We start from the raw sequence: 55,431 nt of genomic DNA, 5'->3' as shown, positions 1-55,431 counted from the left end.
CAGCAGGTCGCGGAAGGCCTCCGAGCGGTTCTCGTAGCCGCGCGAGCGCACCAGCGCCTCGAAGGCATCGGCCAGGTCGTCATCCAGGGACATCGTCAGTCGCTTCATCGGGTCTTCTCTCCTCCTGCTGCCTTGGCCGGAGATGGCAGCGGGAAGCGTGATTCTGGCGGGAGCGGCGAAGCGGGGAGCCCTTCTTCGTCGCACGCCCTGACCTCACCGACCGGGCCCGGGCGCTGGTGACCACGCCGCTGGCCGGTGACAGGCGCCCGTGTCAGTGCTCGGAGAGCATCGCCGCGGGCACCAATTTCTGAATTGCAAGCCGCCCTCTTTGCCGTGACAGTTCTTTCCTGTCGTAAATCGCCACAGTAAATACCGGCTCCGCCATCCATGCTCGACGACCTCGACCACCGCCTCATCGCCCTGCTGCGCGCCGACGCCCGCCTGAGCGTCGCCACCCTGGCGCACCGGCTGAACGTCTCGCGCGGCACCGTCGCCAACCGCATCCGCAGGCTGGAGCAGGAAGAGGTCATCGTGGGCTACACGGTGCAGTTGCGGCCGGATGCGCAGCCCGCGGGCATCACGGCCTGGATGGGCATCCTGGTGGAGGGCAACCGCACGCGCGAGGTCGTCACGCGGCTCCTGGGCGAGCCCGGCGTCGTCGCCCTGCACGACACCAACGGCCGCTGGGATCTGCTCGCCGAACTGCGCGCCGCCAGCCTGCAGGAGCTCTCCGCGGTGCTGGAGCGCATCCGGCTGCTGCAAGGCATCCGCGGCACCGAGACCAGCATCCACCTCGCCACCTACCGGCAATCGGCGCCATGACGGCGCCGCGCCGCGTCTTCCTCTTCAGCGGCCACATGCCGGATGTCCCCGGCCGCACGCCGCCGCGCTTTCCCATGGACAAGGTGCCGGCGGCGCGGCAGCGCATCGCCGGCGTGCTGGACGCGCAAGGCGCCGGCGCGCAAGACCTCGCGCTGTCCCAGGCCGCCGCGGGGGGCGACCTGCTCTTCCTGCAAGCCTGCGTCGCGCGCGGCCTGCGCTGCGAGGTGCTGCTGCCTTTCGAGGAGGACGAGTTCATCCGCCGCTCGGTCGAGCCCGTGAGCGAGGGCGAGCGCTGGCGCGCGCTCTACGAGGCGCTGCGCCCGCATTGGGCGCCGCCGCGCCTCATGCCGCGCGAGCTGGGGCCGCTGCCGGACGGCGCCAACGCCTTCGAGCGCTGCAACCTGTGGCTGTTGCACATGGCGCTGGCGCAGGGCGCGGGGAGGGTGCATCTGGTCGTCCTGTGGAACGGCGACGGCAGCGGCCACCGCGGCGGCACCGACCACATGGTCCGCGAGGCCCGCGCCCACGCCGCCTGCGTGCACTGGATAGACGCGCGCACCCTGGCGTAGCGCCCACAGGGCACGGCGCCTGCTGCGCGAGGGGCATGCAAGACCTCGCTTCTTCCGCCGCCGCCTCCCAGGCCGGCGCCGATGTGCCCAAGCGCACCGTGCACCTCTACGTCTTCGACGGCTTCGCCGACTGGGAAGCCGCCTTCGCCGTGGCCGGCATCAACAACCCGCAGTTCCAGCGCGAGCCCGGGCGCTGGCAAGTCAAGACGGTCGGGCCCGGCCGGCATGCGGTGCCGCGTTCCATGGGCGGCGTCTCCGTGCTGCCGGACCTGGGCGTCGAGGATTTGTTGCCGGACGACAGCGCGATGCTCATCCTGCCCGGCGGCACGGCGTGGGCCGACGACGAGTCGCACCACGCCGCCATCGGCAAGGCCGGCGCCTTCCTGCGCCGCGGCGTGCCGGTGGCAGCCATCTGCGGCGCCACGGCCGCCCTCGCGCGTGCCGGCTGGCTGGACACGCGTCCCCACACCAGCAACGCGCTGAGCTACCTCAAGGGCACGGGCTACGCGGGCGAGGGCTTCTATCGCGACGAGCCCGCCGTGCGCGACGGCAACCTCATTACCGCCGGCGGCATGGCGCCCATCGAATTCGCGCGCGAAATCTTCGCCCTGCTGGAGATCTACGAGGGCGAGGCGCTGCAGGCCTGGGAGCAGCTCTACAAGACCGGCAAGTCGGCCTACTTCGCGCGGCTGGCGCGGGCGGCCGAGGGGCCGTCAGGCGATGCCCAGGGCGCGGCGGGCTGAGCCCGCCGCCACCCGCGGCGCTCACTGGATGTACTTCTCCACCGTGTTCTTGTCGCGCACCTGGGCGTCGTCGGGGTTCTGGCCGAACTCGCGCTTGGCGCGGCGCTGGCGCAGCAGGTCCCAGCACTGGTCGAGCTGCACTTCCAGCTCCTCGATGCGCGCGCGGTGCTGGTCGGGGGACTGCGTGTCGGCGCGCAGGCGGTTTTCCTCATCGACCAGCTCGGTGATGTGCTGCAGCAGGGTCTTGTCGTCCACGGCGGGGCTCCTGGGTTGTCGTCGCCCTGGGCGGCAACCACCGTGCCCGTGCGGCGGGGCGCGGGAGCTTCAGCCGTGATGGCCAAGAACGCCCAGGCGGCCAACGACGCGTCCGCCGCCGCCCCCGCGCCGGACCTGCGCGGCTACCGCCCCGGCCAGAGCCTGATGGCGCAGGCCAGGACGCTCGCCGCCTTGGAAGCCGACGTGCTGGACAAGCTGGACGCCGCCGCCGTCCCGGCCGTGCTGGCGCGCGATCTGGGGCGGGCGCTGGACATCGCGCCGCGCCATTTCTTCCGCGACATCCTGGGCACGAACCGCTCGGCGGCGGAGAAGAAATCGTTCACCGACGCGCCGCTGCCGGCGGCGGCGGGGCTGCGCACCCTCCGGCTGCTGTGGCTGCTTGGGCGCGTGCAGGCCATGGCCGACGGCGGCGCGGGCGTCGTGGGCCGGTTCGACGCGGCGCGCTGGCTTGGGCCGTGGCTGGAGACGCCGCAGCCTGGGCTGCAGGCGCACCGGCCGGCGGAGCTGCTGGGGTCGGCGGGTGGCATGGAGGAGGTGGCCGCGCAGGCCGCGGAGAGCTTGCGGCTGGGCGCCGCGGCAAGGTGACGGACTGAATCACCCTGACTCCACCACCCGCCCTGCTACTTCCGGCTCGCGCCGCCCGCCCCAGTACGTCCCGGCGTAGCCGCGGTACGGGTTGCCGTACACGGGCCGCCCGGCGGCCTCGTGTTCGGCCATGAAGCGCTCCACGGCCTGCGGCGTGCCGCCCTTGAACATTTCCTTGAGCACGCCGTCCGCGAGCAGCTCGCGGTAGCGCACGGGGATGCCCGCGTAGGCCGCGCCTTCGGCCAGGTCCATGGGGATTTCGGTCGGGTCCAGAAAGCGGCTTTCGCCCAGCTCGCCGTCGTGGTGGGCGCGCACGCGCTGGGCGGCGTCCAGGATGCCTTCCACCACGTCCGACAGCGTGCGCCCAAGCACCTTGGCCTTCCACGACGCGCGCAGGAACAGCAGCTCGTGCGGGTCCACCCCCGGGCAGCGGCCCTGGTAGGCGGCGGTGAGGCAGTGGTCGCTGGCGGCCAGCAGCCGCTGCGTCTCGTTGGGCTCGCGCTCCAGCAGCCGCAGCACCTGGCCCAGCGAGGCGCCCTCCATGAAGCGCTCCGGCTCCACCTCGTAGCCCGCATCGCCGGGGTGGTGGTGGTCCACCCGCACCACCGGCTCCAGGCCCAGCACCGTGCACTCCACGAACACGGCCGGCGCGCGCGGTGGCAGCACGGCGGGGCGCGGAATCTGGTCCGAGCCCACGCGCACCACGCCGTCGGCGTCATAGGCCGTGCGCGGGATGCAGCGGCGCTTGTGGCGCGCGGCGTGGGCCCAGTACAAGCCCTCGCTGTCCACCACGCGCTGGATTTCGCGCATCTCCGGGTCCTGTGCGCCCAGGACGAAGTGCCAGTCCCTGTCTATCGCCATGGGTGTGCTTCAGCTCCCGGGTGCGCGGTGGAGGAGGGGGTGTTGCGGTTGTCAGTCATGTCGTTCTCCTTGGATTGTCCAGGAGTCGGCAAGGCCGGTGCCAGCCGCTGCGCCAGGGCGGCGCGGACAAGCGCAGCGCGCAGCGTGTACCGTCGCGCCTTTTCCAGTTGGGCCTGCCGCGGCGCCCGCCGTTCACAGGTGGCGCCGCGGCGGGTGTTTGCGCATGACCGATTTCGTTCTCCTCGTCTTTTCCCTGGTCTATCTCGGCATGGTCCTCGGCGGCCTGCCCTTCCTGCAGCTCGACCGCGGCGGCGTGGCGCTGCTGGGGGCCATCGCGCTGATCGCGGCCGAAGCCGTGAGCGTGGAGGCGGCGGCGCAGTCGATCGACCTGCCCACCATCCTGCTGCTGTTCGCCTTCATGGTGATCTCGGCGCAGATGCGCTTGGGCGGCTTCTACGACGCCGTGGCGCGCCGCCTGGCCGCGCTGGACATCGCCCCCGCGGCGCTGCTGGGGGCGCTGATCGCCGTCTCCGCCGTGCTCTCGGCCGTGTTCAGCAACGACGTGGTGTGCCTGGCCATGGCGCCGGTGCTGGTGGACGCCTGCCGCCGCCGCGGCCGCGACGCGCTGCCCTACCTGCTCGCGCTGGCCTGCAGCGCCAACATCGGCTCGGCCGCCACGCTCATAGGCAACCCGCAGAACATGCTCATCGGCGCGCAGTTGAAGCTGCCCTTCGGCGGCTACGTGCTGCAGGTGCTGCCGCCGGTGCTGGCCTCGCTGCTGGCGACCTGGGTGCTGGTGGCCTGGCTGATGCGCGAGCGGCTGCACGCCGCGCCGGCACCGGCGGCCGATGCCTCCGCGGCCCATGCGCCCGCCGTGCCGGGCGAAGACTTGCCGCTGTCGCGCTGGCAGGCGGCCAAGGGGCTGCTGGTGGCGCTGGGCGTGCTGCTGTGCTTCCTGTTCGCGCCCTGGCCGCGCGAGGTGGTGGCGCTGGCCGGCGCGGGGCTGCTGCTGCTGAGCCGCCGCCTGCACTCGCGCGACATGCTGGGCCTGGTGGACTGGCAACTGCTGGTGCTGTTCATGGGCCTGTTCGTGGTCAACCACGCGCTGCAGGCCACGGGGCTGCCGCAGGCGCTGGTGGACCGCATGGCCGCGGCCGGCTGGCGGCTGGACCACCCCGCCACGCTGTTCGGCGCCACGTTCGTGCTGAGCAACCTCGTCTCCAACGTGCCGGCGGTGATGCTGCTGCTGCCGCTGTCGGGGCCCGACGCCGGGCCGCTGCTGGCGCTGGTGAGCACGCTGGCGGGCAACCTGCTGCTAGTGGGCAGCATCGCCAACCTCATCGTGGCCGACGCCGCCGGGCGCCACGGCGTGCCCTTCGGCTGGCGCGAGCACGCGCGCATCGGCGTGCCGGTGACGCTGGCCTCCATGGCCATCAGCGCGGCCTGGCTGGCCTGGCGCTGAGGGCGGCCGGGGCGGCATGACCAGCCCCGGGGGCCTCTTCAGCGGATTCACGGCAACACAAAGAAAGCTTTTTGTTACCTTGCTTGGGCATGATGGAGTGTTTGTCCCGACCTGCATGGCGCCTCGTCGGGGCTCGTTCACATCACGAAGCGAGGGAGTCGGCCATGTTGTTGAAGAAGGTGTCGCAGGCGCTGGCCGCTGCGGGCTTGCTGGGTGCCGGCCTGGCCGGTTGCGGTGGCGGCGCGGACGCGCCGTCCACCTCGGCCACCGAGAAGGCCGCGTCGGTCATGGTGTCCACGACGGGGCCGCTCGGGGCCACGTCCACTGCGTCCCTCGCGTCCGCCGGGGTGTCCGACGCGCCCATCATGTTCAACGGGACGACCGCGACGGGGGGCGTCATAACGACCACTGCGCCACCCCTGACGTTGTCGCAGCCCATCCGCGTGGTGGACGGTCCGCTGCGCAACGCGCTGGTGTGCCTGGATGCCAACGGCAACGGCGCCTGCGACAGCGGCGAGGTGCAGGGCCGCAGCGGCGCCGACGGCCGACTCACGCTGCAGATGTCCAGCACCATCGTGGGCAAGTACCCGCTGCTGGCCGTGGTGGGCACGGACGCGGTGGACGGCACCACCGCCGTGGCCACGCGCTTCGTGCTCATGGCGCCCGCGGACCAGGCCGCGGTGGTCACGCCGCTGACCACGCTGGTGCAGGCCTGGGCCGAGCTGGCCGGCAGCACCACGGCCGTGGCCGCGGCGGCCGTGCAGTCGGCCGCCGGGCTGGCCGTCTCGCCGCTGAAGGACTACACCGGCGCCACCGACGCGGCTTCCGTGCGCGCGGCCACGCTGGCGCGGCTGCTGGTGCTGGCGCAGCAGCAGGCGGCCTCCGCGCTCAAGGCCGGCGTGGTGGGGCAGAAGGATTTCAATGGCGTCGTGGCCACCCAGGCCGACCTGGACAAGGCCTTGCGCTACGCCCTGGTGGACGCGCTGCCGTCCTTGGGCGCCGTGGCCGCCGCCACGGCCGCCGACACCACGCTGACCGCCGCCACCCGCGAGGCCGCGCTGCTGGCCGCGGCCAAGGCCGCGATAGGCGCAGACCTCAAGCTCGACGCCGGCAAGGTGCTCACGCTCATAGGCGCGTCCAAGCTGCCCCTGGACGCCGCAGCGGGTACCAAGCTGGCCGGCGGCAACCTGCGCGGCTTCACCTTCAGCGATGCCAACAACTGGTTCTTCCGCGCCAACCTGAGCACGGCCGCCGACAACACGCCCGGCGCCGATGGCACGGTGCGCTACTACAGCCGGTTCGAGCGCAACGCCGCCGGCAAGGTGAGCGATTGGGGCTTCCACGGCGATTCGGCCCGCGCCGGCGACCTGCACTGGAACGGCACCGCCTGGTCGGCCTGCCCGCTGGGCACGCGCAGCACGCAAAAGCCGCAGACCGGCACCCGCTGGACCTACAGCTACTGCGCCGGCATGGAGCAGGGTGCCTCGTGGCACAGCAGCGTGGACGTCAGCGGCAAGACGCTGCTGGAGGTCGTCACGCGGCTGCGCGGATTCCCCGGCAGTGCCGATGGCGTGCCATACGCGCAGTGGGGACCGTCCGACCTCAAGCTGCTGGGCACCACGGCCAAGTTCCCCACCGGGGCCAAGCTGCAGTTCAGCACCGGGTTCGCCACCGCCACGGCACCGGCCTACGACGTGCAAGGCTCGGCCATCGCCACGGCCTACACCGCCGCGGTGGCCGCGGGCGGCGATGCGCGCAACGGCGCCAAGGTGGCCTGCGGCGCGGTGACGCCCACGAACTCCGCGACCTACAAGACCACGCCGGCCAAGCTGGAAGACCTGGTGGCCGTCAGCCGCGGCACGCCCTGCATCTACGGCACCTCCACCAATGCGGACGGCACCAGCCTGGCGCGCAACGAGTGGTGGAGCAACAGCACCGTGAGCCTGGGCAAGGCCACCGGCGCCATGGCGCAGCCCGCGGGGACCGGCAACTACTACACCACCACCGCGCTGCTGCGCGTGGCCTTCGGCACCACCGGCAACGCCACGACCTACTACAAGTGCCTGGAGCGCACCAGCGACGGCTCCACCCGCAACTGCACCCAGATCGGCAAGGGCACCTACGCCATCGCCACCCTGGGCGACGCGCGCGTCATGAGCTTCACGGACCTGCCGCTGCTGTCGCAGCGCCAGGGCTGGTCGCGGGTGCTGGTGCAGCGCGGCGGCAAGATCTACTTCGGCTACCAGAACCGCGTGGGCGCGATTTCCTCGCAGGCCCGGCTGAACCTGACGGCGGCCAACGCGGTGTTTGGGCAGCTCAAGATCAGCCCGCTCACGCCGCAGTAAGGCGCACAGGCGGGGCGCGGTGCGCGCGCTGGCGCCGCCGCGGCGACGTGCCGGCCGCAGGGCCGTGCCGCCGCGCTCCCGCCGGCCTGGGCGGGATGTCCATGCCGCTCACTTGCCCTTGAGCGGCCCCGGATTGGCCTGCAGGTAGGCCGCCATTTCGTCCGGCGACACCAGCCCGTCGCGGTTGGTGTCCACCTGGGCCCAGTCGCGCGTGGCCGCCGTGCCGCCGCTGCCCGTGCCCGCGACCTGGGGCGACACGCCGGTGGCCGTGGCGGCGGTGGCGGGCGTCTGCTGCATGGGCGTGTTGGCCTTGGTCGTGGTGGTGGCCGTGTTGGCGTTGGAGGCGCAACCGGCCAGCGCGGCGATCAAGCCGGCGGCGGACAACAGGCAGGCCAGGCGCAGGGCCGTCCTGGCCTGCGGTTGCGACTTGGACTTGGGCTTGAGCTCGGACTTCATTCGCGGTCTCCTCAGGATGGGCTCGATGGCAGCGCACAAGGCCGCCGGCTCGGCGGCCCCGCGCAGGCACATCACCGCGCGCCCGGGGCCGCCGGCCCGGCAGCAGCAAGTTAGACACCGGCCCGCACCCCGGGGTTTCACGCGGCGTCAGGCGCGGCTTGAGGAGAGGGTTCGGGAAAACGGGAAGGTGGGCTGCGCGGGGTGCTGGCGCTGGCCCTGGGCGATGCCGTTCGAAGGCCCCACCTCGGCGCTCGTGGATGCCCGCTTTCGCGGGCATGACGAAGTAGGGGGGTGAAGCGCCTTGGCTCACCGGATACGAAGTCCTTCTCAGCCTTCTCCGTCTTTTCCCTTCATCTCCCTGCCCAGCCGCCAGGCCAGGCCACCCAACACGCCCACCGCCGCCACCAGCAACCCCCACAGCAGCCATTGCCGCCGCTGGTCGGCCGGGGCGTCGCGCAGGCTGTCCAGCACGCCGCGCGGCGCGGCGGATTGCGCCGCCAGCGCGCCCACCGTCGCCACGGGCAGCCGGTGCTCTGCGCCCGCTTCCCAGCCGGGCAGCACGGTGGGCAGCGGCAGCGCCACCGCGGCCGCCTTCTCGCGCCCAACCGCCAGCGTGAAAGGCGCGCCGCCGCGCGCGGCAAACACCACCTGCGGCGCCCGCCACCACAGCGTGGCCTGCGGCGGCGCGGCCGGGGGCGGCACGCGCGCGTCCAGCTCCAGCCGCCATTGCCGAGCCAGGGCGCCGTCCAGCGGCTGCGCGGGCGCCTGCAGCGTGCTGCCGTCGCGCTGGAAACGGTAGGCGGTGAGCAGCGCCACGGGCAGCCACGGCGCGTCGCCCCGCCCAACGCGCCCCTCGGCGCGGCGCAGCACGCGCAGCGGCGCCACGGCGTTGTCCTCGGCCAGGTTCACCTGCAGCAGCGAGGCCGGCAGCAGCGCCCCCGCGTCCAGCCGCCAGGCGCGCTCGCCGTCGGCCTGCAAAGTAAAACGCGCGCTGTCCAGGCCGGCTTCAGCCGCCACCGGCACCGCCAGCTCGGCCACCACGCCTTGCAGGTTGAAAACGCCGCCGCGCACGACCAGGCGCAGGTAACGGTGCTGCGGCGTGAGGCCGGAGAGCGCGATGCGCGGCTGGCGCAGGGCGGCGCTGGCGGCGTCGGCGCCGGGCACGTCCACCAGCGTGGCGATGCCCACGTCCTCCCAGGACTGCGCGTCGGCGCTGGCCTGCACCGCCGCGCGCCGCTCCAGCCCCTGCGCCGGCGCCGCCCAAGCCAGGCGCAGCGCGGCGGGGCGTTCGCGGCCCAGGGGCTGCAGATCCAGCAGCCAGGCGCGCGCCGTGGGCGCGGCGGGGTCCGATGCCGCGGCCGAGGCCGCCACCGCCGCGCCGCTTTGCACGTCCAGCACGGCGCCGTCGGCGCGCAGGCGCAGGGTCAGCGGCGCGGGCGCGCTGGCGGCGCCGTCCACCGCGCCGGGCCAGTCGAAGCGCGGCAGCGCCACCTCGCGCGGCGGCGGCGTGTCAGCCGCAGGCGCACCGGCCCAAGCCAGCGGCACGGGCTCGCCCGCGGCGTTGAAGATGCGCACGTCGGCCCAAGCGGCGCTGCGCGAGGCCTGCAGCACGGCCAGCGGCAGCGCCACGCGCTGCAGCCCGCCGCCCGCGGCGGAAAGCGCCAGCGGCGCCGTGGCGGCGTAGCGGTTCAGGGCGTCATTTGCGGGCTGCGACCGCGACGGCAGCGGCGCGGCCAGCACCCCAGCCAGCGCGGCCAGCGTGGCCACCACCAGGCGTTTGGGACGTCCCAAACTTCGCCCGCGCGCGGGCAGGAGCGGGGCCGGCGACCCGCGCAGGGCCATGGTCCAGCGCCGGCTCACGTGGACGCCTCCCGCCGCGCTGCGCCCGCGGACGGCGGCAGCGGCGACACGTAGCCGATGACCAGCATCAGCGCGCCCACGCCCAGGAAGGACACGATGCGCTGCAGTGCGCTGGTGTGGCCCAGGTCCACCAGCATGAGCTTGCCCACGGTCAGCGCCAGCAGCGCCGCGCCCAACAGCCACACCGGGCGGGCGAGCGCCGCACCGAAGCGCCGCGTGGCCAGGAACATGGCGGCCAGCGCGCACAGCGTCCAGGCGATGGTCAGCGTGGTCTGCACCAGGCCGCTGCCCAAGGTGCCATCGGCCCACAGCGGCGTGCCGGCCCACTGGTGGAGCGTGCGCACCAGCAGGCTGTTGAGCCACCAAAAAGCCAGCAGTCCTGCCGCGACGAGCACGCCGCGCGGCAGCGCCCAGCCGCTCCAGCGCGACACCCATGCCCGGCGCAGCCGCAGCGCGTACAGCAGCATCAGCACATGGCCCAGGTCCACGGGGTTGAGCAGCGGCACGTAGGGCAGCGGCGCCATGCCGCCGTCGGCAAAGGCATTGGCCAGCAGGCTCCACAGCGCCATGAGCGCCAGCCAGGGCGCGGCCCAGCCGCGCAGCCAGGCGTCGGGGTGGACGGCCACGGGCCAGCGCCCGCGCCGCAGCGCACCCAGCGCGGCCCACGCCAGGGCCGTTGGGCCGGCGAGCACGGCGGCGGCCGTCCAGCTCTCGTGGCGCGGGGCCAGGGCCGTCATGGCGGCGTGGCTCCACAGCGCGGCGGCGATGAGCGCGGTCCAGGCGACGAGCAAATGCTCGGCGCGCAGGCTGCGGCGCCAGCGGCCGGGGGCGGGGTCGTGGTCCAGCCGGTGCAGCACCCAGGCGGCGGCGGACATCCAGGCCAGCAGCGCCAGCGTGCCCGCCGGCCACCACCAGGGCCAGGGGTCGCCGAAGTCCCATTGCGACGCCGACAGCCCAAGCAGCGCAAACGGCGGCGCCACGCCCAGCACCGCGCGCGCGGCCACGGACAGCTCCGGCCAGCGCAGGCGGCGGTGCAGCGCCTCGAACGGCAGGGCCAGCACGGCCAGGGCGATGAGCGTGAGCTGCGGCAGGTCCGGCCAGCGCCAGGGCGCGCGTGCCGCCTCCTGCAGCACGCCGGCCACCAGGTGCAGCACGGCCAGGCCCAGCAGCGCGGCGTGCGTGGCGTACAGGCCGCCCGGCGTGACGCGCAGCGCCAGGCCCAGGCGCGGCAGGCCGTCCACCGGCCAGGCAACGGCTTGGGGCGCGGCCTGCTGGAGCTGCCGCGCGGTGAGGAGCAGCGCGGCGCCTATGACCGCCACGCCCAGGAAGACCGGGTTGGCGAAGGTCCAGGCCGTGGCGGCCTGCGGCTGCGACCAGAAGGACAGCAGCGACAGCGCCTGCAGCGCCACGCCCAGCGCCAGGGCCCAGCCGCGGTGCTGGCGCAGCGCGATCCAGGCGATGCCCGCCCCCTGCAGCGCCCAAGTGAAGCCGGTCCAGCGCGCGTCCAGCGCCAGCGGTGCCACCAGCGCCAGGAAGGTGAGGCCCAAGGCGAGCAAACCTTCGGTGACCAGGCGCAGCCGCTCGCCCAGGCGCCGCCACAGCCAGGTGCCCAGCAGCACGTACACGCCGGCCAGCGCCGCCGCCGAAGCGGCCAGCGCCAGCGGCTCGCCCTGGAGCATGCCGGCCTGCAGGCCGAAGGCGGCCAGCGGCATGCCGAACAGCAGCCCGGCGTCGGCATAGGCGGCGCGCGGCGCGGCGCCGTCCGCGGGTGGCGCCGACAGGCGCAGCGCGTACTGCACCGCGATCCACAGGTACAGCGCCACGTGGGCGGCCAGGAAAAGCTCCGTGCTCCAGAACAGCTCCGGCCGCCAGGACTTCAGCCCCCAGCCCAGGCCGATGCCGAAGGTGAAGCCCAGGCCCACGAGGTTGAGCAGCTTCCAGGCCTTGTGCCGCGCGATGAAGGCGATGCCCAGGTTCAGCAGCAGGTAGTAGCCGAAGAGGGCGACGTGGCTGCCCTCGCCGGTGCTGGTGAGCACGGGGGCGAGGAAGCCGCCCGTGCTGCCCAGCACGGCCAGGGGTAAAGCATCCTGCCGCAGCGCCAGCAGGGCCGCGAAGGCGCCCAAAGCGGCCAGCAGCGCGAAGGCCAGCGCGGGCGGCAGGAGCTCGTAGAGGCGCAGCGCCGCGAACAGCGTCAGGTACAGCACGCCCACGCCCGCGCCCTGCAGCGACAGCCCGTAGCCCCGCCGCTTCCCGCGCAAGCGCCAGCCCAGCAGGACGAGCGCGACGGCCGCCACGGCCACGCCGGCCAGGCGCAGCTCCACGGGCACCAGCGCGTGCTCGGCCGCGTAGCGCAACAGGAAGGCCACGCCCAGGAACAGGATCAACACGGCCAGCCGCACGATGGTGTTGCCGCCCGCCACCCAGGCCTTGAGCGTGTCGCCCAGGGAGCTGGTCACGAAGGGGCTGCGCTCGTCGCGCTCTGCTGCCGTGGCGGGCGAAGGCGGGGCGTCCAGCGCCGTGGAGGCGAAGGCCACTTCAACCGCCATCACGGGCGCGGCGGCAACGGGTTCGAGCGCGGGCTCGCGCGGCGGGGCGCTTGCGGCGGGCCTGGCAGGCCGCGCGGGCGGACCGGGCGGCGCGTCGGCCGGGAGCGCTTCCTCCTCCAGGCTGGGGGACGGCGCGGTGGCGGTGACGGCCTCAGGCGCCATGGCCGGGGAGGCGTCGCGCAGGGCCTGCAGCGCCTGGCGCAGTTGCCGCACTTCGCTCTCCAGCCGCTGCTGGCGCTGCAGCAGCCACAGGCCCAGGGCGGCCAGCAGCCCAATGGCCGCGGGCGGGCCCAAGGAAGCCGACGCGGCGGCACCCGCCAGCACCACCAGCAACAGCCACAACGCGCTCTTCATCCAGGGGCCCCCGCTTCGCGTGGAAAGCGGGCAGTCTGCCCGGTGCAGGGGATGGCGGCGAGAGGGATTTATGGCCCGGGAGCGGGCCCCCGAGGAGGGTGGCGGCTCAGGTCACGGCCGAGCGGGTTTGAAAACGCGCCTCGCGCCAGGTCTCGTTTTGCAGCACGTCGCGCAGCGCCTCCACGGCCTCCCACACGTCCACGAAGCGCGTGTACAGCGGCGTGAAGCCGAAGCGCAGGATGCCGGGCTCGCGGTAGTCGCCGATCACGCCGGCGGCGATGAGGGCCTGCATCACCGCGTAGCCCTGCGGATGGCGCCAGCTCACCTGGCTGCCGCGGCGCGCGTGCTCGCGCGGCGTGACCAGCTCCAGCGGGAAGCCCGCGCAGCGCTCCTCCACCAGGGCGATGAACAGGTCCGTCAGCGCCAGCGACTTCGTGCGTAGGCAAGCCATGTCCGTGCGCTCGAACACGTCCAGCCCGCACGCCACCAGCGACTGCGAGACGATGGCCTGCGTGCCGCAAAGAAAGCGGCCGACGCCCGGGTCCGGCCGGTACTGGGGCTCCATGGCAAAGGGCTCGGCGTGGCCCCACCAGCCGGAAAGCGGCGTCTCGAACACGGCTTGCCAGCGCGGGGCGACCCACAGGAAGGCCGGCGAGCCCGGGCCGCCGTTCAGGTACTTGTAGGTGCAGCCCACGGCCGCGTCGGCGTCGGCGCCGCGCAGGTCCACGGGCAGCGCGCCCGCGCTGTGCGCCAGGTCCCACAGCGCCAGGGCGCCGTGCCCGTGCGCCAGCGCGGTGAGGGCCGCCATGTCGTGCAGCGCGCCCGTGCGGTAGTCCACCTGGGTGAGCATGAGCACGGCCACGTCGTCGGCCAGCGCCGCGGGGATGTCCTCGGCGCGGTCCACCAGGCGCAGCTCGTGGCCCTGCTGCAGCAGCTTGGCCAGGCCCTGGGCGATGTGCAGGTCGGTGGGGAAGTTGCCGCGCTCGCAGACGATGGCCCGCCGCCGCGGCTGCCGTGCGTGCTGGTGCGCCAGCATCGCGGCCAGCAGCTTGAACAGGTTCACCGACGTGGTGTCCGTCACCAGCACCTCGCCGGGGCCCGCGCCAATGAGCGGCGCCAGGCGGTCGCCCAAGCGGCGCGGCAGCGTGAACCAGCCCGCATCGTTCCAGCTGCGGATCAGCCCCTGGCCCCATTCCTGCGCCACCACCTGCGCCGCGCGTTCGGCCGCGGCCTTGGGCCGCGGGCCCAGCGAATTGCCGTCGAGGTAGACCACGCCGGCCGGCAAGTCGAAGGCTTCACGCAGGCCGGCGAGCGGGTCGCGGGCATCCAGTTGCAGGCAATCGTCGCGGGTGGGCATGGCGGTCGCTCCTGGGGGCGTCAAGTTTTGGGGCGGCCACTGTACCTGCGCGCAACGTTTGCGCTTCCCGCCGCGGGATGATCCGCAGGCGGGAGGGCAGGGGCCCCCCTCTAAGATCAACCAGGGATTCGCGCCCTCGCCCGGCGCCACATGGATGTCGAACGAACCCCAACAACCGGGCTTCAACGCCCGCCTGCTGCACCGCTTCAAGGCCATTGCGGCCCCCTACTGGACCTCGGAGGAACGCTGGCGCGCCGCGGCCATGCTGGCCGTGCTCATGGCGCTGCTGCTGGCGCAAACCGGTTTTGCCGTGGCCTTCAACCACGAGACCGGCGAATTCACCTCGGCGCTGGCCGCGCGCGACGCCGACCGCTTCTGGAGCGCCATCACCCGCTTCCTGCAGTGGCTGGCCTTCGCGGTGCCCATCTACGCGCTCTATTACTTCGTCCGCGACACGCTGGGCCTGCGCTGGCGGCGCTGGATGACCACGTATTTCCTCGGCCACTACCTGGGCCACCGCGCCTACTACAAGCTCAACGCCGTCTCGGCGCTGGACAACCCGGACCAGCGCATTGCCGAGGACATCAACAGCCTGACCTCGCAGTCGCTGTACTTCTCCATGATCGTGCTGGGCTCCGTGATCCAGCTCGTGGCCTTCACCAGCGTGCTGTGGAACATCTCGCGGCTGCTGGTGGTGGTGCTCATCGGCTACGCCATCTTCGCCACCTTCTTCACCGCGGCGGTGTTCGGCAAGCGGCTGATCCCGCTGAACTTCGCGCAGCTGCAGCGCGAGGCGGACTTCCGCTTCAACCTCGTGCGCGTGCGCGAGAACGCCGAGCCCATCGCCTTCTACGAGGGCGAGCCGCGCGAGATGACGGCCCTGCAGCGCGTCTTCGACTTCGCCTACCGCAACTACCAGAAGGTGCTGCGCTGGCAGTTGAAGCTGAACCTGTTCCAGTACGCGCACAGCTTCCTCACGCTGGCGCTGCCCAGCATCGTGGTGGCGCCGGACGTGCTCAACGGCACGCTGGAGGTGGGCGCCGCCGTGCAGGCGGCCGGCGCCTTCTCGGCCATCCTGAGCGCGCTCACCGTGGTGGTGGAGCACTTCGAGGGCTTGAGCCGCTTTGGCGCCGGCATCGAGCGGCTTTACGGTTTCCAGCAGGTCTTGCACGAGCAGTCGCGGCCCCCGTCGGAGCGCGAGGCGGGCGTGGAGCACGTGCGGCTCGTCCACGGCGCGGAGCTGGCGGTGCAGGGGGTGAGCGTGCTCACGCCGCAGCGCGAGCAGGTGCTCATCAACCACGTGAGCTTCACCGTGCAGCCGCACCAGGGGCTGCTGATCGTGGGCCCAAGCGGCTCCGGCAAGAGCTCGCTGCTGCGGGTGATGGCGGGGCTGTGGAACACGGGCCATGGCCAGGTGGTGCGCCCGGCCGGGGCGGACATGCTCTTCCTGCCCCAGCGCCCCTACCTGCCCCCGGGCGACCTGCGCACACAAATGCTTTATCCGCACGTGGACCGAGAGATCAGCGACGAGGAGCTGCTGCAGTGGCTGCAGCGCGTGAACCTGCCCACGCTGGCCGACCGCGTGGGCGGCCTCGCGGCCGAGCGCGACTGGGGAAAGCTGCTGTCGGTGGGCGAGCAGCAGCGCCTGGCCTTTGCGCGCGCCCTGGTGGCGCGGCCGCGCTACGCGCTGCTGGACGAATCCACCAGCGCGCTGGACGCGGCCAACGAGGAGCTGCTCTATGCGCAACTGGAGGAGCTCTCCATCACGCCGGTGAGCATCAGCCACCGCCCGGCGCTGCAGAAATACCACCGCCAGGTGCTGGAGCTGCAGGGGGAGGGGCGGTGGAAATTGCTGCCGGCGGACGGGTATCACTGGGTTTGACGGCGGGTTGCCGCAGCGGTAATTCTTCACGGATTGCCGTAAATAATTATTTCCTGTCCGAATATTTGCCTGGAAAAAGAGAAACACGAAGGTCGAAAAATTGCGGCAGCCTTATCGTTGCGGGTGAATCCGACCACTCCCGACAGCGTGGCTGCCCGCGATGAATGATTTTTCCTTGAGAGAGTTTTGTTTCCAGGACGCTGCACGGATCAACGCCCTGGCACTTGAAGCTTTTCAACAATACGAAGGCGCTTACCAGGACTGGCCGTTATTCCAGTCCAAAATCGCCAACATGGCCGCACTGGCGCAGACCGGTGAAATCGTGCTGGCTGAACTGGATGGAAGAATTCTCGGCGCCGTTGCCTACGTGGGTCCCGGTGCCACCAAGGCGGATTTCTTCAAGCCGCACTGGCCCATCATGCGCATGCTGGTCGTGGCGCCGGGTGCACGGGGGCGGGGTATTGGGCGGGCCTTGGCGCGGGCATGCCTGCAGCGGGCCGAGCGGGACGGTGCGACGGAATTTGCGCTGCACACCAGCAAGATCATGGATGTCGCGCTGCCCATGTACGAGCGCATGGGTTTCCAATGGGTGTCGCGAACGCCGGATATTCATGGCGTCGAGTATGGTGTTTACGTCAAGAAAATTCAAAAGCCAGCTGGCATTTGAAGTGTTATTTCAATAAAAATCATGGACCAACTCAGCTTTCCCATGGATTTCGCGCCGGTGGAAGGTATGGCCAGAAAACCGCTGGCCAACGCTGGAAAACCGACCCGCTACTGGATAGGCGTGGCCTCGCGCGAGCATGTGGCCTTGGGCCAGGCCGGCGGCTTTTGCCAGCTCTGCCATGGCAAGGCGCAGCCGCTCAAGCGCATGTCGGTGGGCGACTGGATCATTTACTACTCGCCCAAGGAGGTGATGGACGAGTCCACGCCCTGCCAGAAATTCACGGCGATTGGGCGGGTGGTGGGCGCCGAAGTTTATTCGTTTGAAATGTTCCCCGGCTTCGTGCCGTTCCGGCGGGACATTGATTTCCTGCAGGCGGCGCAGGCACCCATACGCCCCATGCTGCACAAGCTGTCGTTTATCCAGGATAAAAGCCGCTGGGGCTACAGCTTCAGGTTTGGGCACCTGGAAATACCGAGGCACGATTTCGAGATCATCGCGTCAGCCATGCTGGATTATATTCCTCAAGGCTTTTTGGCGTACGGCATGGCACCAGAATAGAAATCCAGCGGCAAATGATATCAACCTTCAACTTGTCCACTTCGATGAAAAATTGCCTGTTCGTCCTGTGCGCGGCTTTCCTAGCTGCTTTGCCTGCCCATGCGCTGGATTGCAAGAATGCGATGAACACGATGGATATGAATGATTGCGCAGCCATCGAGCAGAAAGCAGTGGAAGTACGTTTGAACGAGGTTTATCAACGCGTGATGAAAGAATTGGATAAGCCGGACGAGGAGCTTGAAAAATACTCTGAAGTCAGAAAGAAATTGCTGGAAGCGCAGCGTGCATGGATCAGGTTCAGGCAGTCGGATTGTGATGCACAATATGCTTACCATATGGACGGTTCCATGCGGAACCTCGTGTATCTGGGATGCATGCGAAGCCGTGCGGAAAGACGCATCAAGGATCTGGAGGAATATTTGCCCCGGTGAGGGTTGATGTGATGATTTGCTTTTCCCATGAGTGCTTTAAATAAGATGTTTTTGCCGGCAGCATTGCTTTTGCTGTTGACGTTGTTAGCCCTCTCCGGCTGGCATCCCTACGACCGCACGACCTGGCTGCTGGAAATATTCCCAATTGTCATCGCGCTGCCCCTGCTGGCGGCCACCCACGGAAAATTTCCGCTCACCCCGCTGCTGTACGCCTGCATATTCGCGCACGCCTGCGTGCTCATGTTGGGCGGCGCCTATTCGTATGCGCGTGTGCCACTGGGTTTCTGGATGGCGGACCTGTTCGGCTGGCACCGCAATCCCTACGACAAAATAGGCCACTTTTTCCAGGGCTTGGTGCCGGCACTGGCAGCTCGGGAAATTCTCATCCGCGGCAGCCAGGTGCGCGGGCGAGCCATGCTGAATTTCGTCGTGGTTTGCATCGTCCTGGCGGTGAGTGCCGGCTATGAATTGATCGAATGGGCCGCGGCCCTGGCATTGGGCCAGGGTGCCGACGAATTCCTGGGCACCCAGGGCGATCCGTGGGATACCCAGTCGGACATGTTCATGGCGCTGGTGGGCTCGGTCACGGCGCTGCTGCTGTTTTCACGGCTGCAGGACGGGCAGATTCGAAAACTCCAGGGACCGGCTTGAACATCACGATGGAAACGGCCGCACCGGCCTGGGCCAAGAGCTGCTGGGCGAGGCCATCGCCCAGGCCCGCGCGCGGGGCTGCCGGCGCATCACGCTGCCCACCGACGAGGTCAACGCGGACGCGCAACGCTTCTATGTGCGCCAGGGTTCCAGCATCTCGCCCATGCGGGCCATGCGACTGGTGCTGTAAACCCGCGCTGTAAACCGCCGATGTCAGGGGAATGCCGGTGCGTGGTCTGTAGACTGCCGCCACCCCTTCGCACCGCCGCTTGACAAGCCCCCCTGCACATGCCGCGTTCCGCCCTGTTGTTCCTGCACCTGTTGGGTGCCGTCACGTGGGTGGGCGGCATGTTCTTCGCCTATTTCTGCCTGCGCCCGGCCGCGGCCGAGGTGCTGGAGCCGCCGCAGCGTTTGAAACTTTGGGTGGGCGTGTTCTCGCGCTTCCTGCCCGTGGTGGCGGGGCTGGTGCTCATCCTCCTGGCCACGGGCTTCAGCCTCATGGCGCAGACCGGCTTCAAGAACGCGCCCATCGGCTGGCACGTGATGCAGGGGCTGGGCATCACGATGGCGGTGGTGTTCGCCTACCTCTACGGCGTGCTGTTCCCGCGGCTGCGCCGTCACAGCGCCGCCGCCGAGTGGCCGGCCGCGGCACAGGCGCTCAACGGCATACGGCAACTGGTGGCGTTCAACCTGACGCTGGGCGTGGTCACCGTGGCCGCGGCCGTGGCGGGCCGCTGAGGGCCGGCGCATGTTCACCGTCGCCACGGCGCCCGCGGTGCGAAAGATGTTCGACTTCATGGAGCAGATCGCTCCGTGCTTCGAATCGGCCGGCTTCCACGTGGAGGGCGTCTTCCACAAGCGCTGGTCCGAGGGCGACTACGGCATGTATCTGCTGCGCCGCCGCCAGCCGGTGCTGTATTTGGGCCTGTGGTCCGAGCTGTGGCGCGACCGCGGACATTCCCTGTGCATCGGCGTGCACCGGGACAAATGGGCGCCGGCCGTGGTGGCGCGCTTCCAGCGCCGCTTTCCCGACTGCGAGCCCTATCCGCCCAAGGACCCGCAACCCTTTCTGGTGCGCGGTGTGGACAACACGCTGCTGGCCGGCGACGCGGTCAAGGACGTCTCCAGCTGGCTGCTGCGCGGCTATTTGCGCGAGCTGGCCGACGCCAAGTTTTGAAGCTGCGGGCGCCACAGCCCCATGAAGGATTGGGCAAGCCGCTGCGGGGTGAGCCGCGCCGTGCACGCCATTCGCGCGCCTTTGCGGCCGCCCTTGCTCAGGCCTGAAGCGGCCGCAGCTCGCCGCCGAACACCACCTGCCGGCAGGCGTTGAAACCCAGCGTGGCGCAGAGCTGCGCTGGGCGCTCCACGTCCCACAGCGCGAAGTCGGCGGCCTTTCCCGGCTCCAGGCTGCCGGTTTCATGCGCCAGGCCCAGGGCCGCCGCGGCGTGGCAGGTGGCGCCGGCCAGCGCTTCCACGGGCGTGAGGCCCAGCAGCAGGCAGCCCAGGTTGAGCGCGGCCAGGACGGAGGGCATGGGCGAGGTGCCCGGGTTGCAGTCGCTGGCCAGTGCCATGGGAACGCCCGCGGCCCGCAGCTTCGCAACGGGCGGACGCTCCTTGACTTGCAGGAAATGCACGGCGCCGGGCAGCAGCACGGCCACGCAGCCGGCGCGGCGCAGCGCGTCTATGCCGGCGTCGGAAATTTCTTCCAGGTGATCGGCGGAGAGGCCGCCAAAGCGCGCGACCAACTCGGCGCCGCCCAAGTCGGAAAGCTGACCGGCGTGCAGCTTCACGGGCAGGTGCAGGCGCTGCGCCACCTCGAACAGCCGCTGCACCTGCGCCGCTGAAAAGGCGATGTGCTCGCAAAACGCGTCCACCGCGTCCACCAGGTTGTCAGCCGCCAGCGCGGGCAGCATGTCGTCGCAGAGCAGGGTGATGTAGTCGTCGGCTCGGCCGGCGAATTCCGGCGGCACGGCGTGGGCGCCCAGGAACGTGGTCCGGACCCGCAGCGGCAATTCGCGGCCCAGGCGGCGGGCCACGCGCAGCATGCGCGCCTCGCTGTGCGGCTCCAGGCCGTAGCCGGACTTCACTTCCAGCGTGGTCACGCCCTCGCGCAGGAGGTTGCGCACGCGCGGCAGGCTTTGCGCGAACAGGGCGTCCTCACTGGCGGCGCGCGTGGTGCGCACGGTGCTGAGAATGCCGCCGCCGCGGCGCGCGATGGCTTCGTAGCTCTCGCCCTGCATGCGCAGCTCGAATTCCTCGCTGCGCTGGCCGGCGTGGACGACGTGGGTGTGGCAGTCGATGAAGCCCGGCAGCAGCCAGCCGCCGCCGCCGTCGTGCACGCGCTTGGCCGCGGCGTCGGCGGGCAGCGCCGCGCGCGGGCCCAGCCAGGCGATACGGCCATCGCGCACGGCCAGCGCGCCGTCGCGCACGGTGGCGGCAGGGTCGGCGGCCGTCAGCGGCATGAGCCGGACGTTGAGCCAGAGCGCGTCCCAGTGGGACGCAGCGGCGGCAGTGGCGGCGGGGTCGGGGGCGGCGGCGGCGGTGCTCATGGCGGTGGGCCTCAGTCGTGCCACAGCGCCGCCAGCGGCTGCGCCAAGGTGCGGGTGATGGCGCCTTGCAGCAGCAGGGCGCGGGCGGCTTCGATGTCGGGGGCCAGCAGCCGGTCGCGGTCGTAGTGCGTGACGGCGCCGCGCAGCAGCGCGTGCAGCCCCTGCAGCGGCTCGGAGGTGGCCAGCGGCGCGTGGAAATCCACGCCCTGCGCGGCGGTGAGCCACTCGATGGCGACGATGGTGGCGGTGTTGAGCGCCATCTCCTGCAGCCGCCGCGCGGCGAAGGTCGCCATGCTGACGTGGTCCTCCTGGTTGGCGGAGGTGGGCAGGCTGTCCACGCTGGCCGGGTGCGCGAGCGACTTGTTCTCGGAGGCCAGGGCCGCGGCGGTGACGTGGGCGATCATGAACCCCGAGTTCAGCCCCGCGTCGCGCACCAGGAAGGGCGGCAGCCCGGAGAGGTTGGCGTCTATGAGCAGCGCGATGCGCCGCTCGGCCAGCGCGCCGGTCTCGGCCACGGCCAGGGCGATCTGGTCGGCCGCGAAGGCCACCGGCTCGGCGTGGAAGTTGCCGCCTGAGAGGGCGTGGCCGTCGAACAGCAGCGGGTTGTCGGTGACGGCGTTGGCCTCGATGTGCAGCGTGCGCGCGGCCTGCAGCAGCAAGTCGCGGCAGGCGCCCAGCACCTGGGGCTGGCAGCGCAGGCTGTAGGGGTCCTGCACGCGCTCGTCGTAGACGAGGTGCGAGCGCCGGATCTCGCTGCCCGCCAGCAGCGCGCGGTAGGCGCGCGCCAGCGCCATCTGGCCCGGCTGGCCGCGCACGGCGTGGATGCGCTCGTCGAAAGGCGCGTCGCTGCCGCGCGCGGCGTCCACCGAGAGCGCGCCCACGGCGGTGGAGGCTTCCAGCACCCGCTGCGCCATGAACAGGCCGTGCAGCGCCAGCGCCGTCGACACCTGCGTGCCGTTGATCAGTGCCAGCCCTTCCTTGGGCGCGAGCTCCAGGGGCCGCAAGCCCGCCTCGCGCAGCGCCTGCATGGCCGGGCGGCGCACGCCGTCCACGCGCACGTCGCCCTCGCCCATGAGCGCCAGGGTCATGTGCGCCAGCGGCGCGAGGTCGCCGCTGGCGCCGACCGACCCTTTGGCCGGGATGCAGGGGCTGATGCCGGCGTTCAGCAGCGCCAGCAGCGACTCGATCACGAGGGGGCGCACGCCCGACCAGCCGCGCGCGAGGGAGGCGGCCTTGGTGGCGAGGACGAGGCGGACCACGGCGTCCGGTAAATCGTCGCCCGTGCCCACGGCGTGCGACAGGATGAGATTTCGCTGCAGTTGCGCGAGCTGCTCGTCCGGGATGTGGGTGTGGGCCAGCTTGCCGAAGCCGGTGTTGATGCCGTAGGCGGGCTCGCCGCGCGCCAGCAGCGCCGCGACGGCATCGGCCGAGGCGCGCACGGGCGCCCAGGCGCCGTCGGCGAGTGCCACGGCGGCGGGCGCGGTCCACAGCCGGTGCCAGGTGGACAGCGGCACGCAGCCCGGCTCCAGCGTCAGGTGGGAGGTGGTGAGGTCGCTCAATGCGGGCCTTTCGTCGCGTTGGGGGCGGGTGGGGGCGCTCAGCGCTGCATGGGCAGCTTCAGGCCGTGGCGGCGGGCGCAGTCCTGGGCGGCGGGGTAGCCGGCGTCGGCATGGCGCATGACGCCGCTGCCGCAGTCGTTGACCAGCACGCGCGCCAGGCGCCGCGCGGCGGCCTCGGTGCCGTCGGCCACGATCACCATGCCCGCGTGCTGCGAGTAGCCCATGCCGACGCCGCCGCCGTGGTGCAGCGACACCCAGGTGGCGCCGCCGGCGGTGTTGAGCAGCGCGTTGAGCAGCGGCCAGTCGGAGACGGCGTCGCTGCCGTCGCGCATACCCTCCGTCTCGCGGTTTGGGCTGGCCACGGAGCCGGTGTCCAGGTGGTCGCGGCCGATGACGACGGGCGCCTTCAGCTCGCCGCGGGCCACCATCTCGTTGAAGGCCAGGCCCGTGCGGTCGCGCTCGCCCAGGCCCAGCCAGCAGATGCGCGCGGGCAGGCCCTGGAAGGCGATGCGCTCGCCGGCCAGCGACAGCCAGCGCTGCAGCCCGGCGTTTTCGGGAAAGAGCTCGCGCACCTTGGCGTCGGTGCGGCGTATGTCCTCGGGGTCGCCGGAAAGCGCCACCCAGCGGAAGGGGCCCTTGCCCTCGCAGAACAGCGGGCGGATGTAGGCCGGGACGAAGCCGGGGATGTCGAAGGCGCGCTCCACGCCCGCGTCCAGGGCGACCTGGCGGATGTTGTTGCCGTAATCGACGGCGGGCACGCCCAGCTCGCGCAGCGCCAGCAGCGCCGTCACGTGGCGGGCGCAGGCGGCGGCGGCTTGGGCGCGCACGTCGGCGTGGCGGGCGGGGTCGGCCTGCGCGGCTTCCCAGTCCGGCACGCTCCAGCCCTGGGGCAGGTAGCCGTGCAGCAGGTCATGGGCGGAGGTCTGGTCCGTCACCAGGTCCGGCTTCATGCCGCCGGCGCGGGCCTGCTCGGCGATGCGGGGCAGCACGTCCGCGGCGTTGCCCAGCAGGCCTACGGAGACGGCCTCGCCGCGCGCGGTGTGGTGGCGGATGAGGGCCAGGGCCTCGTCCAGGTCGCGGGCCTGCTGGTCGAGGTAGCGGGTGCGCAGCCGCGCGGCGATGCGCTCGGGCCGGCACTCCACCAGGAGCGAGCAGGCGCCCGCGAGGCTGGCCGCCAGCGGCTGCGCGCCGCCCATGCCGCCCAGGCCGGCGGAAAGAATCCAGCGCCCGCGCGCGTCGCCGCCCCAGTGCTGGCGCGCGGCCTCCATGAAGGTTTCGTAGGTGCCCTGCACGATGCCCTGGCTGCCGATGTAGATCCAGGAGCCGGCCGTCATCTGGCCGAACATGAACAGGCCGCGCCGGTCCAGCTCCTCGAACTGCTCCCAGGTGGCCCAGCGCGGCACGAGGTTGCTGTTGGCGATGAGCACGCGCGGCGCGTCCGGGTGCGTCCTGAACACGCCCACGGGCTTGCCGGACTGCACCAGCAGCGATTCGTCGTCGCCCAATTCGCGCAGCGAGGCCAGGAGCTGGTCGAAGCAGGGCCAGTCGCGCGCGGCACGGCCCATGCCGCCGTAGACCACCAGGCGCTGCGGGTCCTCGGCGACCTCGGGGTCCAGGTTGTTCTGCAGCAGCCGGTAGGCGGCCTCGGTCTGCCAGCTTCGGCAGCTCAGGTGCGTGCCGCGCGGGGCGCGGACGACGCGGTCGGGGTCGAAACGGAGGCTGGCGGGCATGGCGCGCTCCCTGCGAGGGGTGAGGCGCCGCCGCCCAAGGGTGGCCGCCCGGGGCGGGCGGCCGGTGATGCGGCGGGCGCGAGGCTTGTCAGGGTAGCCCCGTGGTGCGCCGCCGCCAGAGGCGAACTACGGAGTCTGCAGCGGGATGCTCAGGCGCACCTGCCAGAAGTCCACGGCCGGGTTGGGATCGGCCAGGCCGCCGTTGGAGAAGTGTTGAAAGCGCAACGACACTTCCGTGCCGCCGCTGCTGCGCCACCCGGCGCCCAGGTGGTCGCCGAAGGTGAAATTGCTGCCCACCCGCTTTTCCACGGTGTGAAAGCGCGGCGAGACGACGTTGACGCCAATGCCGCCCTCGACGAAGAAGCCGCCGGGCTGGCCGCTGCTCCACCAGCGCAGCACGGGCGTGTAGCCGAGCTGGGTGAAATTCTTGTGGCCCTCGTCCACCTCGGCACGCCAGCGTCCGATGGCGAGGTCGTGGTAGCCGCTGAGCAGCCCGCTGCCCAGGGGGCGCGACCAGGACCAGTCCCAGTTCAGGCCCAGCGTGACGGCGCGGGTGTCGGTCTGCTCGCCGTATTGGACGAAGGCGCGGTCCGGCGTCCAGGGCGAGTCCGACGGGGCGGCCAGCGCGGCAAGCGGGCACAACGCGAGCGCGGCCAAGAGATGGCGCATTCTTTTCTCCTGAAAACTCTTTTCGGTTGAGGCGGCAACGGGCTGCCCATGCCCCCGAAAGATAGCTCAAGACGCGGCCCGCCTCCGGTGTGCCCCGGGCGGGCCGCCGCGCGCGGGGCGCGCTCAGTCCAGCAGCTCGATGTCCTGGCTTTCCAGGAAGCGCTGCCAGTCGGCGCGCGGCAGGGCGGTGCTGCCGCGGTAGTCGCCGTCGTGCCAGCTCAAGGTCACGTCCTGGTCGCCCTCCTCGTACTCGACCAGGCCGGGGCGTATGGGCAGCGCGGGGCCGTCGCCCTCGCGGTATTCGACTTGCCCGGTGATGCGTGCGGATTTGCTCATGGTGACTCCTTGCCGAAGGGAAAGCGCAGTCTGCTGCAAGCGCGATGTCCTTGCGGCGTGGTGGCCCAGGCGAGGCCCGGGGCCTGGTCAGTCGAAGTCGGCGTCCAGCACCACGCGGTAGCGGGCGCGACCGGCGCGCAGGTGGGCCAGCGCCTCGTTGACGCCGCTCATGGGAAAGCGCTCGACCAGCGCTTCCACGCGGTGGCGCGCGGCGAAGTCCAGCATGGCCTCGATGTCGCCGCGCGAGCCCGTGGGCGAGCCGGAGATGCACTTGGCGCCGCCGATGAGCGAGAAAGCCGACGCGGCAATGGGCTGCGGTACCGCGCCCACCACGTGCAGCCGCCCGCGCGGCGCCAGCGTGGCCAGCAGCGCCTCCCAGTCCAGCGCGGCGTTGGCGGTGTAGAGGATGAGGTCCAGCCGCCCGGCCAGGGCCGCCAGATCGTCGGGGTCGCCGGCGTCGGCCACGTGGTGGGCGCCCAAGCGGCGCGCCTCCGTGTGCTTGGACTCGCTGGAGGTGAAGGCCGTCACCTCGCAGCCCCAGGCACGCGCGAACTGCAGCGCCAGGTGCCCAAGCCCGCCTATGCCCACCACGCCCACGCGTGCCGTGGGCGGTATGCCCAGGTCGCGCAGGGGCGCGAACACCGTGATGCCGCCGCACAGCAGCGGCCCGGCGCTGGCCGCATCCAGCGCCGCGGGCAGCGGCACCACCCAGGCCCAGTGCGCGCGCACGCGCTCGGCAAAGGCCCCCGGGCGGCCGACGATGGTGGGCTGCGCCTTGGGGCACAGCTGCTGGTCGCCACCCAGGCACCAGCGGCAGTGCATGCAGCTCGACGCCGTCCAGCCCAGGCCCACGCGCTGGCCGATCTCCAGGCCCAGCGCCTCCTCACCCAACGCGACGACGCGGCCTATGGCCTCGTGGCCGGGCACCAGCGGCCACTGCGCCTGGCCCCATTCGTCGTCCAGCATGGACAGGTCCGAGTGGCAAAGGCCGCAGTGCTCCACCGCGATCTCCACCTCCTGCGGCGCCAGCGGGCCGGGGTCGAAGCTCCAGCGCTGCAGCGGCTGTCCGGCCGCGTGCGCGGCCCAGGCGGAAATCATGGTCATGGCGGTTCGTTGCGGCGAGGGCAGGGATGCTCCGCGTGGCAAGGGCCGTTCCCAAGACCATTGAGACCGAATTACGAACTAACAACAGAGCGTTTGCGCTTCCTGGTCTCGTTGAGGAAAGGTTGTTTCAGAGCTGCAAAGGGCTTGATCTGCCGGGCTGGGCTATTGAAAGGAGGAATAGGTAGAAGTAAGTGATGTTTGAAGTCGTCCCCATTGCTCTCAAACGAACACTTGGCCTTTCAACAGTTGTTTGTAGTCAAACCGCAGGTTGTTAGTTCAAAGAGAAAGTGAGATTGCACTTGTTGGAAAGCAGCGACGCAAATCAATCGCGCCAAGCGTGCATGCTTGCCGTGTTTTAGGCTGTGATGCGTATCCAACGTGTTGCAACCCCTTGACAATGGAACCGCACTGGACGCCGCGCTCATGACCACCAAGGACACGACGACACGCATCAAGGACGACGGCTTGCGCTATGCCAGCAAGGTGTCGGGTTCACCGTTCAGCGGACGCGGCCAGACGCGCTCGTGCTTCAAGTGCGGCCAGCATCGCTCGGCCGACCAGTTGCAGAGCCAGCGCATCCTGGGTCGCGTGCAGATGGTGTGCAAGCCATCGTGCAAGGCGCTGGCGCTGGGCCCGCGGCTGACGGCCGGCGAGGCGGTGGAGGCCGATGGCCCGCCCGCCATCGCGCTGCCCGGCGCGGCGGCCTGATGCGCTGAGGCGGCTGACGCTTTCAGCCGCCGCCTCGCGGGCCGCGCAGCGCCCGCCCGGCATCGCCCCGGATGGATTCCGGCTCAGGCGAGGCAGCGTCTTCTTCGTTGCGTTTTCTTTGGCTTATGGCGCGGCGGCGTCCGCCACCACGCAGCGCACCGCGTCGCCCACACGCAGCCGCCCGCCGCGCAGCACGCGGGCCGTGACGCCGCCGTGGCCGCGCATGGCGGCATAGCCGCCGGGGCCCAGCGCTTCTTCCATGCGCGAGCAGGGCTCGCAGGGACCGGTGATTTCCAGCTCCACCTCGTCGCCCAGCCACAGCCGCAAGGGCACGGCCGGCAGCGGGCTGCGCGCGGCCAGCAGGTTCAACCCGGAAACGACCAGATTGCGCCGCAGCAGCGACGCCGGCAGCGCCGGGCGTCCAAGCAGCGCGGCCAGCACCGGCAGGTGCTCGGCCTGGATCAGCGTGACCTGCCGGCGCCCGCCGCCGCGTCCCGCGGCGCTGCGGTCGCCCTGCAGCCCGCGGTTGTCCATGGCGACGGCTTCAGCGACGCCCACCGCCGCCGTCCCGCGCGCCGGGCGCAGCCAGATCTCTTCCAGCCGCCCCGGGGCGGGCACGCGAGCGACGAGCTCGCGCAGCAGCATCGTCAGGCCTGCGGCGCCTCGTTGCCGCCGTCGGCGGCGGGCGCGGCCGGAGCTTCCGGCGCGGGCGCTTCAGCCGGCGCATCGGCCTTGGGGCTCGCGCCCTGGCCGGTAACGGCGGCATCGCGGCGACCGCCCTCGCGCGGCGCGCGCTCGTCGCGGCGCGGCGGCGGGGCCATGCGCTCGCGCGCTTCCTGGCGGGCCAGGGCCAGTTGCTCGTCCAGCGCCGCGGGCTTGATGCCCTTGAGCACGCAGAAGTTGGCCGGTGACAGCGTGGTGCGCTCGAAATCGCGCAGCAGTTGGGCGCGCTCGCGGCGGACCGGATCGGTCTCGCGGATAGGCGCCTCGGCCTCGCGGCGCGGCGCGTCGAAGCGTTCACCACGGGCGTGCTGCGGCGCGCCTTCGGCACGGCGCTGCTGCTCGGGGCGGCCGCCGCCTTCGCGCTCGCGGCGCGGGGGACGGTCGTCGCGGCCGCGCGGTGCCTGGCCGGCGCCGCCTTCGGGGCGGCGCGGCTGGCCCTGCTGCGGGCGGCGATCGCCACGCGGCGGGCGATCACCCTGCGGTGCGGCGCCACCGGCCGCGCGCTCGCCCTCGGGGCGGCGGGCAGGACGGTCACCCTCGCGGCGCGGCGGGCGGTCGCCCCCTTCGCGCGGCGGACGCTCACCGCCCTGGCGCGGACCCTGGCCTTGCCCTGGGCCTTGACTCTGGCGCGGCTGGCCGCCACCCGGACGGCCTTCGCGGCGGCCGCCTTCGGGGCGCGGAGGCCGCGGCGGACGGGGTGCGCCGGCGCCTTCGCCCTGGGCCGGCGGCAGGCCCGGCTGCGCACCGCGCGCGGCGCCTTCGGCCTGCTGACGCGCCTTGCGCAGCTCGCGGCGGCGCGTGACTTCCTGCTGGGCGGCTTCGCGGTGCTCGTCGCTTACCTCGCCGGCGGGCTGGCCGTCCAGGTCGAAGCGCTCCTTGGCGCGCGTGAGCGCCACCAGGTAAGGCGTGCTGCCCGTGTGCCGGCGCAGAAAGGCCGACAGCAGCCCCTTGGTGAAGCGGCCGGGCGCGCGCTGCTGGATGTCGGCCTGGATGCGCAGCTTCAGCGGCTTCACAGGGCCGTTGCCGCCGAACAACGCCGGGAAGGCTTCAGCGAGGTCCTTGGCGGCGGCGGCGAGGTCAAACCGCGGCGCCGCGGGCACGGCGGCAGCGGACTCACCCTGGGCCGGCGCGGCGGCTTCGGCTGCGGCGGGCTCGCCTTCAGCGGCGGCAGCAGCTTCCGCTGGCGCCTGGGCCTCGGCCGCCACAGCGGCAGGCGCTTGGCTCTCGGCAACGGGCTCGGCCGGCGTTTGGGCAGCGACAGGTGCCTCAGCGGGCGCCGGGGCAGCAGCTTCGTCCGCGGGCGCTTGTGCGGGCGCCTCAGCCGGGGCAGCCGCTTCGTTGATGGATTCCGCCGGCGCGGTGGGCGCGGCAGCCGGCGTTTGAACCGGGTCGGCTGCGGGTCGGTCGGTCGTGGGCCCTGCGTCGGCGGGAGTCGGCGTTGCGGGCGTCTCGGAGTTCGTCATGGGCAGGCTCTTCAGCGGAGCGAGCAAGCAAAACCCCGCATTGTGCCGCCGTCGGAGCGGCCTTTCTTCAGCCTCACAATCCGGCCCATGACAGAAGTGCAACAACAAGAGCTCAAGCTGCCCCAGCCGCACCACGCCGCGCGCATCCCGGCGGGCATCGCACCGGCCGACGTCGAGCGGCTGCGCCGCGCCGCCTACCTGCTGCCGCAAGTGGTCAAGCCGGCCGATTTCACCGAGGGCGACGACCAGCCCCCGCCGGACCTCGAACGCCTGGGTTTCATCCAGCTCGCGCGCGCCGCCGCGGGCGGGCGGCCCAGCCGCTGGATACATCCCGGCCACGTCGCCGCCGCGCTGCGCCACCTGGACGACGTGGGCGCGGGCCCCGAGGTCCGCGCGCTGATGCTGGAACGCCAGGCCGCGCTGGACCAGCTCGGCATCACCCGCGCCGGCCAGGGCTGGCAGCGCCTGCTGCACCACCCGCTGGTGCTGCAGGAGCCCGCCTGGACGCTGCAGGTCGCCCACCGCGTCCCCGTGGACGAAGCCCCGCTGTGGGACTTCCTGCGCACGGGCGACCGCCGCGTGCTGCTGGCCAACCTGGGCCAGCCCTCGGCGCACCCGCAGGCCGGCGAGCTGCGCAGCCACCTTCAAAAGCTCGTGGACCGCAGCGCCAGCGGCCACCCGAAACAGCTCGACTCCCTGCTGCCGCGGCTGCAGGCCGAATGCGCCGCGCCCATGTCGCTGCCCGCCCTCCTGGCCGCGCTCACCCGCGCGCAGGACCGCTGGGAGCACCGCGCCGCGGAAATGGACACCCTGGCCGGCCTCACCTCCGAGCTGGCCTTCCGCGGCTACCCGGACAGCTTTTCGCTGGCGCGCCAGATGCAGCGCAGCGTCACGCTCTACGTCGGACCGCCCAACAGCGGCAAGACGCACGCGGCCTTCGAGCGGCTGGCGCAGGCGATGGACGGCGCCTACCTCGCCCCGCTGCGGCTGCTGGCCCTGGAAGGCCGCGACCGCCTCATGGCCCGCGGCGTGCCGTGCTCGCTGCTCACGGGCGAGGAGAACATGCCCGCGCCCCAGGCCCGCGTGGTCAGCAGCACGATAGAGATGCTGAGCACGCAGCGCCCCATAGACGTGGCCGTCATCGACGAGGCCCAGATGGTCTTCGACGCCGCCCGCGGCTGGGCCTGGACCCAGGCGATCGTGGGCGTGCCGGCCAACGAGGTCATCGTCATCTGCTCGGCCTACGCCGTGCCCGCCATCGAGCGGCTGCTGAAGCTGTGCGGCGAGCAGTGCAAGGTGCGCCACTTCGAGCGCAAGCAGCACGTTCAGTTGATGTCGCAGCCCGTGCCCATCGGCGCGCTCAAGCGCGGCGACGCGGTGGTGGCCTTCAGCCGGCGCGACGTGCTCATGCTGCGCGACCAGATCGCCGACAACGGCCATCCCGTTGCCGTCATCTACGGCGCGCTGCCGCCGGAGGTGCGCCGCCGCGAGGCCGAGCGCTTTGCCGAGGGCCAGGCGCACGTGCTGGTGGCCACCGACGCCATCGGCATGGGCCTGAACCTGCCCATACGCCGCGTGCTGTTCTCCACCCTGAACAAGTTCGACGGCCAGACCGAGCGCCCGCTGGACGTCTCGGAAGTGCACCAGATCGCCGGTCGCGCCGGCCGCTACGGCCTGCACGACGAAGGCTTTACAGGGGTGCTGCGCGAGGCCGAGCCCACGGCGCTGCGCGTGCTCAAGGAGCTGCTGCCGCGTGTTCCCAAGGCGCCGCGCGACTTCAAGGCTCCGGTGGCGCCGGGCTGGTGGCATGTCAACACCATCGCCGCGCGGCTGGGCGTGAACAAGCTGCGCACGGTGCTGGGCATCTTCATCGAGCAGTTGCGCCTGGACGACGCGCACTTTGCCGTCGCCGAGCTGGACCAGATGCTGGAGATCGCCGGGCTGCTGGACGAGGCGGGCGGGCGGTTGTCGCTGCGCGACCGTTTCATCTACGCCCAGGCGCCGGTGGACACCCGCACCGCGGCGCTGGTGGAGGAGTTCCTGGACTGGGCCCACCACCACGCCGCCACGGGCGAGGCCGGCAGCCCCGCCTTCCTGCGCGAGGTGGACGAGCACAGCCGCCTGGACCGCATGGAGCAGGCCCTGCGCGGCTGCAGCCTGTGGCTGTGGCTGGACCTGCGCTTCCCTGGCGTCTACGGCGAGGTGGACGCGGTGCAGGACCTGCGCTCGCGGCTGAACGACGGGATCGAGCGCCACCTCAAGGGCAAGAAGCCGCTGTGGCAGCGGCGCGCTGGCGGGCGGCGCTGAAGCCGGCAAGCGGGCGGCGCCGACATCCGCTTGCAGGCGGCCCGCTCGCGGCTGGACCACTGGCGCGGCGGCCCTGTCGTCCTGCCATTCGGCCCGCAAGCGGACCTCCTACAGAGGGCGCGGCGCCACGTTTTCGCAACCCGCATCGTTCAGAAATCTGAACGATCCCGCCCATTCAATGGGGGTCCGCCGGGCACGGCAGTGAACGATGCGGCTGCCGGCGCTCAGGCCACAGGCGCCGCCTCCTCCATTTGCAACGTCACCTGCACGGTGAACGTGCTGCCGCGCCCCGGCGCGCTGTCCAGCGACAGCTCGCCGTCCATCATCGACACCAGCCGCCGGACGATGGACAGCCCCAAGCCCGTGCCGCCGAAGCGCCGCGTGGTGGAGCTGTCGGCCTGCGTGAACGCTTCGAAGATGCGCGCCTGCAGCTCCGGCGCGATGCCTATGCCCGTGTCCGCCACCTCCAGCCGCAGCCGCACCCGCGAGCCCTGGACCGGACCCGGCCCCTCCACCGGCAACGCCAACACGCGCAGCGTCACGCCGCCTTGCTGCGTGAACTTCAAGGCGTTGCTCAGCAGGTTGAGCAGCACCTGTTTCAGCCGCAGCGGGTCGCCGCGCAGCGCCGCCAGCGGCTGCGCCGGGGCATGAAGCGCCAGCGTCAGGCCCTTCTGGTCGGCCTGCACGCGGGCCTGGGCCATCACCTCGTCCAGCAGCGTGCCCAGCGCAAAGGGCACGGCCTCCAGCCGCATCTCGCCGGCCTCGATCTTGGAGAGGTCCAGCACGTCGTTGACCAGCGCCAGCAACTGCTGGCCCGCCCCGGCGATGTGGCCCACGAACTCGCGCTGGCGCCCCTGCAGCGGCATTTGCTGCAGCAGGTGGCTCAGGCCGATGACGGCATTGAGCGGCGTGCGGATCTCGTGGCTCATGTTGGCCAGGAAGGCGCTCTTGGCCCGGCTGGCGGCCTCCGCCTGGGCGGTGCGCTGCTCCAGGGCTTGTTCGAGCGCCTTGCGCTCGGTCAGGTCCACGGCCACGTAGATCAGGCCCACGGTGCGCGCGCGCTCGTCGCGCAGCGTGCGCACCTCCAGCAGCACGCTCACGCGCGAGCCGTCGGCACGCAGCAGTTGCCACTCGCCGTTGTCGCCCGTGCCCGAGCGGGCGAGAAACACCTCGCCCGGCGCCAGCGCGCGGCCCAGCTCCGCCCGCAGCGCCTGCAGCCGCTGCTGCAGCTCGGCCGCGTCCAGCAGCAGCGCCTGGGCCGGGCGGCCCAGCGCCTGCGCCGCCGCGTAGCCCGTGAGCCGTTCGGCAGCGGGGTTGAAGAGGGTGATGAGCCCGCCTGCGTCCGTGGCCACGATGGCGCTGCCCGCGCCGTCCAGGATGGCCCGCTCCCGCGCGGCCAGCACGCGCAGCTCCGCGGTGCGCTGCTGCACCTGCTGCTCCAGCGTGGCGTTGAGCTCCAGGATGCGCGCCTGCGCCTGGCGCTGCTCGCGCACGTCGCGCAGCGTGCTGGCCAGCCCGCGCGGCTTGCCGTCCACGTCGCGCATGGCCGCCAGCGACAGCGAGGCCTCCACCGGGTGCCCGTCGCGGTGGCGCAGCACGGTGTCGAAGGGCGACACCGATTTGCCCGCCAGCGCCTGCTCGCCGGCGCGGCGCACCCGCTCGCGCTGCGCGTCGTCCAGCGCGAGCTCGTAGAGGTCGCGGCCCAGCGCCTCGACCGCGCTCCAGCCCAGCAGCCGCTCGGCGGCGGGGTTCCACTCGGTGATGGAGCCGTCGGCCTCGTGGCCGACGATGGCGTCCTGCGCTCCCTCCACCATGGCCGCCATGCGCGCGCGCTGGTACTGGATCAGCCGCTCGCGCAGCACCGCGCGCTGCCTGCCGCCCAGCAGCAGCGCCAGCAGCACCGACACCCCGGCGGCAGTCAGCGTCAGCACCCCGGGGTCGGGCAAATTCAAGCCCCGCCTGAAGGCCGGGCGCGGCTGCAGGTCCAGCTCCCAGATGCGGCCGAACACGGTCAGCCGCATCTGGTGGTGCGGACCCGCCGCCTCGCCCTCGCGCCATTGCGCCGAGGTGAAGAAACCTTCGGCGGCGCCGGCCACGGTGACGTCGCGCAGCGCCAGCGCGAACTCGTCGTCGTCGTAGTCGAAGTCGCGCATCACCTCGTCCATCACCAGCGGCGCGTAGGCCCAGCCCAGCAGCGCTTGCAGGCGCTGCTGCGGCGGCGGCAGCACCACGCCGCGGTAGATGGGCAGCAGCACCAGGACGGCGCGCTGCGGGTTCTCCGTGGCCTGGACGATGGTGATGGGCGCCGTGATGCGCGCCTCGCCGCTCGCCATGGCCGCATCGGCCGCGGCGCGGCGCTTGGGCTCGGAGGCCACGTCCAGCCCAACGGCGGCCTCGTTGTGGTGCAGCGGCTCGATGTACTGGATGACGTAGCGCACGTCGCCATGCGGCGTGAGCTGGCGGATGTGGAAGTCCGGCGCCCCGTCGCGCCGCGCTGCCTCCACGAGGGCCGCCTCCTGCTGCGGCAGCACGCGGCGTATGAAGCCAAAGCCCCGCGCGCCCGGAAACTCCCTCGGCAGATCGCGCGAGAGCCCGTACTGGTGGAAGCGCTCGCGCGAGATCTCGTCCATCCCGGCGGCGATGACGGCCCCGCGCGCGCCGCGCAGGCCGAACTCGTAGGTGCGCATGCGCGTACGCACCTGCTCGGCCGCGCGCTGCGTCAACTGCTCGGCGCGGCTGCGCTCCATCGCCTGGTTGGCCCGGTACTGCCATGCGCCCAACCCGGCCGACAGCACCCAGCCGCCTACCAGCAGCAGCAGCGGGGCGCGGACGATGTCGCGCAAGTCCGTCTTGGGCGGATGCAGGGACGGCAGGGGCATGCGGGGGTGATCAGTGCCTTGTCGTTCTTCTTGAAGCGCCGTGCCGCAGCAGCCGGCACGCCGCCCCGCAAGGCCAGGAACGAGTATGCCTGCGCGAACAAGGGGTACGCGGCTTGCCGCGACCCAGGGCAACACCCCAATGGAGCAAGCCATGTCCGACTCACCCAAGGTTCCCAAGGTCAACCCCGACGACAAGGACGCCGTGCGCGCCGCCGAACAGGCCCAGGCCACCCTGGACAACACCTGGAAGGGCTACGAGAACAGCCGCGACCCGGCCCACGGCAACCCGTCCGGCCCGTCCGACCAGGAAGGCCCCGCCCACCGCCAGGGCCGCCCGCAAATGGGCGACAACGGCGGCGCCATCCGCTCCCGCTGACGCCGCCGCGCCCGCCGCGGCCCCATCGCGGACCGCGGCAGGGCTGACCGGCACGCACGGTCAGCAAATTCACACAACGGGACGCAACGTCCCGCATCGTGAACTGATTCGCGCTGCGACCACCCCGCCAATGCGGGGTTTTGCGCTTTTTCCCCTAGCATCAACGCAAAGAACCGGGCGCCCGGCCCGGGTTGTGCAACGGCGCCCAACGCGCCGCCACCTGACGGGGAAGTTCAATGCTGAGGGGAGCGCTGTGCGCGCTGGCCGTGGGCCTGCTGTGGTCCACGCCAGGTTGGAGCCGTGCCTTGCCGGACGACGCCGCCGCGCGGCAGCCGCGCGCGGCACCGGCCATCGGGGGCCAGGACGAGCTGCAGCGCTTCGCGCGCGGCGTGATCGACAGCAACGACCACCGGCGGCGCCCTTTCGCCGTGGTGGACAAGAAGTCCGCGCGCCTGGTGCTCTACGCCGGCGACGGCAGCGTGCTGGGTGCCGCACCCGTGCTGCTGGGCCTGCAGCCCGGCGACCACGCCGTGCGCGGCGTCGGTCGCAAGCCGCTCTCGGCCATACGCCCCGAGGAACGCACCACGCCGGCCGGCCGCTTCGACACCGAGCCCGGCCGCAACCTCAGCGGCGAGCGCGTCGTCTGGATGGACTACGAGGAGGGTCTGGCGCTGCACCGCCTGCGCCCGGCCCCCGCGCGCGAGCGCCGTGCCCAGCGCCTGGCCTCCAGCACGCCGGCCGACAACCGCATCTCGCTGGGCTGCGTCATCCTGGACGCCGACTTCTTCGTCGCCGTGGTGGAGCCCGTGCTCGGCCGCCAGCGCGGCGTGATCTACGTGCTGCCGGAAACCGAGCCGCTGGCTGCCGTGTTCGAGCGCCAGGTGCTGGCCGGGCTGCGGCCGGACTGAGCCTGCGCCTGGCCGCCGCCGCACCGGCCGCGGCCAGGGTTTCACGCGGCGGCGCACCGGCCGCCACGAAGCCGTGCCCATACTGCGGCGCATGGCCTACCACCAGCGCATCGGCACCGAAACCTTCACCTTCCCTGACCTGCGCACACTGCTGGCGCGCGCCAGCCCCGAGCGCAGCGGCGACCGGCTCGCGGGCGTGGCCGCGGGCTCGGCGCGCGAGCGCGTGGCGGCGCAGATGGCGCTGGCCGATGTGCCCCTCACGCGCTTCCTGCAGGAAGCCGTCGTCCCGTATGAACAGGACGAGGTCACGCGCCTCATCCTCGACCGCCACGACGCCGCCGCCTTCGCCCCCGTGGGCCATCTGACCGTCGGCGGCTTCCGGGACTGGCTGCTCGGCGACGAAGCCACGGGCCAGGCGCTCGCCGCGCTGGCCCCCGGCCTCACGCCGGAGATGGCGGCGGCCGTCTCCAAGCTGATGCGCAACCAGGACCTGATCCAGGTCGCGCGCAAGTGCCGCGTCGTCACGCGTTTCAGATCCACCCTGGGCCTGCCCGGCCGGCTGGCCACGCGGCTGCAGCCGAATCACCCGACGGACGATGCCGCGGGCATCGCCGCCGCCCTCCTCGACGGCCTGCTGCTGGGCAGCGGCGACGCGGTGATAGGCATCAACCCGGCCGGCGACGATGTGGAGCAGGTGTCGGCGCTTTTGAAACTGCTGGACGCGGTGATCGAGCGCCACGGCATTCCCACCCAGTCCTGCGTGCTCACGCACGTGAGCAACACGCTGCAGGCCATGGAGCGCGGCGCGCCGGTGGACCTGGTGTTCCAGTCCATAGGCGGCACCGAGGGCACCAACCGCGCCTTCGGCGTCGACCTCGCGCTGCTGGCCGAGGCCCAGGCCGCCGCGCTGGCGCTGGGCCGCGGACAGGGGCAGGTGATGTACTTCGAGACGGGGCAGGGCAGCGCCCTGTCGGCCGGCGCGCACCACGGCTGCGACCAGCAGACGCTGGAAGCGCGCGCCTATGCCGTGGCGCGGCGGTTCGATCCGCTGCTGGTCAACACCGTGGTGGGTTTCATAGGCCCGGAGTACCTGTTCGACGCCAAGCAGATACAGCGCGCCGGGCTGGAGGACCACTGCTGCGGCAAGCTGCTGGGCCTGCCCATGGGCTGCGACGTCTGCTACACCAACCACGCCGAGGCCGACCAGGACGACGCCGACACGCTGCTCACGCTGCTGGGCGTGGCCGGCGTGAACTACGTGATGGGCGTGCCCGGCGCCGACGACGTGATGCTGGGCTACCAGAGCACCTCCTTCCACGACGCGCTGTACCTGCGCCGCGTGCTTGGGCTGCGGCCCGCGCCGGAGTTCGAAGCCTGGCTGCAGCGCATGGGCTTCGCCGACGACCAGGGACGGCCGCTGGAAGGCGTGCCGGCCGGATTCGCGCAGGCGCTGCTGCCGGGCGTGTGAAAGGAGTGGATTCATGACGGCAACGCCTCCCAACGATCCCAAGCTTCCAGCCCCCCCGTCCGGCGCCGCCGACCTTTGGACCGCCCTGCGCCGCCACACCCCCGCGCGCATCGGCCTGCCGCGTGCGGGCGTGAGCCAGGGCACCGCCGCGCAACTGGAGTTTCAACTTGCACATGCCCGCGCCCGCGACGCGGTGCACCAGGCGCTGGACCTGCCCGCGCTGGCCCAGGCGCTGCAGCCCCTGGGCCTTGCCTGCGTGGCGCTGCACAGCGCCGCCGCCGACCGGCCCACCTACCTGCAGCGCCCCGACCTGGGCCGACGGCTGGACGGGCCGTCGCGCAACCGCCTGGCGGCACTGGCCGCGCCAGGTGAAACCTTTGACCTCGCCCTGGTGCTGGCCGATGGCCTTTCCGCCCAAGCCGTGCAGGCCCACGCGCCGCCGCTGCTGCAAGCCCTGCTGCCGCGCCTGGCGCAGGGCGCCACGCCCTGGCGCCTGGCGCCCATCGCCCTGGTCGAACAGGGCCGCGTCGCGTTGGGCGACGAGGTGGGCGAGTTGTTGAACGCCTCGCTCGTGGCCGTGCTCCTGGGCGAGCGCCCGGGCCTGTCCGCGCCGGACAGCCTGGGCCTGTACCTCACCTGGGCACCACGCGTGGGCCGCGTCGACGCCGAGCGCAACTGCATCTCCAACGTGCGCCCGCAGGGGCTGCCGTATGAATGGGCCGCGCGGCGGCTGGCATGGCTGTTGGGCGCGGCGCGCGCGCGCGGCACCAGCGGCGTGGCGCTCAAGGACGAAAGCGGGACACAGCAGTTGCAAATCCAGACCTGAATCCCAGCGTTTTCCTGGGAAAAGGCTCACCTGCCCCGGAAAGCCCCGTCGCGGCGCGGCCACCGGAATGCGATTTGCCTCACCGCCGCCATGCGACGCATACCCCAAGTCAGCGGCTGGGACCAGAGCCTGGCTTTCCTGGCCGATCCCTACCGGTTCATTGCCCGCAATTGCCGCCAGTTGCGCAGCGAGGTCGTGCAGGCGCGGCTGCTGTTGCGGCAGACCCTGTGCTTCACCGGGCCGCGCGCGGCCGAGCTGTTCTACAACGAGTCGCTGTTCTGCCGCGCCGGCGCCGCGCCTGAGCCGCTGCGCGCCACCCTGTTCGGCAAGGGCGGCGTGCAGGGGCTGGACGGCGCGGCGCACCGGCGCCGCAAGGCGCTGTTCATGCGCGTGCTCGCGCCGGAGCAGGTCGCGGCGCTGGTGCGGCAGGTGTCGCACGAATGGGAGCACGAGCTGGCGCGTTGGGCCGAGCAGCCGCGGGTGCCGCTGTACGCCGCGCTGCACCCCATGCTCACGCGGGCGGTGTGCCATTGGGCCGGCGTGCCGCTGGCGCCGGCCCAGGTGGCGCTGCGCACGCGCGAGCTGGTGGCCCTCTTCGACCAGGCCGCCGGCCCGCCGCTGAGCCACCTGCATTCGCGGCTGGCGCGCATGGCGCTGGAATCGTGGCTGGCGCACCTGCTGGCCGAGGCGCGCGCCGGGCGGGTGGAGTTGCCCGAGGGCAGCGCGGCCGAGGCGGTGGCCCTGCACAGGGATGAGGATGGGAAGGTGCTGCGCCCGCGCATTGCCGCGGTCGAGCTGATCAACCTGCTGCGGCCCACGGTGGCCGTGTCGGTCTTCATCACCCAGGCCGCGCACGCGCTGCACATGGCGCCGCAGTGCCGCGAGCCGCTGAGCGACAGCCTCGCGGGCGGCGACATGCGCTATGCGCAGGCCTTCGTGCAGGAGGTGCGGCGCTGGTACCCCTTCTTCCCGGCCGTGGCCGCGCGGGTGCGGCACGACTTCGAATGGCAGGGCTACCACTTCTCCCGCGGCGAGCTGGCGCTGCTGGACCTCTACGGCACCAACCACGACCCGCGCAGCTGGGACGATGCCGACGAGTTCCGCCCCCAGCGCTTTCTTGCCCGCAAGCCCGGCGCCTACGACTTCATCCCCCAGGGCGGCGCCGAGCCCCATGCCCACCACCGCTGCCCGGGCGAGGGCGTGGCCATCGCGCTGATGATGCTGTCGCTGGACTGGCTGCTGCACCGCATGCGCTGCGAGGTGCCGCAGCAGGACCTCAGCCTCGACATGTCGCGGCTGCCCGCGCTGCCGCGCGACGGCCTTCTCATCAGCGGCGTGCAGGCGCTGTCCTGACCCGGCGGCGGGCGCCGCTCACGGCGTGGTGCAGCCGCCCTCGGCCGAGCACAGCACGCCCAAGTTGGCCGAGCTGAAATGCGGCGCCACGTAGGTGTTGCCGAAGCTGCCCGTGCAGGACGGGCCGCTGACCACGCCTTCCACGTAGCCGCTGACTTGGTAGGGCTTGTAGTTGCTGATCCACGCGCCGCCGCTGGAGCCGTAGGTCATGTTGCAGCCCTTGACCAGCACGTCCGTGCCCTCGCAGCTCGCCGAATACGTTTCCGCCGTGCACATGGACGTGTAGAGCGTGGAGATATTGCTGGCGTAGCCTATGGAGTGCAGGTTGCGCACGTAGGGAAAATTCATGCGCCAGCCCAGCCAGCCCGTGTAGTAACTCACCGGGCGGCCCGTGGTGGGATTGTTTTGCAGCCGGATGATGGCCACGTCGTTGCGCCGCCCGCCGCCAGAAATCCAGGCATTCAATACCCGCGCCGAGGCCCATCGATATTGGCCATAAGGCGCCGCGCCGTTGCGCTCGGCCGGCACGAAAGTCCAGCCGGATTTGAAGCCGCGGCCCACGTCGTAAACACAGTGCGCCGCCGTGACGATGATGTTCTTGGGTGCGCCGGTGATGCTTTGCGCCGTGCAATAACCGCCGCCGTCAATCAGCAGCTTGCCGATGACTTTCCACGGATAGGCCTGCTGCTGGTTGAGCCAGTAATTGCCGAGGTAGGCGGTGTAGGTGTCGGCCGTGCCGAAATCGATGCTGTCCTTCACCGGGTCGTCGCCGGAGGCGGAAAACCCGGCCGAGGTGCCGGTACTGCCGCTGCCGGCCCCGCTGCCCGGGGCGGGCGCGCTGCGGTTTTTCCGGTCCATTTCATAAAGCATGCGCCACTGCTCGGAGAAGGCCTTTTGCGCCTCGCGCTCGCCGTTGGCGTTGGGCGCGCCCGGGCGCCGCGTGCGCGGCGGCTCGGTCACCGGCGGGGGTTCCTCCCTGAAGGTATTGCCGGACTGATAGCGCGGGTCGGCGTTGGGCGCCGGGGCCCATTCCAGCGGCTTGGCGCTTCTGATTTCCTCTGGCGTGTAAATCTTGTCCGCCGCGCCGAACTGGCTTTTCTCGGCGGCGCCGGGATTGACGAGCGTGGTGGTGGCCGAATTGGATTCGGCCGCTTGCGCCATGGCGGGCAAAACAACGGCGATGGCCAGCAGCGCGCCGCGGCCACAAATGCCAATATATTTCATCGCTTCCCCTTCCAGTGAGGCCATGAAAAAATCGGCCGGGCAAACAGGAAAATGAAGGCGGCCCGAAAATTGATTATGGCGATGGCGGACTCATTCAACCGGACTCCGAGAATCCGGTCTCACGAAAACACCGCAGGGGCCGTCCCCCCAAGAATGGTTGATGGGGACGGAAAATTAAAATGACTTTTGTCCGGCGGGGGCGGCCGGTGCCGTCGAAACGGCCGCCGCCAGCGGCACCACGTCCGCCGCCACGCGCCTGAGCAGCTCGCCCAGCACCTGGGCATGCGCCTGCGGCGTGTCCGCGCCAGCGGACAGCACGTAGCGGCGCTCCAGGCGCTGCAGCGGCGTGCCGTCCGGCGCTTCCAGGCTGCCGCGCACCACGGCGACCAGCTCGTGGCGGTCGCGCCGGTAGTCCAGCGGAGAGAACTCCAGCCGCAGCGAATGGGCCCGCGGCTGCGCCGCCTCCGTGCCGCCGTCGCCATTGGTGTTGCAGGTGGCGTTGCACAGCGTCCACAGCGGCAGCCGCGCACGCAGCTCGCTGGCGAGCTCGCGCGTCATGCCCACCTCGATACGCTCGGCCCAGAAGGTGCCGGGCCAGTCGTCCACCGTGGTGTCGGCGGCGCGGTAGCGCACCCGGCGCGCCAGCAGGTATTCCGGCAACTGCACCCGGCGCACCACCAGCACGGGGCCGGCGGCCGGGGGCGCCTCCGGCTGCGCAGCCTGCACGGCCGGTGCCGCGGCCCCGGCGGGCGGCTCGCCCAGCGTCGGCAAGGCCAGCAGCCTGGCCGAGGGCGGCGCGCTGGCGCAGCCCAGCAGCACGGCGGACAGGGACAGCACCGCGGCGGCGCGGCAGGCGGAAGTCGTCATCAAGTGCGGGCGGCTCATTGGCGGCGGCGGCCGAAGATGACCGCGTTGGGTTGTTCCTCGACCAGCTCGCTGAACTCGCGCAGGCTGCGCGCGGCTTGCGAGAGGTCGCGCACGGCGGCGTCCAGGTCGGCGCGCAGGGGGGCGCCGGGGTCGGCCAGATCGTTGACGCGCTTCATGGCCACCTGCGCGGCCTCGGCCGCGGCGCGGGCGCTTTGCAGCGAGGCCTGCAGCTCCGGCTGCGCGGCGGCCACGGTCTGGCGGCTGGTCTCCAGCAGGCGGTTGACGCCCTGCAGGCTGGCCGTGGCGGTGGTGCGCAGCTCGTTCATGGCGGCCGTGGCCGCGCCCAAGGTGCGCTGGCCTTCGCCGGCCAGGCCGTTGACCTGCTTGGCCACGCCGTCCAGCGCCTCGCGCGCGCTGGTGACGGTGGCGCGCGTCTCCACCAGCGTCTCGTTGAGCGTCTGCAGCGTGGTGCGCAAATCCATCACCGTCTCGCGCAGCGGCAGTTGCGCCACCTGGTCGAACAGGGCGTCGAAGCGGTCACGCGTTGCGGGAATCTCGGGGTAGGCGCCCGCGTTGGCCGTGGCGGCCGGCGGCGGCGTGCCGTCCTCGACGAAATCCAGGTCGATGAGCTTTTGCCCGGTCACGAAGCTCTGCGCCACCAGCCGCGCGCGCAGGCCGCGCTGCACCAGGGCGGGCAGCTCCGGCGGGGCGGCCCGCCCGCCGGTGGCGTTGCCGAAGCGCACGCTGTTGGGGTTCAGGCGCACGCGCACGGGAATGCGCGCGTCCAGCGACTGCTGTTCGACCTCGATGCCGATGTCCTCCACCTGGCCCACGGGCACGCCGCGGAAGGTCACGGGCGCGCCCACGTACAGGCCGGCCACGCCGCCCTGGAAGTAGATGATGGCCAGCGTCTGCTTGCGAAAGAGGCTGTTGCCGCTGAGCCAGAGCACGGTGGCCACGATGAGCGCCAGCGCACCCAGCGCGAAGCCGCCGACGAGCAGGGCGTGTTTTTTCATGGTCGTGCAGGGGGTTCCTCGCGGCGCAGGAAGGCGCGCACGGTGGGGTGGGTGTCGGCGGCGTCGCGCAGCGCGCGCGGGCTGCCGCGGGCGATGGGCTGGCGGCTGTCGTCGTCCAGGTAGATGCCGTCGTCGGCGATGGCAAACAGGCTGGGCAGCTCGTGGCTGACCATGACCACCGCCGCGCCGGTGCGCTCGCGGATGTCGAGCACCAGGTCGTCCAGCCGCCGCGCGCTGATGGGGTCCAGGCCGGCCGAGGGCTCGTCCAGAAACAGCAGCGGCGGCTCCGCCGCGATGGCCCGCGCCAGCCCGGCGCGCTTCTTCATGCCGCCGGAGAGGCGGTCCGGCAGGTAACCGGCGAAGCTTTCCAGGCTCACCCAGCCCAGCACCTCCATCGCGCGCTCGCGGCGCGCGGCGGCATTGAGGTCGGTGAGCTGCTCCAGCGGCAGCATCACGTTGTCCAGCACCGTCATGGCGCTCCACAGCGCCGCGCTCTGGAACAGCATCCCGCAGCGCGCGCGCAAGCGGGCGCGGGTGGCCGCGTCGCTGGCCCAGTAGTCCACGCCGCGGTGCAGCACCTGGCCGCCGGCGGGGGCGAGCAGGCCGATCATGTGGCGCAGCAGCGTGCTCTTGCCCACGCCGGAGCCGCCCATGACGGCAAAGATGGTGCGCGGCGCCACGGTGAAGCTGACGCCGCGCTGGATGAGCCGCGTGCCGAAGCGCATCTCCAGGTTCTTCACTTCCACCAGCGGGGCGTCGTCCTGCGGCGTGGCCATGGCGCTCACACCCCCACCGCGTTGGCCAGGATGGCGAAGAGCGAATCCACCACGATCACGCCCACGATGCTCACCACCACGGCCTTGGTGGTGGCGCGGCCGACGCCCGCGGCGTTGCGCTGCGCGTGCAGCCCGCAGTAGCAGCCCACGATGCCGATGAGCGCGCCGAAGACCACGGACTTCACCAGGCCCAGCCCCAGGTGGCTCCAGCCCAGGATGATGGCCGTGCGGTCCATGTAGGCCTGGGGCGCGAGCTGCAGCATGCCGCTGCCCACCAGTGCCCCGCCCACCAGCCCGGCGAGACACGCGTAGATGTAGAGCAGCGGCAGCAGCAGCAGCAGCGACAGCACGCGCGGCAGCACGAGGTAGGGGACCGGGTCGATGCCCAGCACCTCGTAGGCGTCGATCTCCTCGTTGGCCTGCATGGTGGCCAGCTCCGCGGCGAAGGCGGCACCGGTGCGCCCGCACATGACCACGGCGGTGATGACGGCGGCCATCTCGCGCGCCACGGCGATGCCCACGAGGTCGGCCACGTAGATGCCCGCGCCGAACTTCACGAGCTGCACCGCGCCCACGAAGGCCAGGATGGAACCCACCAGCAGGTTCACGCCCGTGACGATGGGCAGCGCCCGCGCGCTGGACTCGGTGGACACGCGCGCCAGGTCGCGCGCACTGATCCTGGCCCGCCCCCGCACCAGCCCCACACCGGCGAGCAGCACCTGGCCCAGGAAGGAAACGGGCTGGACCAACACGGCGGCGGAGAGGTGGGGCAGGGGCATCGGGGCGGCTGGAGCAGTTTGCGTGCCGAGGCCGCATGTTACAGACGGCTTCCGGGCCGCCCGCTGAAGCCAACGCTGGCCGCCTCAGGAGCCGCCTTCTCCCAGCCAACCCTGTTCCTCGCTCATCTCCCGCTCCAGCGGCACCGCCCGCGCCAGCGCCATCCAGAGGTCAAAGCGCATGGGGCCGATGCGCGAGGGCGCCGGCCGAGCGCATTCCAGCGCGGTGGGCGTGGCGATGAGCACGCCGCACTCCGGCGGCACGTCCTCGGGGCCGCCTATGCCTTCGGCCAGCACGTACCAGCACTCGCCGGCCATGCCGAGGTACGCCGCGCGCTTCTCCGGCTTCCTCAGGTCCGACAGCAGGTCGGCGCGGCGCACCTTGATCTCGTGCACCAGCGGCTGGAGGTAGGCCTCCACGCTGGTGTAGCGGATGGAGAACACGTCCGGCCGCGCCTGGACCCAGCGCAGCTTGCCCATCTGGCCCATCTGTCCGGGCCGGAGGGGCGGTTCGTCCTCGAACCCCAGCCCCGCGGGCAGCGCCTCGGTGGAGGCCAGGGGCGGCGCGTGCGGCAGCCCCGCGGCGGTGACGGCCACGGCCTGCGTGGGCGAGGTCACGGCCACCTGGGCCCGCAATTTCAGCTCCGTGTAGACGATGCGGCCGCTGCGCTGCAGGTGGCGCGCCACGCGCTGCACCAGGGCCTCGTGCGCGTCGAAGGCGCGGCGGTTGCGCTGGCGGCCCTGGGCCAGGGCGGCGATGCCGGCCTCGGTCAGGCGCAGCCGCTCGCGGCCGTCCTCCAGCAGCCGCTCCAGCAGCCCGGCGGCCAGCAGCTCGGCCTCCAATAAATCCTGGCAAGGCCAGCCGGCTGAGCGCCACAGCTCGCTCAGGCGCCGCACGTGAAAGCGCGTCAGCGCGAAGGGCAAAGAGGACAGGGACGGTTCTTCCATCGCCGGTACGGCTCCAGGGGCGAGGGGCCCGCGCGCCCCATCAGGCCAGGGCCTCGTCGGCCGCCGGGTGCAGGGCCTGGGCCCAGGTGCGGCGCTGCGGCTTCGGGATGTCGATGTGCGCCGCCTCCTCGCCGAAGACGGCCGCCGCCGCCTGGCGCGGGTCGTTGACGGTGCGCACGGCGTCGTAGGTGGACTGCGCCTCGGGGTAGGTGCGGCGCAGGTAGTTGAGCCACTGCTTCAAACGGCCGGCGCGGTGGCGCGGATCGACGCGGCGGCAGACGTGCACCCAGAAGTCCAGCATCAGCGGCAGCAGCTCGGCCCAGGCGATGCCGCCGCCTTCGCCGCGTATGGCCAGCGCCAGCCCCGGGTTGCTGACGATGCCGCGGCCCAGCATCAGCGACTCGCAACCGGACGCCTCGCGGCAGCGGCGGGCGTCCTCCACCGTCCAGATCTCGCCGTTGGCCACCATGGGGATGCGCACGGCGGCGCGGATGTCGGCCACGCGCTCCCAGTAGGCCGGCGGCTTGTAGCCGTGGACCTTGGTGCGGGCGTGGACGACGAGCTCGTCGGCGCCCGCGGCCTCGATGGCGCGGGCGTTGTCCTCGGCGCGGCTGTCGTCGTTGAAGCCCAGGCGCATCTTGGCCGACACGGGCATGTGCGCCGGCACGGCGCGGCGCACGGCCGCGACGATGCGAAACACCAGCTCCGGGTCCTGCAGCAGCATGGCGCCGCCGCCGTGGCGGTTGACGACCTTGGCCGGGCAGCCGAAGTTGAGGTCTATCCCCGCGGGGCCCAGCGAGGCCAGGCGGGCGGCGTTCTCGGCCAGGCACTGCTCGTCCGAGCCCAGCAGTTGGGCGCGAACGGGCGTGCCGGCGCGGGTGCGACCGCCTTGCAGCAGCTCCGGAACGACGCGCGTGAAGGCGCGCTCCGGCAGCAGCGTGCCGGTGACGCGTATGAATTCGGAGACGCAGCGGTCCAGGCCGCCCACGCGGGAGAGCGTTTCGCGCAGGGGATGATCGAGTAGGCCCTCCATGGGGGCCAGCAGCAGCAGGCTCATGAGGGGGCGCATGGTAAGGGGCCGGCGTCCCACCCTGTGGCAGGACGGGCGATGGCCCCGCGCCCCTTGCGCCACCGCGGCACGCTTTCCGCGCAATCCTCACGCCCCATGCAGCTCCCCAGTTCCGCCGCCTCGCCGGCATCGCCCGCCGCCGCCGAAGCCGCGGCTTCCACCGAGACCGTCTCCGCCCTGTCCATCGCCGCGCTGGCCCTGGCCGCCTTCGGCTCCGGCGTGTCGCTGCGCGTCAACGACGCGCTGCTGCCGCGCCTGGCCGGCGAGTTCCACGTGACGCTGGCCGAGGCCGCGCAGGTGGTGAGCGTCTTCGCCATCGCCTACGGGCTGGCGCAACTCTTCTTTGGGCCGACGGGCGAGCGCCATGGCAAGTACCGGGTGATCGCCTGGGGCTGCATAGGCTGCGCGTTGGCCTCGGCGCTGTGCGGCGTGGCGCCGGGGTTCGATGCGCTGCGGGCCTTGCGCGGCCTGGCCGGGGTGACGTCGGCGGCCATCATTCCGCTGTCCATGGCCTGGATCGGCGACGTGGTGCCCTACGAAAAGCGCCAGCCGGTGCTGGCACGCTTTCTGATCGGCCAGATCCTGGGCCTGTCGGCCGGCGTGTGGCTCGGCGGCTTCGCCGCGGACCACCTGGGCTGGCGCGTGCCGTATTTCATCCTGGCCGCGCTGTTCACGGTGGTGTCGGTGGCGCTCTTCATCGTGGAGCGCGGCTTGCCGGCGCATGCCCGCAAGCGGCAGCCGCCGGGCGCGGGCTCGGCGCTTGGGCGCATCGCGGGCGATTTCGGCTACGTGCTGTCGCAGCGTTGGGCGCGGGTGATCCTGGTGAGCGTGTTCCTGGAGGCGGTGGCGCTGTACGGGCCCTTCGCCTTCATCGCCGCGCACCTGCACGAGCGTTTCAACCTGTCGCTTTCGGCGGCGGGTTCGCTGTTGATGCTGTTCGGCTTCGGCGGCTTCATCTTCGCCTTGGCCTCGGGGCGGCTGGTGTCGCGCTTGGGCGAAGTGGGCCTGGCGCGCTGGGGCGGGAGCTTCATGGCCGTGTCCATGGCGCTGGTGGCCTTCGCGCCGCATTGGGCGCTGGCCGTGCCGGGCTGCCTGGGCATGGGGCTGGGCTTCTACATGCTGCACAACACGCTTCAGGTCAACGCCACGCAGATGGCGCCCCAGCGGCGCGGGCCGGCGGTGTCGGCGTTCGCCTCGCTCTTCTTCCTGGGGCAGTCGGCGGGGGTCGTCATCGCCGGGTGGCTGATGGCGCGCTGGGGGTCCACGGTGACGATTGCGCTGGGGGCGGCGGGAGTGCTGGCGGTGGCTTGGACGTTCGGGGGCCTGAGGGCGGGGAAGGGGGCTTGAGGAAGGCGCGGACCCACCCCTTCAACCCCTGATGTCACGCAGCAGCCGGATGTCGGTTTCCAACGGCTCCGCTTCGCCTGTGCCGATGCGTCGGAAATCCGGGTGCAAAGGATTGAGCAGGTAGTTGCGCTCCGCCGGCATCACGGCACTGGGCACGGCCAGCACGGCGCCATCGGCCCGTGCCAGCCAGTCGGCGCCCAAGGTTTGCAGGACGTCCCGGGCAGCGAGGGTGCGCCAGTGCGGCGGCAAGTCCGACAGCGACAGCTCCACGACTTTCAAATCCGACGGCAAGGTCGCCGGTATGAGCATGTAGTGCGCACGAAGCGGCTCGTCCTGCACCAGCATTTCGAGCAATGCCAGCGAGCGGCTCTCAGCGGTGTAGACCAGAGGCTGGCCCACCCGATTCCAGCGCCCGCCATACAGCCGCGCCCCCTCGCCGGAAAAAGCGCTGGCGGCGAAGCGTTTGGTGGTGATGCGCCAGACCGTCCGTTCAAGGCCCGCCATTTCAGGCAAAAACGCCGTGTTCGATGCGGCCCAAGGTGTCCAGCACCGCGGAGGCGCCCAGGTCCGTGTCGAGCAGGGACACCGGCGTTGCGCCACCCAAAGCGCCATTGGGCGCCTTGAGCCAGTCCAGCGCCGCGCGCTCGTCCTCGAACACTTGCGCGGCTCGCTCCACGACACGCGCCAAGCGCACGAGCTTGGCCGACTCTTCCCTGCTGAGCACGCCTTCGCGCTTGCGCCTCGCCAGCGTGCGCTCGGGAATGTCCAGCGCCTGCGCCAGCTCGCTTTGTGCCATGCCCACGGCCCGCACGGCGGCGTCCACGACACCTGCCGGCAGGCCTTGGCGGACCAGCGTGAGCCATTCCAAAGGCAGGTTCGGACGCCCCCGGAGCACGTTTTCTCCACCCAGTACGGCAGAGGCCTGCAATGTCATGACGCTCATGGGTACGTGCTCCTTGCAAAGGTTTTCCGCCATATGGCAATCGGCTTCGTCAATTTTGGCACTCCTTTGCAAGCGATGCTCACCCCATCGCCATCAACCCCACATTTCCCCCGGCCGCCGCCGTGTTGACGCACACGCTGCGCTCCACCATCAGCCGCTCCGGCGGCATGCAGGCCACGTCGCGCAGCCCCGGCGCGCCGGCCAGCAGCGGGACGATGGCGCCCGCCCGCCGCGCCAGCGCCTGGTTCAGCGCCAGCACGCGGTCCGGCACGTCCAGCGCGACGGCCAGGTCTACATCCGCCGCCAGCGCCTCGCGTGACAACGCCACCCGCTCGCGCACCGGTTGCGGCAGCGCGGCCAGCAGCTCGCGCGTGAGGGCCGAGTCCGCCCACAGCGCCTGGGCATCGGTGCCCAGCACCAGCGCCAGCAGGAAAAGCAGGTCGCCGCGCGCCGAGGCTTGGCACAGCACGCGCCGGCGCGGCAGCAGGCTGTAGACGTTGCGCTCGCCCGTCGGCCCGGGCAGCAGCGCGCTCAGGCCCGCGGGGCTGTCGGACAGCAGGGCGTCGCAGGCGGCCATGAGCGCCTCGTCCGGCGCCTTGCCGTCCGCCAGCCAGCCGCGCAGCAGGCGCAGCGGCAGCAGGCGCGGCGCGGGCGCCGCAACGCCCGCCTGCGCCACCGGTCCGGGTGCCGGCAAGGCCAGCGCGTGCCGCGCACACAGCCGCCGCACCAGCAGCGGCCCGCCCGCCTTGGGGCCGGTGCCGGACAAGCCTTCGCCGCCGAAGGGCTGCACGCCCACCACCGCGCCGATCATGTTGCGGTTGACGTACTGGTTGCCCACGCGGGCGCGCGAGGTCACCAGCGCCATCGTCTCGTCGATGCGCGTGTGCAGGCCCAGCGTCAGGCCGTAGCCCGTGGCCTCCATGTGCTTGAGCAATTCCTCCAACCCGTCGCGCCGCCAGCGCAGCACGTGCAGCACCGGCCCAAACACCTCGCCGGGGAGCTGCGACCAGTCGTCCAGCTCGATGACGGTCGGCTGGATGAAACTGCCGTTGGCCTGCAGCGACTCGTCCAGTGCCGCCCGCGTCACGCGCAGGCCCAGGGCGCGCATGCGATCCACGTGCTTTTCCACGCCCGCGCGCGCGGCCTCGTCGATGACCGGGCCCACGTCGGTGGACAGCGCGTCCGGCCGGCCCACGCGCAGCTCGGCCATCGCCCCCAGCAGCATGTGCAGCACGCGCTCGGCCACCTCCTGCTGCAGGCACAGCACGCGCAGCGCCGAGCAGCGCTGGCCGGCGCTGTCGAAGGCGCTGGCCAGCACGTCGGCCACCACCTGCTCGGCCAGCGCGGAGGAATCCACCAGCATGGCGTTGAGCCCGCCCGTCTCGGCCACCAGCAGCGGCGGGGCGCCTTGCGCGTCCAGCCGGCCGGCCAGCACTTCCCGCAGCCGCCTGGCGACGGTGGTCGATCCGGTGAACAGCACGCCGCGCACGCGCTCATCCGACGCCAGTGCCATGCCCACCGCCTCGCCGCTGCCGGGCAGCAGTTGCAGCGCCGCGCCGGGCACGCCGGCCGCGTGCAGCAGCTTCACCATCTCGGCGGCCACCAGCGGGGTCTGGCGGGCGGGCTTGCAGATCACGGCGTTGCCCGCGGCCAGGGCCGCGGCGAGCTGGCCGGTGAAGATCGCCAGCGGGAAATTCCAGGGGCTGATGCAGGCGATGGGGCCCAGCGGCAGCGCCCCTTCGCCCAACGCGGTGCGGGCCTGAAGCGCGGCGTAGCGCAGCGCGTCCACGGCCTCGCGCACCTCGCCCACGGCGGCGGGCACGGTCTTGCCGGCCTCGCGGACGATCAGGCCCACCAGCCACTGGAGCTGGTCCTCCAGCGCGTCGGCGGCGCGCTCCAGCAGGTCGGCGCGCTGTGCGGGCGGCGTGTCGCCCCAGGCCGGCTGCACGGCGGCGGCGGCGTCCAGCGCTTCCTTGACCTCTTCCGGCCGTGCCTCGTGCACGGTGCCCACGCGGTCGCGCCGGTCGGCCGGGTTGAGCACGGGTTGCGGCAGGTCGCCCGGGCGCGGCTGGCCCGCCACCAGCGGCGCAGCCGACCAGTCGCGCCGCACGCCGTGCAGCAGTCCCGCGGCCAGCGAGGCCAGCCGGTGCTCGTTGGCGAGGTCCACGCCGCAGGCGTTCAGCCGCTGGCCGCCAAAGAGGTTGCGCGGCAGCGGGATGGCGGCATGCGGCAGCCCGGCCGCGCCTTCGGCCTGCGCGGCGCGCTCCACCAGCGCCACCGGGTCGGCCACCAGCGTGTCCACGGCCACCGAGGCATCGGCGATGCGGTTGACGAAGCTCGTGTTGGCCCCGTTCTCCAGCAGCCGCCGCACCAGGTAGGCCAGCAGCGTCTCGTGCGTGCCCACGGGGGCGTAGATGCGGCAGGGGCGCCCAAGCCCGCCCTCGGACATGGGCGGGACGACCATCTCGTACAGCGGCTCGCCCATGCCGTGCAGGCACTGGAACTCGTAGCGGCCGGGCGCCCAGTCGCCGGCCATCTGCACCAGCGCGGCCACGGTGTGGGCGTTGTGGGTGGCGAACTGCGGGTAGACGGCCTCCGGTGCCGCCAGCACCCGCCGCGCGCAGGCCAGATACGCCACGTCGGTATGCGCCTTGCGGGTGAAGACGGCGTAGTCCTCCAGGCCGTCCACTTGGGCGCGCTTGATCTCGCTGTCCCAGTACGCGCCCTTGACCAGCCGCAGCATCAGGCGCCGCCGGCTGCGCCGGGCGAGGTCTATGCAAAAGCCGATCACGTGCGGGCTGCGCTTTTGGTAGGCCTGCACGGCCAGGCCCAGGCCGTTCCAGCCGGCCAGCGCCGTTTCGCCGCACAGGCGCTGCAGCAGGTCCAGCGACAGCTCCAGCCGGTCGGCCTCCTCGGCGTCCAGGTTCAAGGCGATGCCGTGGTGCTGCGCCAGCAGCGCCAGGTGCAGCAGGCGGGGATACAGCTCGTCCATGACCCGCCCGTGCTGCGCGCGACAGTAGCGCGGGTGCAGCGCCGACAGCTTGATGGAGATGCCCGGCCCTTCCAGCAGGCCGCGCCCGGCCAGGGCGATACCCAGGGCATGTATGGCGTGCTCGTAGGCGGCGGTGTAGCGCTGGGCGTCTTCCTGCGTCAGCGCCGCCTCGCCCAGCATGTCGAAGGAGTACGTGAAGCCTTGGGACTCGCGGCGGCGGGCGCGGGAGAGGGCTTCGCCAATGGTCTGGCCGCAGACGAACTGCTCGCCCAACAGCCGCATGGCCAGGTCCACGCCCTTGCGCAGCAGCGGCTCGCCGCTGCGGGCCAGCACGCGGTTCAGCGCGTGGCGCAGCCCCGTCTCGCCGTTGTTCTGGACCATGCGGCCGCCCAACAGCAGGCCCCAGGCGGCGGCGTTGACGAACTTGGAGCCGCTGCGGCCCAAGTGTGCGGCCCAATCGCCCTCGCCCAGCTTGTCGCGGATCAGCGCGTCGCGCGTGGCGGTGTCGGGGATGCGCAGCAGCGCCTCGGCCAGGCACATCAGCGCCACGCCCTCCTGGGAGGACAGCGAGAACTCCCGCATCAGCCCCGGCACCAGCCCTTCCCGCGAGCCGCCGGTGGCGCGCTCGCGCAGCCGCCGCGCCAGCGACGCGGCCAGCGTGTGCGCCGCAGCGGCCTGCGCCGGCGCCAGGCGCGCCGCGCCCAGCAGCGGCGCCAGGGCTTCGCTTTCCGGGCGCCGGCAGGCCGCGGTGATGGCCGCGCGCAGCACGGACTGCGGCTGCAACTGGCCGGCGAAGTCCAGGAAGAAGGGGATTTCCATGCGTTCCATCCGGTCCGGTCCTTCCGTTGGGCGTGTTGCCCGGCCGCGCCGCTGGGCAGCCAGCGCGGCGCCGGCGCATCGTAGGATGCGCGCCCCCGCCGCCACCGCGGCGCGGACATCGCCACGTCGGGCTCACGAGGTCCGCCGCGCATTCACACGTCTGGAGGAACCGATCCCTTGGAACACACGTTTGTTTCCGCCCTGGTGCTGTTGCTGCTGGTGCTGGACCCGCTGGGCAGCCTGCCCGTGTTCATCTCGGTGCTGCGCGGCGTGCCGCCGCAGCGCCGCACGCGCGTGGCGCTGCGCGAGACGGCCATCGCCTTCCTGGTGCTGCTGGGCTTCATGTTCGGCGGCAAGCACTTCCTGGAGTTGATGCACCTGTCGGAGCGTTCGCTGGAGGTGGCCGGCGGGGTGATCCTGCTCGTGATCGCCATGCGCATGATCTTCGCCAGCGGCGGCAGCCTCTATGCCGCCGAGGCGCGCGAGCCCTTCATCTTTCCGCTGGCCGTGCCGCTGCTGGCCGGCCCCTCGGCCATGGCCACGGTGCTGCTGCTGGCCTCGCGCGCGCCGCAACGCATGGCCGACTGGGTGGCCGCGCTGACCGTGGCCATGGCGGTGTGCGGCGTGGTGATGCTGGCCAGCGAGCGCATGCGCCGGCTGTTGGGCGACTCGGTGGTCAGCGCCATGGAAAAGCTCATGGGGCTGGTGCTCACCGCCATCGCCGTGGAAATGATCCTGGCCGGGATCAAGCGCTACTTCTTCGGGGGCTGAGGCCCCGGCACCGCCCTTGCCGGGCGGCGCGGCATGGCCGACTTCCTACGCCTGGCGGTGCTGCTGCTGGTGCTGCTGGCGCTGCCCTCGCCGCAGGGGCGCGGGGGCATCCCCGAGCGCTGGCTGCCCTGGGCGCCGCTGCGCATTGCCGACAAGCCCAATCTGCTCACGCCGTTCAAGCTGTCGCGGCTTGGGCGTGATGCGGCGCTGTGCCGCGCCGTGCTGGACGAAGCGCCGCAACTGCAGGCCACGCCCGTGCCCGACCGCGAGGTGGGCCAGGGCTGCCGCCTCACCGACGCGGTGCGCGTCACGCGCACGGCCTTCGCGCTGGAGACGCCTTTTCTGTTGAGCTGCCGCGGCGCCGTGGCGCTGGCGCTGTGGGAAACGCACGTGGTGCAGCCGGCGGCGCAGGAACTGTTGGGCGCGCCCGTGGCGCGCATGCAGCACCTGGGCAGCCTGGCCTGCCGCGACGTGGCCGGGCGCGCGGGCCGGCGCAGCCGCCATGCGCAAGCCGACGCGCTGGACGTGGCCGGCTTCACCCTGGCCGACGGTCGCCGCGTGAGCGTGCTGCGCGACTGGCGCGATGCCAAGTCGCCCGCCGGCAGCTTCCTGCGCGAGGTGCACCGCGGCGGCTGCCGCAGCTTCAACGGCGTGCTGGGGCCCGACTACAACGCCGCCCATGCCGACCACCTGCACCTGGAGATGGGCGGCGGACGCTTTTGCCGCTGAAGGCGGCTGAAAGGGCCGCGCCCATGAAAAAAGGGCGGTGCCTTGCGGCACCGCCCCTGAACAGGATCTTCGAAGAAACGGGATCAGAAGTCGTGCTTGACGCCCACGCCGAAGGTCGTGGTCTTCTCGCCGGCCACAGGCTGGCGCGAGCTGATGGAGGTCAGCGAGGACGCGCCGGCATTGGCGTCAGCGACGGCCACTTGCGCGTACAGCGTGGTGCGCTTGGACAGGGCGTAGTCGTCGCTCAGGACCAGGGTCTTGGTCTTGTCGTCGGCGGCCTTCTTGTCCTTGCCCTGGTAGTAGGCCAGGGTGACGGTGTTGGCGCCGAAGGCGTAGTCCACGCCCAGGCCCCACACGTCCACCTTGGTCTCGCGGCCGGCCGCGACCACGCCCGCGTCGGACTTGGTGTGCAGGTAAATGCCCTTGACCTTGACCGGACCCAGCGGCAGCGCGGCGCCCAGGCCGTACTGCTTGACGTCGCCCGTGGCTGCCGCGATGTTGGTGGTCTGCTGGTACGAGGCCGACACGGTCACCGGGCCGGTGTAGGAGGCGCCGAGGGAGGCGACCTTGCCCGCGCCACCGCGGCCGGCCTGCTCGCCGAAAGCGTAGGCCGCACCCACGTTCACCGGGCCGAAGCTGTTGCTGTAGGACACCGCGTTGCCCAGGAACACGCCGATGTCGCTGCTGGGAGAAGCGGGGGAGGCGGCTTGAATCTGGTTCAGCGCGTAGGGATACAGGCCGGAGAGCTGCTCCTTCATGCCGCGCGGGTCGGTGCCCAGGTGCGCCAGCAGGGCCGGCGAGTACTGGCGGCCCAGGGCCACCGAGCCGAAAGCACCCTTGACACCGACGTTGGCCTGGCGACGGAACAGTCCGCCGGTGGTCGCGCCGGTGTCGGCGTTGATATGGCTTTCCAGGTTGAAGAAGGCGCTCAGGCCGCTGCCCAGGTCTTCCGTGCCGCGCAGGCCCCAGATGCTCGGAGCGATGCCGCCGTTGTAGAGCTCGGACAGGCCGTCGCCGGCGGCGGTGGTCTTGTTGGTGTACTGGTAGCCCAGGTCCACGCGGCCGTACAGAGTGACGTTGGATTGGGCGTTGGCGGCCGAGACGGCGGCCAGGGCGGCCAGTGCGATCAGGCTGTGCTTGAGTTTCATGTGCAGGTCTCCTTAGATGGAATGCGTGGGCGCGGACGACTCTCGAACCGACGGGCCGTGCCGGCACCAGAGGCCGCATCGCGCTGGGCGATACCGGCTGGTTTCTCGGCGAACGCAAGTGTGGTCCGTCTCAAAACTTGGCACCGGTTCGGGTTTCCACCATCTAGCCGACGGCGCCTTTGCTTCACCTTGCAGCGTTGTGGCGGTCGGTAGCAACGCGGCGGCTGCCGCGCGGCCGGCCTGCGGGCTGCTCCCCACCCCAGGACACGGCCCATGCGGGCGCAACCACCCCGGCGGCGCCCGTTGCATGCGGGTTTGCACCCAAAACGGGCCGTTCCGGCCTCAACCGCCACGCACGGCCTGTGCAGGCACAACCGAGAAGAACACTCGGGTAATCCGTTGCCCGCTGCCCACATCCATTAGGCGTTTTTGCAACGCTGCGCGCGCAACGTCGCACGCCGCGGTGCAAGGCGTGGCCGTCAGCGCTGCGGCGTGGCCTCAGGCGCGGCCAGCCAGCGCAGCTCGGCGGCCAGGTACTGGCGCTGCACGTTGCGCTTGTGGAAGGCCTCGTAGCGCGCTGCCGTGCGCCAGTCGGCCAGCTCCACCCGGCGCTGGGCTTCCAG

The 55,431-nt window shown here is 71.9% G+C and carries 52 protein-coding genes (2 of these 52 cut by a window edge); 24 read left to right on the top strand and 28 right to left on the bottom strand.

Features of this window, described 5'->3' with window-relative positions; all coding sequences use genetic code 11:
* Positions 1–108 carry the 5' end (the start) of a nickel-responsive transcriptional regulator NikR gene (nikR, locus tag ALA01S_RS02375; RefSeq protein ID WP_066331504.1) on the bottom strand. The gene continues 378 nt to the left of window position 1, outside the view, so only the first 108 of its 486 coding nucleotides appear in the window; its start codon is at positions 106–108; the stop codon falls past the left edge of the window.
* A gap of 279 nt (positions 109–387) precedes the next feature.
* On the opposite strand from nikR, the gene ALA01S_RS02370 reads away from it, so the two are divergent.
* Genes ALA01S_RS02370 through ALA01S_RS02360 form a run of 3 tightly spaced genes read left to right on the top strand, consistent with a single transcriptional unit; the run spans position 388 to position 2,134 of the window.
* Positions 388–822: an Lrp/AsnC family transcriptional regulator gene (locus ALA01S_RS02370; protein WP_066331501.1), complete on the top strand. Its 435-nt coding sequence runs from the start codon at positions 388–390 to the stop codon at positions 820–822.
* Positions 819–1,391 carry a hypothetical protein gene (locus tag ALA01S_RS02365; protein ID WP_066331499.1) on the top strand — a complete coding sequence of 191 codons (573 nt, stop codon included), beginning with the start codon at positions 819–821 and terminating at the stop codon, positions 1,389–1,391. The genes ALA01S_RS02370 and ALA01S_RS02365 overlap by 4 nt, the downstream gene beginning before the upstream one ends.
* Before the next feature lie 35 nt (positions 1,392–1,426).
* Positions 1,427–2,134: a type 1 glutamine amidotransferase family protein gene (locus ALA01S_RS02360; RefSeq protein WP_066331497.1), complete on the top strand. Its 708-nt coding sequence runs from the start codon at positions 1,427–1,429 to the stop codon at positions 2,132–2,134.
* Between the two features lie 21 nt (positions 2,135–2,155).
* Here ALA01S_RS02360 and ALA01S_RS02355 read toward each other — a convergent pair whose 3' ends face one another.
* Positions 2,156–2,389: a DUF2630 family protein gene (locus ALA01S_RS02355; protein WP_066331494.1), complete on the bottom strand. Its 234-nt coding sequence runs from the start codon at positions 2,387–2,389 to the stop codon at positions 2,156–2,158.
* 78 nt (positions 2,390–2,467) lie between these two features.
* Here ALA01S_RS02355 and ALA01S_RS02350 point away from each other — a divergent pair, with 78 nt between their 5' ends.
* Complete coding sequence (locus tag ALA01S_RS02350; protein ID WP_066331493.1) at positions 2,468–2,995, top strand: antitoxin Xre/MbcA/ParS toxin-binding domain-containing protein; 528 nt, start codon at positions 2,468–2,470, stop codon at positions 2,993–2,995.
* A gap of 9 nt (positions 2,996–3,004) precedes the next feature.
* On the opposite strand, the gene ALA01S_RS02345 is transcribed toward ALA01S_RS02350, so the two are convergent.
* A complete protein-coding gene (locus ALA01S_RS02345) occupies positions 3,005–3,856 on the bottom strand; it encodes a TetR family transcriptional regulator (RefSeq protein ID WP_066331490.1) in 852 nt (283 codons plus the stop codon).
* Between the two features lie 223 nt (positions 3,857–4,079).
* Here ALA01S_RS02345 and ALA01S_RS02340 point away from each other — a divergent pair, with 223 nt between their 5' ends.
* Positions 4,080–5,318: an anion transporter gene (locus ALA01S_RS02340; protein ID WP_066331488.1), complete on the top strand. Its 1,239-nt coding sequence runs from the start codon at positions 4,080–4,082 to the stop codon at positions 5,316–5,318.
* Between the two features lie 164 nt (positions 5,319–5,482).
* Complete coding sequence (locus tag ALA01S_RS02330; RefSeq protein ID WP_157118707.1) at positions 5,483–7,663, top strand: hypothetical protein; 2,181 nt, start codon at positions 5,483–5,485, stop codon at positions 7,661–7,663.
* Positions 7,664–7,771: 108 nt separating this feature from the next.
* Here ALA01S_RS02330 and ALA01S_RS02325 read toward each other — a convergent pair whose 3' ends face one another.
* From ALA01S_RS02325 to kynU, 4 genes are all read right to left on the bottom strand, one after another.
* Positions 7,772–8,119 (bottom strand): hypothetical protein, encoded by a 348-nt coding sequence (locus tag ALA01S_RS02325; protein WP_066331480.1) that lies wholly within the window; start codon positions 8,117–8,119, stop codon positions 7,772–7,774.
* 327 nt (positions 8,120–8,446) lie between these two features.
* Positions 8,447–9,910, bottom strand: coding sequence for a DUF3999 family protein (locus ALA01S_RS02320; protein WP_169805836.1), 1,464 nt, complete (start codon positions 9,908–9,910; stop codon positions 8,447–8,449).
* Positions 9,911–9,975: 65 nt separating this feature from the next.
* Positions 9,976–12,879, bottom strand: coding sequence for a DUF2339 domain-containing protein (locus tag ALA01S_RS02315; RefSeq protein WP_084267136.1), 2,904 nt, complete (start codon positions 12,877–12,879; stop codon positions 9,976–9,978).
* Positions 12,880–12,985: 106 nt separating this feature from the next.
* A complete protein-coding gene (gene kynU, locus ALA01S_RS02310) occupies positions 12,986–14,236 on the bottom strand; it encodes a kynureninase (protein ID WP_066331472.1) in 1,251 nt (416 codons plus the stop codon).
* Between the two features lie 154 nt (positions 14,237–14,390).
* Here kynU and ALA01S_RS02305 point away from each other — a divergent pair, with 154 nt between their 5' ends.
* The 8 genes from ALA01S_RS02305 (at position 14,391) to ALA01S_RS02275 (ending at position 19,602) form a co-directional block, all read left to right on the top strand.
* Positions 14,391–16,118: an ABC transporter ATP-binding protein/permease gene (locus tag ALA01S_RS02305; protein ID WP_066331469.1), complete on the top strand. Its 1,728-nt coding sequence runs from the start codon at positions 14,391–14,393 to the stop codon at positions 16,116–16,118.
* Between the two features lie 160 nt (positions 16,119–16,278).
* The gene (locus ALA01S_RS02300; RefSeq protein ID WP_066331466.1) at positions 16,279–16,785 is read left to right on the top strand and encodes a GNAT family N-acetyltransferase; all 507 of its coding nucleotides are present in this window, start codon (positions 16,279–16,281) and stop codon (positions 16,783–16,785) included.
* Positions 16,786–16,827: 42 nt separating this feature from the next.
* Complete coding sequence (locus ALA01S_RS02295; protein ID WP_238455669.1) at positions 16,828–17,343, top strand: EVE domain-containing protein; 516 nt, start codon at positions 16,828–16,830, stop codon at positions 17,341–17,343.
* A gap of 32 nt (positions 17,344–17,375) precedes the next feature.
* Positions 17,376–17,774, top strand: coding sequence for a lysozyme inhibitor LprI family protein (locus tag ALA01S_RS31435; protein ID WP_169805835.1), 399 nt, complete (start codon positions 17,376–17,378; stop codon positions 17,772–17,774).
* Between the two features lie 45 nt (positions 17,775–17,819).
* On the top strand, positions 17,820–18,425 hold the full coding sequence (locus ALA01S_RS02285) for a DUF2238 domain-containing protein (protein WP_238455668.1): 606 nt from the start codon (positions 17,820–17,822) through the stop codon (positions 18,423–18,425).
* On the top strand, positions 18,310–18,615 hold the full coding sequence (locus tag ALA01S_RS35410) for a GNAT family N-acetyltransferase (protein ID WP_084267143.1): 306 nt from the start codon (positions 18,310–18,312) through the stop codon (positions 18,613–18,615). The genes ALA01S_RS02285 and ALA01S_RS35410 overlap by 116 nt, the downstream gene beginning before the upstream one ends.
* A 98-nt stretch (positions 18,616–18,713) precedes the next feature.
* Positions 18,714–19,163: a CopD family protein gene (locus ALA01S_RS02280; RefSeq protein WP_066331457.1), complete on the top strand. Its 450-nt coding sequence runs from the start codon at positions 18,714–18,716 to the stop codon at positions 19,161–19,163.
* 10 nt (positions 19,164–19,173) lie between these two features.
* Positions 19,174–19,602: a hypothetical protein gene (locus ALA01S_RS02275; protein WP_066331456.1), complete on the top strand. Its 429-nt coding sequence runs from the start codon at positions 19,174–19,176 to the stop codon at positions 19,600–19,602.
* A gap of 97 nt (positions 19,603–19,699) precedes the next feature.
* Here the strand turns inward: ALA01S_RS02275 and hutI are convergent, their stop codons facing one another.
* The 6 genes from hutI to ahr form a co-directional block, all read right to left on the bottom strand.
* A complete protein-coding gene (gene hutI / locus ALA01S_RS02270) occupies positions 19,700–20,974 on the bottom strand; it encodes an imidazolonepropionase (protein WP_066331455.1) in 1,275 nt (424 codons plus the stop codon).
* Between the two features lie 11 nt (positions 20,975–20,985).
* Positions 20,986–22,533 carry a histidine ammonia-lyase gene (gene hutH / locus ALA01S_RS02265; protein ID WP_066331454.1) on the bottom strand — a complete coding sequence of 516 codons (1,548 nt, stop codon included), beginning with the start codon at positions 22,531–22,533 and terminating at the stop codon, positions 20,986–20,988.
* 38 nt (positions 22,534–22,571) lie between these two features.
* Positions 22,572–24,263: a urocanate hydratase gene (hutU, locus tag ALA01S_RS02260; protein ID WP_066331453.1), complete on the bottom strand. Its 1,692-nt coding sequence runs from the start codon at positions 24,261–24,263 to the stop codon at positions 22,572–22,574.
* Between the two features lie 126 nt (positions 24,264–24,389).
* Positions 24,390–24,932 carry an acyloxyacyl hydrolase gene (locus ALA01S_RS02255; protein WP_066331450.1) on the bottom strand — a complete coding sequence of 181 codons (543 nt, stop codon included), beginning with the start codon at positions 24,930–24,932 and terminating at the stop codon, positions 24,390–24,392.
* Positions 24,933–25,055: 123 nt separating this feature from the next.
* Positions 25,056–25,268, bottom strand: coding sequence for a hypothetical protein (locus ALA01S_RS02250; protein WP_066331448.1), 213 nt, complete (start codon positions 25,266–25,268; stop codon positions 25,056–25,058).
* 87 nt (positions 25,269–25,355) lie between these two features.
* Positions 25,356–26,372 carry an NADPH-dependent aldehyde reductase Ahr gene (ahr, locus tag ALA01S_RS02245; protein WP_066331444.1) on the bottom strand — a complete coding sequence of 339 codons (1,017 nt, stop codon included), beginning with the start codon at positions 26,370–26,372 and terminating at the stop codon, positions 25,356–25,358.
* Between the two features lie 423 nt (positions 26,373–26,795).
* On the opposite strand from ahr, the gene ALA01S_RS02240 reads away from it, so the two are divergent.
* Entirely contained in the window at positions 26,796–27,080 is a 285-nt protein-coding gene (locus ALA01S_RS02240) for a hypothetical protein (RefSeq protein ID WP_238455667.1), read from the top strand.
* Between the two features lie 123 nt (positions 27,081–27,203).
* On the opposite strand, the gene ALA01S_RS02235 is transcribed toward ALA01S_RS02240, so the two are convergent.
* Both ALA01S_RS02235 and ALA01S_RS34345 read right to left on the bottom strand, forming a co-directional pair.
* On the bottom strand, positions 27,204–27,725 hold the full coding sequence (locus tag ALA01S_RS02235) for an MOSC domain-containing protein (RefSeq protein ID WP_066331436.1): 522 nt from the start codon (positions 27,723–27,725) through the stop codon (positions 27,204–27,206).
* 2 nt (positions 27,726–27,727) lie between these two features.
* Entirely contained in the window at positions 27,728–29,266 is a 1,539-nt protein-coding gene (locus ALA01S_RS34345) for a ProQ/FINO family protein (RefSeq protein WP_084267134.1), read from the bottom strand.
* Positions 29,267–29,353: 87 nt separating this feature from the next.
* Between ALA01S_RS34345 and ALA01S_RS02225 the strand changes: the two genes are divergently transcribed.
* Positions 29,354–31,573 (top strand): helicase-related protein, encoded by a 2,220-nt coding sequence (locus ALA01S_RS02225; protein ID WP_066331424.1) that lies wholly within the window; start codon positions 29,354–29,356, stop codon positions 31,571–31,573.
* 224 nt (positions 31,574–31,797) lie between these two features.
* Here the strand turns inward: ALA01S_RS02225 and ALA01S_RS02220 are convergent, their stop codons facing one another.
* The gene (locus tag ALA01S_RS02220; protein WP_066331422.1) at positions 31,798–34,452 is read right to left on the bottom strand and encodes a sensor histidine kinase; all 2,655 of its coding nucleotides are present in this window, start codon (positions 34,450–34,452) and stop codon (positions 31,798–31,800) included.
* A gap of 151 nt (positions 34,453–34,603) precedes the next feature.
* On the opposite strand from ALA01S_RS02220, the gene ALA01S_RS02215 reads away from it, so the two are divergent.
* From ALA01S_RS02215 to ALA01S_RS02195, 5 genes are all read left to right on the top strand, one after another.
* A complete protein-coding gene (locus ALA01S_RS02215; RefSeq protein WP_066331421.1) occupies positions 34,604–34,828 on the top strand; it encodes a hypothetical protein in 225 nt (74 codons plus the stop codon).
* 236 nt (positions 34,829–35,064) lie between these two features.
* Positions 35,065–35,736, top strand: coding sequence for a hypothetical protein (locus ALA01S_RS02210; protein WP_157118706.1), 672 nt, complete (start codon positions 35,065–35,067; stop codon positions 35,734–35,736).
* A gap of 91 nt (positions 35,737–35,827) precedes the next feature.
* The gene (locus ALA01S_RS02205) at positions 35,828–37,204 is read left to right on the top strand and encodes an ethanolamine ammonia-lyase subunit EutB (RefSeq protein WP_066331610.1); all 1,377 of its coding nucleotides are present in this window, start codon (positions 35,828–35,830) and stop codon (positions 37,202–37,204) included.
* Between the two features lie 13 nt (positions 37,205–37,217).
* Positions 37,218–38,030, top strand: a complete 813-nt coding sequence (eutC, locus tag ALA01S_RS02200) for an ethanolamine ammonia-lyase subunit EutC (protein ID WP_066331418.1) — start codon at positions 37,218–37,220, stop codon at positions 38,028–38,030.
* 90 nt (positions 38,031–38,120) lie between these two features.
* Entirely contained in the window at positions 38,121–39,383 is a 1,263-nt protein-coding gene (locus tag ALA01S_RS02195) for a cytochrome P450 (RefSeq protein WP_066331412.1), read from the top strand.
* 18 nt (positions 39,384–39,401) lie between these two features.
* On the opposite strand, the gene ALA01S_RS02190 is transcribed toward ALA01S_RS02195, so the two are convergent.
* The 7 genes from ALA01S_RS02190 to ALA01S_RS02160 form a co-directional block, all read right to left on the bottom strand.
* Positions 39,402–40,631: a trypsin-like serine peptidase gene (locus ALA01S_RS02190; protein ID WP_157118705.1), complete on the bottom strand. Its 1,230-nt coding sequence runs from the start codon at positions 40,629–40,631 to the stop codon at positions 39,402–39,404.
* A gap of 150 nt (positions 40,632–40,781) precedes the next feature.
* Positions 40,782–41,474 carry a PqiC family protein gene (locus tag ALA01S_RS02185; RefSeq protein ID WP_169805834.1) on the bottom strand — a complete coding sequence of 231 codons (693 nt, stop codon included), beginning with the start codon at positions 41,472–41,474 and terminating at the stop codon, positions 40,782–40,784.
* 14 nt (positions 41,475–41,488) lie between these two features.
* Positions 41,489–42,490 carry an MlaD family protein gene (locus ALA01S_RS02180; RefSeq protein ID WP_066331408.1) on the bottom strand — a complete coding sequence of 334 codons (1,002 nt, stop codon included), beginning with the start codon at positions 42,488–42,490 and terminating at the stop codon, positions 41,489–41,491.
* Positions 42,487–43,266: an ABC transporter ATP-binding protein gene (locus ALA01S_RS02175; RefSeq protein ID WP_066331607.1), complete on the bottom strand. Its 780-nt coding sequence runs from the start codon at positions 43,264–43,266 to the stop codon at positions 42,487–42,489. Before ALA01S_RS02175 ends, ALA01S_RS02180 begins: the two co-directional genes overlap by 4 nt.
* A gap of 5 nt (positions 43,267–43,271) precedes the next feature.
* Entirely contained in the window at positions 43,272–44,045 is a 774-nt protein-coding gene (locus ALA01S_RS02170) for an MlaE family ABC transporter permease (protein WP_066331405.1), read from the bottom strand.
* Positions 44,046–44,129: 84 nt separating this feature from the next.
* Positions 44,130–44,990, bottom strand: coding sequence for a hypothetical protein (locus ALA01S_RS02165; protein WP_066331402.1), 861 nt, complete (start codon positions 44,988–44,990; stop codon positions 44,130–44,132).
* 40 nt (positions 44,991–45,030) lie between these two features.
* Positions 45,031–46,047: a tRNA dihydrouridine synthase gene (locus ALA01S_RS02160; RefSeq protein WP_238455666.1), complete on the bottom strand. Its 1,017-nt coding sequence runs from the start codon at positions 46,045–46,047 to the stop codon at positions 45,031–45,033.
* A gap of 108 nt (positions 46,048–46,155) precedes the next feature.
* Between ALA01S_RS02160 and ALA01S_RS02155 the strand changes: the two genes are divergently transcribed.
* Complete coding sequence (locus ALA01S_RS02155; protein ID WP_084267142.1) at positions 46,156–47,406, top strand: MFS transporter; 1,251 nt, start codon at positions 46,156–46,158, stop codon at positions 47,404–47,406.
* A gap of 21 nt (positions 47,407–47,427) precedes the next feature.
* Here the strand turns inward: ALA01S_RS02155 and ALA01S_RS02150 are convergent, their stop codons facing one another.
* The 3 genes from ALA01S_RS02150 to putA form a co-directional block, all read right to left on the bottom strand.
* On the bottom strand, positions 47,428–47,910 hold the full coding sequence (locus ALA01S_RS02150) for an RES family NAD+ phosphorylase (RefSeq protein ID WP_066331401.1): 483 nt from the start codon (positions 47,908–47,910) through the stop codon (positions 47,428–47,430).
* A gap of 1 nt (position 47,911) precedes the next feature.
* Complete coding sequence (locus tag ALA01S_RS02145; protein ID WP_066331599.1) at positions 47,912–48,349, bottom strand: Xre family toxin-antitoxin system antitoxin; 438 nt, start codon at positions 48,347–48,349, stop codon at positions 47,912–47,914.
* Positions 48,350–48,428: 79 nt separating this feature from the next.
* Positions 48,429–52,169 (bottom strand): trifunctional transcriptional regulator/proline dehydrogenase/L-glutamate gamma-semialdehyde dehydrogenase, encoded by a 3,741-nt coding sequence (gene putA / locus ALA01S_RS02140; RefSeq protein ID WP_066331399.1) that lies wholly within the window; start codon positions 52,167–52,169, stop codon positions 48,429–48,431.
* A gap of 168 nt (positions 52,170–52,337) precedes the next feature.
* On the opposite strand from putA, the gene ALA01S_RS02135 reads away from it, so the two are divergent.
* Entirely contained in the window at positions 52,338–52,931 is a 594-nt protein-coding gene (locus ALA01S_RS02135) for a MarC family protein (RefSeq protein ID WP_066331393.1), read from the top strand.
* Positions 52,932–52,964: 33 nt separating this feature from the next.
* Positions 52,965–53,660 carry an extensin-like domain-containing protein gene (locus ALA01S_RS02130; RefSeq protein ID WP_066331389.1) on the top strand — a complete coding sequence of 232 codons (696 nt, stop codon included), beginning with the start codon at positions 52,965–52,967 and terminating at the stop codon, positions 53,658–53,660.
* Positions 53,661–53,743: 83 nt separating this feature from the next.
* On the opposite strand, the gene ALA01S_RS02125 is transcribed toward ALA01S_RS02130, so the two are convergent.
* A complete protein-coding gene (locus tag ALA01S_RS02125) occupies positions 53,744–54,808 on the bottom strand; it encodes a porin (protein ID WP_066331386.1) in 1,065 nt (354 codons plus the stop codon).
* A 479-nt stretch (positions 54,809–55,287) separates the two neighbouring features.
* Positions 55,288–55,431: the end of an MBL fold metallo-hydrolase gene (locus tag ALA01S_RS02120; RefSeq protein WP_169805833.1), read on the bottom strand. 870 nt of this gene lie beyond the right edge of the window; the window shows 144 of its 1,014 coding nt (coding positions 871–1,014); its start codon lies off the right edge, out of view; it ends in the stop codon at positions 55,288–55,290.

The organism is Azohydromonas lata NBRC 102462, from assembly GCF_001571085.1.
GTDB lineage: Bacteria > Pseudomonadota > Gammaproteobacteria > Burkholderiales > Burkholderiaceae_C > Azohydromonas > Azohydromonas lata.
This window is presented reverse-complemented; position numbering and strand designations above follow the sequence as displayed.

Bases quoted from the DNA above. Each gene is read 5' to 3' on its own strand.
- ALA01S_RS02370 (WP_066331501.1), top strand. From the start codon at position 388: ATGCTCGACGACCTCGACCACCGCCTCATCGCCCTGCTGCGCGCCGAC.
- ALA01S_RS02365 (WP_066331499.1), top strand. From the start codon at position 819: ATGACGGCGCCGCGCCGCGTCTTCCTCTTCAGCGGCCACATGCCGGAT.
- ALA01S_RS02360 (WP_066331497.1), top strand. From the start codon at position 1,427: ATGCAAGACCTCGCTTCTTCCGCCGCCGCCTCCCAGGCCGGCGCCGAT.
- ALA01S_RS02350 (WP_066331493.1), top strand. From the start codon at position 2,468: ATGGCCAAGAACGCCCAGGCGGCCAACGACGCGTCCGCCGCCGCCCCC.
- ALA01S_RS02345 (WP_066331490.1), bottom strand. From the start codon at position 3,856: ATGGCGATAGACAGGGACTGGCACTTCGTCCTGGGCGCACAGGACCCG.
- ALA01S_RS02340 (WP_066331488.1), top strand. From the start codon at position 4,080: ATGACCGATTTCGTTCTCCTCGTCTTTTCCCTGGTCTATCTCGGCATG.
- ALA01S_RS02330 (WP_157118707.1), top strand. From the start codon at position 5,483: ATGTTGTTGAAGAAGGTGTCGCAGGCGCTGGCCGCTGCGGGCTTGCTG.
- ALA01S_RS02325 (WP_066331480.1), bottom strand. From the start codon at position 8,119: ATGAAGTCCGAGCTCAAGCCCAAGTCCAAGTCGCAACCGCAGGCCAGG.
- ALA01S_RS02315 (WP_084267136.1), bottom strand. From the start codon at position 12,879: ATGAAGAGCGCGTTGTGGCTGTTGCTGGTGGTGCTGGCGGGTGCCGCC.
- kynU (WP_066331472.1), bottom strand. From the start codon at position 14,236: ATGCCCACCCGCGACGATTGCCTGCAACTGGATGCCCGCGACCCGCTC.
- ALA01S_RS02305 (WP_066331469.1), top strand. From the start codon at position 14,391: ATGTCGAACGAACCCCAACAACCGGGCTTCAACGCCCGCCTGCTGCAC.
- ALA01S_RS02300 (WP_066331466.1), top strand. From the start codon at position 16,279: ATGAATGATTTTTCCTTGAGAGAGTTTTGTTTCCAGGACGCTGCACGG.
- ALA01S_RS02295 (WP_238455669.1), top strand. From the start codon at position 16,828: ATGGATTTCGCGCCGGTGGAAGGTATGGCCAGAAAACCGCTGGCCAAC.
- ALA01S_RS02285 (WP_238455668.1), top strand. From the start codon at position 17,820: ATGTTTTTGCCGGCAGCATTGCTTTTGCTGTTGACGTTGTTAGCCCTC.
- ALA01S_RS02280 (WP_066331457.1), top strand. From the start codon at position 18,714: ATGCCGCGTTCCGCCCTGTTGTTCCTGCACCTGTTGGGTGCCGTCACG.
- ALA01S_RS02275 (WP_066331456.1), top strand. From the start codon at position 19,174: ATGTTCACCGTCGCCACGGCGCCCGCGGTGCGAAAGATGTTCGACTTC.
- hutI (WP_066331455.1), bottom strand. From the start codon at position 20,974: ATGAGCACCGCCGCCGCCGCCCCCGACCCCGCCGCCACTGCCGCCGCT.
- hutU (WP_066331453.1), bottom strand. From the start codon at position 24,263: ATGCCCGCCAGCCTCCGTTTCGACCCCGACCGCGTCGTCCGCGCCCCG.
- ALA01S_RS02255 (WP_066331450.1), bottom strand. From the start codon at position 24,932: ATGCGCCATCTCTTGGCCGCGCTCGCGTTGTGCCCGCTTGCCGCGCTG.
- ALA01S_RS02250 (WP_066331448.1), bottom strand. From the start codon at position 25,268: ATGAGCAAATCCGCACGCATCACCGGGCAAGTCGAATACCGCGAGGGC.
- ahr (WP_066331444.1), bottom strand. From the start codon at position 26,372: ATGACCATGATTTCCGCCTGGGCCGCGCACGCGGCCGGACAGCCGCTG.
- ALA01S_RS02240 (WP_238455667.1), top strand. From the start codon at position 26,796: ATGACCACCAAGGACACGACGACACGCATCAAGGACGACGGCTTGCGC.
- ALA01S_RS02235 (WP_066331436.1), bottom strand. From the start codon at position 27,725: ATGCTGCTGCGCGAGCTCGTCGCTCGCGTGCCCGCCCCGGGGCGGCTG.
- ALA01S_RS34345 (WP_084267134.1), bottom strand. From the start codon at position 29,266: ATGACGAACTCCGAGACGCCCGCAACGCCGACTCCCGCCGACGCAGGG.
- ALA01S_RS02225 (WP_066331424.1), top strand. From the start codon at position 29,354: ATGACAGAAGTGCAACAACAAGAGCTCAAGCTGCCCCAGCCGCACCAC.
- ALA01S_RS02220 (WP_066331422.1), bottom strand. From the start codon at position 34,452: ATGCCCCTGCCGTCCCTGCATCCGCCCAAGACGGACTTGCGCGACATC.
- ALA01S_RS02215 (WP_066331421.1), top strand. From the start codon at position 34,604: ATGTCCGACTCACCCAAGGTTCCCAAGGTCAACCCCGACGACAAGGAC.
- ALA01S_RS02210 (WP_157118706.1), top strand. From the start codon at position 35,065: ATGCTGAGGGGAGCGCTGTGCGCGCTGGCCGTGGGCCTGCTGTGGTCC.
- ALA01S_RS02205 (WP_066331610.1), top strand. From the start codon at position 35,828: ATGGCCTACCACCAGCGCATCGGCACCGAAACCTTCACCTTCCCTGAC.
- eutC (WP_066331418.1), top strand. From the start codon at position 37,218: ATGACGGCAACGCCTCCCAACGATCCCAAGCTTCCAGCCCCCCCGTCC.
- ALA01S_RS02195 (WP_066331412.1), top strand. From the start codon at position 38,121: ATGCGACGCATACCCCAAGTCAGCGGCTGGGACCAGAGCCTGGCTTTC.
- ALA01S_RS02190 (WP_157118705.1), bottom strand. From the start codon at position 40,631: ATGGCCTCACTGGAAGGGGAAGCGATGAAATATATTGGCATTTGTGGC.
- ALA01S_RS02185 (WP_169805834.1), bottom strand. From the start codon at position 41,474: ATGACGACTTCCGCCTGCCGCGCCGCCGCGGTGCTGTCCCTGTCCGCC.
- ALA01S_RS02180 (WP_066331408.1), bottom strand. From the start codon at position 42,490: ATGAAAAAACACGCCCTGCTCGTCGGCGGCTTCGCGCTGGGTGCGCTG.
- ALA01S_RS02175 (WP_066331607.1), bottom strand. From the start codon at position 43,266: ATGGCCACGCCGCAGGACGACGCCCCGCTGGTGGAAGTGAAGAACCTG.
- ALA01S_RS02170 (WP_066331405.1), bottom strand. From the start codon at position 44,045: ATGCCCCTGCCCCACCTCTCCGCCGCCGTGTTGGTCCAGCCCGTTTCC.
- ALA01S_RS02165 (WP_066331402.1), bottom strand. From the start codon at position 44,990: ATGGAAGAACCGTCCCTGTCCTCTTTGCCCTTCGCGCTGACGCGCTTT.
- ALA01S_RS02160 (WP_238455666.1), bottom strand. From the start codon at position 46,047: ATGAGCCTGCTGCTGCTGGCCCCCATGGAGGGCCTACTCGATCATCCC.
- ALA01S_RS02155 (WP_084267142.1), top strand. From the start codon at position 46,156: ATGCAGCTCCCCAGTTCCGCCGCCTCGCCGGCATCGCCCGCCGCCGCC.
- ALA01S_RS02150 (WP_066331401.1), bottom strand. From the start codon at position 47,910: ATGGCGGGCCTTGAACGGACGGTCTGGCGCATCACCACCAAACGCTTC.
- ALA01S_RS02145 (WP_066331599.1), bottom strand. From the start codon at position 48,349: ATGAGCGTCATGACATTGCAGGCCTCTGCCGTACTGGGTGGAGAAAAC.
- putA (WP_066331399.1), bottom strand. From the start codon at position 52,169: ATGGAACGCATGGAAATCCCCTTCTTCCTGGACTTCGCCGGCCAGTTG.
- ALA01S_RS02130 (WP_066331389.1), top strand. From the start codon at position 52,965: ATGGCCGACTTCCTACGCCTGGCGGTGCTGCTGCTGGTGCTGCTGGCG.
- ALA01S_RS02125 (WP_066331386.1), bottom strand. From the start codon at position 54,808: ATGAAACTCAAGCACAGCCTGATCGCACTGGCCGCCCTGGCCGCCGTC.